Below are 57,186 nucleotides of genomic sequence, written 5' to 3'. Positions count from 1 at the left end.
AGCCCGGCACCTTCGAACTCCTCCGCAATCCCGAACTGCTCAACTACGCCTTCAGCCCTTAACTTGATGCGTATGGGTCAAACGTCTTCGTTTGCCCCCAGGTCTTTGACTCTCATCACTCATGGCAAACATTCTTGAAAGTCATGAAATTGTGTCTCGGATGCATTTGCGCAGGGGAACTTTGTTGACCAGGGGGCGGATGAAGACATCCGACCCCTGCCACCCGAGCAAGAACGACGCCCTTTCGCACTGTTTTGATTTTTTAGGGGCTTCAGGGCCGTGCCACCCCGTAAGTGTGTGAAAGTCCTGGCAAGGCTAGTCAAGTTATGCCTGACCCGCGACGTGAGCCATTTCTCCAGCGTGGTAGCTGGAGCGCACAAAGGGGCCGGAGGCGACCATGGAGAAGCCGAGGCCCCGGGCCAGTTCACCCAGTTCGTCGAATTCTTCGGGAGGGACATACCGCTCGACCGGCAGCATGTCGGGGGTGGGTTGCAGGTATTGGCCCAAAGTGAGCATATCGCAATTGACCGCCCGGAGATCGGCCAGAACTTCCAGGAGTTCGTCCCGGGTCTCGCCCAGACCAAGCATCAGGCCCGTCTTAGTGAGCATATCGGGAGCTTCTTCTTTGATTTGTGCCAGCAGGTTCAGTGTCCGCTGGTACTCCGCATTGCGGCGAACGCGGTGATACAGCCGGGGGACAGTCTCGGTATTGTGATTAAAGACATCGGGCCGGGCTTCGATGACTCTCGAGATCGCAGCGCGGTTCCCTTTGAAGTCGGGAGTGAGCACTTCGACCTGGGCCCCGGTTCGTTCGCGGACAGCCAGAATGCATTCATAAAAGTGGTTCGCACCACCATCAGGCAAATCGTCGCGGGTGACCGAGGTGATGACGACATATTTGAGTCCCAGACGAGCGGCGGCTTCAGCCACGCGACCTGGTTCATCGAGCTGGACGACTTCGGTCTTACCGCGAGGGACGGAGCAGAAGCCGCAAGGCCTCGTGCAGACATTCCCCAGCACCATGAATGTGGCGGTCTTGGCTGACCAGCATTCGGTGCGGTTGGGGCACTTGGCACTTTCGCAGACCGTTTCAAGTTTGAGGTCGGCGATCACATCCGAGGTGTACTGCATGCCGGCTTGCGGCAGCGGGCGTTTGAGCCACTTGGGAAGCCTCAGACGCGTTGTGGTGACGGCTTCGAGATGCGGACTGGCTGCTGACCCGCAGGAACTGGGTTGAGCGGCAGAAGCCGGAGTGGCGGATCTGTCGCAGCCACCACTTCCACATTGATTGGCGGCAGAACCACTGGCTTCAAAACCGTTAGGCAGAATGGGCAGCAGGTTGGGTGAAGACATAAACTTTCCTGACAGTACGCCGGAGTGAAGGATGCCCGGTCGTCAAATGATAGCGGGGATAATCGAGAGCGGCAGCCAAGTGACGCACAAAAGCTTCACGAACACTCGAGAGAGCTGTCGGTGCCCGTCGATGAGCGGCCAGCGTGGAAACACGTCCATCATGGGTTCCCCAATCCACCAGTCGCAAGGCTGGCGGGGGAATAGAGACGTTAATAAACATACCTTGATGAGTAATGCCCCTGCGGCAGCCTGTGCCAATAAAGGCAAACTGTCCACAGCGGCCAGCCAGTCCAGGTGATTCAGGGTGTGATAGAGCGGGGGCTTTGAATTCGGTCGCCAGGCTCACCAGAGCGGTTTCAAGTCTGGTTCGGTGCTCGAGAAGTGACCAGCCTTTACGATCGATGGGAAGGAGCACGTAGGCAGCGAGCTGGCCGGGAGTGTGCACCCAGGTTCCACCCGGTCGATTGATCCACTGTGTGGGCATTTCGCGGGCGGTGAAATCCACCGGCTCGGCGAGCAGATCCGCCCGGCTGCCCTGTCTGCCAATCGTGACCGTGGCGGGGTGTTCGCAGAAGAGGGCATAGCCTTTCGTGTCGTCACGCGCGAGAAGCTCTTCGAGGAGTTGTTCCTGCAGCCTTTGACCCGAATCGAAATCGACCATTCCCAACAGATGGAAGTGGAGCGCTGACGACGATCTCGCAATCTGGCTCCAATTCGGGGGCGGGGTGGGCATGGAAAAATCTGGCTGGTGAATACAAATTCAAAAATTCGTGCTCGGCCTGGATCAGACGCAAGCTTCTTAACGATATTGTACCAGCAGGACAGGAAGACGAGAGGGTTTGACGATCTGCGCCAGCAAGTTTCCCTAAGGAAAAGTGTTCCAAAGCCCTGTTACTGGCACAAAACACCTGAGGATGTGATCAGTACTCTTCGGCGTCGCTGGAGTCATGCCGGGAATTCGAATCCGTCCGTTCCTGAAGCTCCAGGAGGCGGTCTTCGTCGAGGTGATCGACAATCTGGTACTTGCCATCCCACCAGCGGGAAAAATCGACGAGCTTGCACCGTTCGCTGCAGAAGGGGAAATAGGCATTCACACTGGCTTGCGGCGCGACATGCTGACAAATCGGGCAGGTGGTGGGCCGGATCATGGGTCGTTTCCCCTGAGAAGTCGCTTCGAATGAGAAGTCGTTTCCACTGAGAGACTGGGAACATACTTCTGGTGCACCGGCGGTTTGCAGGCCCACGAAACGTATGTTTTCGCATCGAACTCGTTACGGAGTATATCCACTGAGAGGACGACTTCCCAATTGTTGACGGAGTGGAATGGTCGTGGGATGGAAGTTGTCGATGGGGAATTCATCAATCTTCGGCTTTGCCGTCGTCGCTCATTTTCACAATTCGGGGATCAAAGCGAGCGAGAATTTCGACGAGATCAGACTGTGCCTGCATCACGCTGAGAATGTTCTTGTAAACGCCCGGCACTTCATCAGACCCTGCCGAAATGACACGAACACCTTTCGCTTCGAGTTCTTTGCGAACTTTGGAAAAGTTGAATTGATCCCGGGCTTTGGTGCGGCTCATCACCCGGCCAGCCCCATGAGAAGCTGACTCGTAGCTGTCAGCGACCCCTTTGCCTTTCACGATGAACGCCGGGTCGGCCATGGAGCCGGGAATCACTCCGAGAACACCTTGACCTGCAGGAGTGGCTCCTTTGCGATGGACAATCAGCTCGCGACCGAAATGGACTTCTTTCCAGGCAAAATTGTGGTGATTTTCGACACCAGCAATAATGCGTCCACCAAGCTTTTTACTCACCAGACGATGAATCACATCGTGATTGGCAGCAGCAAAATCTCCCATCAGATTCATGGCAGCCCAGTACTCCTGGCCAGCTTCGCTATCGAGCGACAGCCAGGCCAGGCGGCCAAAATCTTCGCAGCCTCGCGGCAAACGGGCTTGTGCCATCCGGCTGTAAGTATCACACACCGCGGCTCCCGGGCCACGACTGCCACTGTGGCTCAATAGAGCCGTATAAGTTCCAGCCTCCAGGCCCAGTTCCGGACTGGCTGCTGCGAGAGTCAATTCGCCAAACTCGACGAAGTGATTGCCTGAACCGCTCGTTCCCAGTTGGCGACGGGCTTTGTCTTTATGCTCGCGGGTAATCCGCGTGATGTTCCAGTCGGCATCCAGCACCGCATGATCCTGCGGCTTTTCGTGGACTGCACCCACACCAAACCGCGTACCAGCTTCAATCGCATGGCGAAAGCGTTCGAAATTCGTCGACAATTCCGATGGTGGAACATCGAGTACAGAGAGCTTCATGCGGCAGGCAATATCCACACCCACGGCATAAGGCGCGACGGCATTTTCCAGAGCCAGCACACCTCCAATGGGCAGCCCATAACCGACATGAGCATCTGGCATCAGGGCCGCACCATGAGCCATCGGCAGCAGACAGGCCGTACGCATCTGGGCATGTGCAGCCGGGTCGATCTCCTCGCCCCAGGTCTTGTAAGCAGCAGGAACTTCTCGCTTACTGGTAACAGGTTCGCTGATCAGCAGTTGGGCCAAAGCTCCACAGAACTCGTGTTCGACAAAAGCCGCCGGATTCGCCACGACTTCAGCCAGCAGAGTTTTAACATTGATTTCGCGACCATGTTCGCTGGCCTTGATCTGCTGAATGGTCTGAATAGCAGGCACAATCGCATGATCGGGAACACCGATTTTATGCAGTTGAGAAGTGTTCATCTCGATCATCCGAATTCTGTTGGACGCGCCCTCAGCAGGCATGGATTGCTGTGAAGTTGTTGTCGATGTTCCGTTGGTATTGATCCATCAGTCGCTGATGGCCAGCCGATTCGAAGTCAGTGGACAGCGCAAAACCTGGTGAGGTTCACCACGTCTTCTCATGAGGGATTCTCTATGGTGTCATCTGTGGGGTGATAGCCACTGAAAATGGAGAGAATCAGTCCCAGGCCAACAGCAGGAAGGACAATCAGCAGCAGTCGATCGGCATAATTGACAGCCAGATGATGCATGGCCATGCAGACCGCGACGAAGAGGATCGGCACAATCGGGTAGCCTGGAACTTGAAAGGGACGTTCACGGTGCGGATCGACTTGCCGGAGGATCAGAACACTCAGACCCGTCAGGCCCAGAAACAGCCAGAAAAGTGGGGCCGACATCGCGAATAGCGTCGAAAAACCACTGTCAAAGTTGCTCCACGTGATGGTGGGAAGATAACAGGCCTCGAGCAGTCGGTTGAGTGCTTCTTGACCGGTTTTTGTGCCGAAGAGCAGAATCAGCCCGCTACTGACGATCCCCTGCACAATCAACGAGACATAGGGCGATTGCCGGTGTCGTGAAAGCCAACCCAGCGGTGCGAGGAGCCGATGTTCCTGACCAACGGCATGATGGACACGTGCGACGGCCAGAATCAGGCTGTTCAATCCACTGAAGGCGGAGATCGCCACCACGACATGCATGGCCCGGGCAGCGTAGTCCCCCAGCATCAGTCGAAAAAGATCACTGGGTGGTGTTTTGGAAGCGGCCAAACCAGCAGCCCCCAACCCTCGTAAATAGGCCAGATTGATCAGCAGGTAGAGGATCGCCACCAGCCCCAGACCAATCCATAGCGCACGAGGAATGTTCTTCCCCGGGCGATGAATTTCGGCTGCCACAAAACCCGCATCGTTCCAGCCACCGTAGGCGTACATCACCAGCAGTAAAGCGACTCCCAGATTGGGAATCTCATTGATCACCACCGGCTGGCTGAATCCGGGATCGGCACTGCCAAAACAGAGGCCAGCCACGATCAAGGCACTCAGCCCCAGGATTTTGAGTGAGACGAGAATCCATTGCACGAGAGCACCGGCTTGAATCCCGATGAGGTTGATCACCGTCAAGAGGGCGACAGCCAGCATGGCGCCCCAGGCGACTTGCGAAGCAGCCGGGGTGGCAGCGAGATCTGTTAAGAACATGCGATTGGCGAATTCGGAGAAAATCCACGCCAGAGCCCCGATGCTGCCAGTCTGCACGACGGTGAGCTGCAACCAGCCAAACAGAAAACCTGCGACCGGCCCATACGCGCGCGTGAGATACCAGTATTCGCCCCCTGTTCGCGGATAAGTGGTGGCCAGCTCGGCGTAACAGAATGCGCCCATGAGGGAAATGAGAGCGCCGGCAACCCACAGGCCCATCATCATCAGTGGGCTGCCACTCAGGAAGAGAACTGTGGGCGAGGTAAAGTAAATCGCACTGCCAATCACAATCGCCACAATGAGATTGACACCATCCGCCAGTGAAAGATGCGTTCGTGAAGGTGTCGTTTCTCGCTCCTGTGTGGTGTTCGTCACTCTGCTTCCTAGCCTGTTGCCTGTGTTAGCCTTAAGTCGAGTTCGCTTAAAGTCGGGTTCTCAGAGTTGTATCGTGCCAGCCCATCGGCCGCTCCTGAGTGTATCGTGGTCTCAATCTGAGGAAACCTTCCAGCGAGGCGACCAATTGCCAGACTTTGCTGGAATTCTGCAGAACATGCTGGCTGAAAACCACATTTCCTGCCACCGGGGAGAAGGGAGAGGTGTTAATGAACGAAGAACGAAAAAATTCATTTTGGCAATAATGATCAGTTTTGGAGGGATTGGTAAACAATTTTGACTTCTGCAGAGATCTCTAGAGAGTTGGGCCGTAGTCTTTGTGTGTGATGTGTTGAACCGTTGCCGGGTATGTGCATGTCGATTTCTCTCCATCCATTGACCAAAACCGAATTGAAGATTGACGGCTCGCTGGCTGGAAGTCGGCTCCCCTGGGAGAACCTGAATCTGCAGGACGCCGACTTTGCTGTGCGAGCCGTCGAACAATTGCTTCGCCTGGCGATTGATGAGCGTGCAAGTGATGTGCACCTGGTTCCCTCCCCTGCAGGATTGCAGATTGCCTTCCGGCAAGATGGATTGCTGGAGTCGATGGGGAGCTTTCCCCCTGAGGTTTCGCCTCTGATCATCAATCGCATCAAAGTTCTCGCTCAACTGCTGACCTATCGGACAGACCTGCCTCAGGAAGGCCGCCTCAGGCTGCCGGAGTTTCCGGGGGAATTGCGGGCCAGTACTTTCCCGACCATTCATGGCGAGAAGGTGGTTGTGCGCCTCTTTATTGGTTCAGGCCAGTATCGAGTGCTGGATGAGCTGGGCTATACACCCAGGGTGCAACTCGGGTTGGAGCAGGCACTGTTGCAGACCAGCGGGATGCTGCTATTGACCGGGCCAGCCGGGAGTGGAAAAACGACGAGTGCATACGCCTGTTTGAGATGGCTGCAGGAGTATCGCAAGGGGCAATGCAGTCTGGTCTCGCTGGAGGATCCCGTCGAAGCATTTCTTCCGGGAGTTTCGCAGACACAGGTTCGCAGGGGCACGGAATTCAATTATGCCCTCGGATTGCGATCTCTGTTGAGGCAGGATCCGGATGTGATTTTTGTAGGGGAAATTCGCGATGCCGAGACGGCTCAGACGGCCTTTCAGGCCTCACTGGCGGGTCATCTGGTGATTTCCACATTTCATGCAGGCTCAGCAGGAGATGCGATTTGCCGGCTGACAGATCTGGGGGTCGAACCTTTTCTCCTCCGCACCGGCTTGATTGCTGTGTTGTGCCAGCGACTCGTCAAACGACTCGCCAAAGATCGAGAGACTCCCTTGTCAACGAGGAGGTACGACGGTCGTTTTGTCGCTGCGGAACTGATGGAGCCGGAATTGCATCACCTGGCTCGACCCATCATGCGTAAAGTGAATGGCAAGCGTCTTGAGGAACTGGCAGCCCGGCATGGTTTCGTTCCCTTACGGGAGGCACTCGAAGAGGCTGTCCGTGCCGGGAAGACCGACTGGCAGGAAGTTTATCGAATTCTCGGGACTCGACCAGTCGATGAGCGCCGGGATGTGACTTGAGAGATCATGGATTCAGATCATGGGTCAAGAACAGGACTGTCGTTGTTGATGACTGGAGTATTGCCTGTTCACAAGCAGTTTATTCATCTGTAGACTCTGATCGAATGAGTTCCTTCGATTTTATATTCCGAGCAGATTCAATACATATTTAACAAATACATAGTGACCCATTAGAACATCTGCGGGCGAATCATGTCTGCCACACCGGCTGTTGTTATCTCTTCTGCGGCACTCAGGGCTCTGAATCAAGAGCTGGCCCTGCTGATTCGAGCAGGAATTCCTCTGGAAATCGGGTTTCAGCAACTGGGGCGGGGTTCATCGAGCGATCTTGCCCGCCTGGCAGAACGGATTGGCGAGCGATTGCAGCAGGGACAGGCCCTCGATCTCGCAATTGCTTCAGAAAACACGCCGGAGGCTCGGCTCTACGCCACGATTGTCCAACTCGGGATTCGCAGTGGTCGGCTTCCGGAAATGCTGGAGTCGATGGCACATCTGGGTGATCAGATGTCGGCCGTTCGCGAAGAGTTTCACAGAGTCGCAATTTACCCGACGATCGTTGTCGCATTGACGTATCTGTTGATCTGCGGTCTGGCGATCTGGTTTATACCCCGCTGGCTCCTCACGTTGGAAATGTTTCGTATTCAGGGGGGCTGGATCGAGGTGGCTCTGCGCTCGATTCATGACTACGCCAGCTACTGGATGCCTGCGATACCAATCGTAGCCATAATTGTCCTCTGGGCGGCAGGAAGAACATCAATTGTCCGGGCAGGTCTCCTGGAAACGAGAGCCAGTGTCTGGCCTGGTTTGCAGGTGGTGAGTGGTGCTCTGTCATGGCTGATCGGACTTCCGGATGCAGTGCGGTGGGTGCAATGGCTGCATATCTGCGGCCTGTTGACAAAAGAAGGTTTGCCCATTGAAGAATGTTTGAAATCATCGAATTATCTCTTGGGAACCGGGCGTATGCAGCAAGATTCGCGGGAAGCGTTGCAGGCCATTTCCGCCGGTATCAGCCCGGAGGCAGCGCTGTTGCGAATTCGTGATTTACCCCCCTTTGTGGCCGATGCGATTGAGATCGGCATTCGTACCAATTCACTCCCGGTGGCTCTGGAGTTGTCGACCGGTGTGATGTTTCGTCAGTTGCAGTCCCGCCTCGAATGGTTATCGGGATTGATTCCGCTGGTGTTAACCTTGCTGATCGGGGGAGGTTGTGGATTGCTCTATGTGGTGGCGGTCTTCGGGCCACTCATGGTCTTCTGGTCAGGGCTATCACTCCAATCGTAAAAAGGTATTTAAGCGTTATCGCTAAATAAGCCAGATATGTAACCCTTAAGCATGTATGCAGATGCCCATCAAATGTTGAGTCAATAATTATCATCGGCGATCTTGCGGGTGTAGTTTTATAGAGGATGTGAGATGCCTGAATATCTCTATCAAGCGATCAAGGCGAGCGATCCTTCGCCGGGAGCATTGTCGAGAACGGCAACACGCGAAATCATCCGCGGGAGGATGAAAGCGGCCAGCGACAATCTGCTGGGGGACTTGCTGCGTGAAGAGGGATTGGAACTGATCAGTTTTGAGCGTGCCGACCGCCAGGAGTCGTTCGGGCTCGCAGTGCTCCCGATTTTCCCTGAAGTCACGACCGATCATCCGGCACAGACGGAGATCCCGCCAGAACTCTGTTTGCGCCTGCTGGCAGAAGAAAGCCCGTCCCGCAAAGACCGCAAAAAACTGCTGCATGCCTGGAAACGTTATCGACATGATCAGGATCTCGCTGCCACGATCCAGTTTGCCGGTACCGCATTACCAGCAGATCTGGGGGCCTACCTTAACCATTTACAAGATGGTCGTCTGACAACAGCCCTCTTACGCGAATTGATGCTGGCACGGGCCAGAGAAAAATTGTTTCGCCAGCGAATTTTCTTCCAGATTGGAACCCCGTTTTTATGGTATGTCGTCACCGTCATGATTCTCGTGGCTGCAGGGACAATAATTGTTCCTCGATTCAAAATGATGTTTGATGATTTTGGAACTCGCCTCCCGATATTTACCAGCCTGGTGATCGGGTTTTATGATTTTCTGGCCGGCTATTCGCTGATACTGCTTTTCCTGGTCGCACTGGCAATCGGCAGTTGCGTGATCCTGACGCGATTCACAACCTTCGGGCGTTTATACCGCCGGTTGATGATCTATGTTCCTCTAATAGGCCGCCCGATATATCACTTAAAGTCAGCGACCTATACAGAAGTCTTCAGCCTGACTTTGCCCTGGTCATTACCGCTCCCCGTCGTGGCCCGGCTTGCGGCTTTGATTGCCGAAGAGCCTCTTTTTCGAGAGTCCACCGAAGAGTGGATTGAACAGATGGAACAGGGAAAAGCTCCTCAGGATGCGTTTGGTGAAAAGACCTTTCTGCCCGCATCGATTGCCAGTTTGTTCCGCCTCAAGACTTCGCCTCATGGTTTGCAGGATGCCTGCAAGTTATTAGCAGCCTCGTTTGTCATCCGGGCCATTGCCCATGTCAAGATCGGCGTCTTCTGTATGCCCCAACTGATGGTACTGACCTGCGTGCTGACTGTCGGGTTTGTATTGTTCGCCATGTTTTCTCCGTTATTCATGCTGCTCAACAGTCTGGCGTAATGGAGCATCGATCACAGCGTACATGCTGGAGTTCGTGGGGCTTTATCGAGGAGATCGTCATGAGTATTGAAGTTACGGATCAATCATTATGGAACTGATCAGCTTTTCGACGGGACTGAGTCCTCGAAATCTGTTTGAACTTTTAGCGATGTTGGTATTACTCAACGTGCCGCTATTATTGATTACCTTTTTATTGATCGCAGGTTTAAGACTCCCTGCAGCGGGAAGATCATTAACGATCCAGGGCTCCCATTGGCCGATCATTAACTCCATCCTGTTGTTTGCAGGGAGTGCGATTGTCTTTATCTTGGGAATGCTGGCTTTCATGACTCCCTGGATGCTGGTCGATGTCTGGCTGCTCCTCAAGTTGTTGCTGGCGGTGTTTTTATCGATTCCTGGGATCGCCATCGGGATTATTGGCTGGCGTGCCGCCTGTATCCGCTGGAACGTCGAGCGGGATCCCGCACTCCGCTACGATTTACTCCACCACCGCACTCTGAAAAGTGCCCGGCTTAAATTGCGGTTTCTGGCGGTCAATCAAATCTGCCTGCTGGTCATCTGCCTGAGTATCGTTCCCGTGCTGGGACTGGGGGCGTTTATGTTCTGGATTCTGTTGATGACCGTTCTGATGGGTGTCATCACCTGGTATGGGTTCCAGAATCGGGTGGAACAACTGGGTACTCGCTGGGCATTGGTCAGCGTGTTCAGCGGTGGGCAGGATGTTCGCGATGAACTTGTGGGCTGGGATGATTTCCCTTCGCGGGGAGTCCGTCGGCAGATGAGTGCGATCTCGAGAGATATGGATTACGGGATTGAATGGGTGCCTGCGCTGGCAGCCAGTACAGAGATTCTCGATTCGCCAGATACATTTCTCGCAGCAAATGCTTCACCTCAAGCCTTAGCCAAGTCGCTGCGGCAGGATGTGCAGCAGAGTCTCAATGAATTCCAGAGTGAATTGCGCCAATCGTCTCATAAGCTTTATGAAATCTTTCTCATGACGCTCCTGGTGGCTGCGGGAGTTTATGGATTTATTGGCATATTTATCATTCCGAAGTTAATCAGGATCTTTAACGACTTTGATATCGAGACCCCGTGGTCATTGCAGATGTTAATCTCTGTGAAAGGTCACCTCCTCTTGTTCGCGGGGGCTATGGTTTCGTCGTTACTGGCGACGATCCTTGTCCTGGGGATTCTGCACCGCGGTTTTACCGGCGAGCAACCGTGGGTGCTGGGTGTGTTTGGGCAGATCTTTTATCAACTGAAGCGGCCTTTAATTTTGCGGGGTTTGGCTGCGACGATTCAGGGTGGACGAAGTATTGAAGATGACCTTGATCGTCTGGCCAATGTCGAGGTTTCTACGCGGCTGGCAAATCGATTGCGCATGGTGGCACAGGCGATCCGTCAGGGGTACGACTGGCCGGAGGCGCTGGTTAAGTATCGATTTCTGAAACGACATGAATTACCGCTGATATTGACGGCACGGGAAGCGGGGCAGGTGGCATTTACATTGCGGGAAATCGCCGAGATGCAATTGCGTCAACAAAGTCGCATCTGGAGTTGGTACGCGGAGTTTGTCGGTCCGATCTTTGTGATCATGATTGGTCTTTGTGGATTGGTTTTAGGTTACGGAATTATCAGCAGTTTAACGGCCATGATGAGAGGCCTGTCATGAATCACGACCTCTTGCATAATCACGACAGGCGGTCCCGATTCCATCGTTCTCTGGATCGTCGTAGCGCAGGTCAGTCCGTGATGGTTTCTCGAAACCTTGATCGAGGAGCAAGAGCGGGTCTGTTTCTGCAGGATCTGTTCATCGCGATCATCTTGTTCAGCGTGATGGTGGGCTGCCTCGTGCCGATGTTTTCGTTTGTCGCCCGTTCGCGGCGGCTGGCGTATCAGGAACAGCTCGCCTGTCAGATCGCAGCGAATTGTCTCGATGACATCATCGCTGCCTCAGCAGCCGACCGCGATGCCTTGTATCGGCTATTGGAAAAAGGACGCCATCTGGAGGAATTGCCGGCTCAGCTTCTCCAACCCGAGGCCGGATTGAGTGACTCGTTTCGCGAGCGGCTGCTCGCCAGTCTTCTGGTTGGCGAAAGACTGCCAGTCGCAAAGCTGCAGTTGACCCGGCGCCGAAGTCAGATCGAGTGGCAGCACGATGCTCAGGCGGCTCCATTCGATCCAGGGTCACTTGAGGAATGGGAGGTCGCCATTGACTGGCAGATCACGCAAGGAGCAGAAACTGCGCATGAGAGGCATGCTCCACTCAGGCTGAGTGGCTGGATTCCAGCCACATCGGCAGAGCTGAAATCTCAGCCGCCAGCGACCCTAGAGCCAGCGGTCCAGCAGCCAGCCGCAGACAGCCAGGAGTCTGTTGAGGAGGGTGTTCAATGAGCACACTGAAGACAACTTTATTACGGCAGCGGAAAGTGACTGGCAGGCCGGTGTGTGCCGATGTAGCAGCGAGTCGTACGCGAACTTCGCCCCGGCGTGGGCATTCCTTGATTGAGATGCTGGTGGCGATCTCGGTGATCGGGATGATTATTCCACTCGTCTTCACGATGATGGTGACGATGTTGCAGGCCCAGGCAGGGCAGGCAGATCGCATGATGAGCATGATCAGCCTGCGTCGGCTGGCGACAGATTTCCGGCGGGATGTCTGGAGCGCCTCACAACTCAAGATCTCGGCTGAAGCCAGGACCCTTCAGCTCCAGACTCCGGCCATCACTCATCCCGAAATGACGCGAAAAGCCGATCTCCCGATTACCTACCGCATTGAACAACGTCCCCACGAACTGGTGGTTCATCGAGAAGTTTCAGGAAGCCCGTCGGAAAATGACTCGCCCACGGATGCTCGCAGTACGGCAACTTCCGATCGATATATTTTCCCCTATGCGACTGCGGAATGGATTGATTCTGATGAAAAGGTGCGCGCCGGTAAAGCATCGGATTTGGCATTCGTCACTCTGGAAATCTCCTTGCCACCTCCATTGGTCACAACTCGCACGGGATCGAGCGGCAGTGCGGAAGCTCCGAAAGTGTGGAAGACGCGGATCTCCGCGACAGCCGGGCAATCTCAGATGATTCGTGCTCCGATTAAACGGCAATGGCTGGGTGATCAAACGAAGGGTCACGAGGAGCAGCAGCCAGCCGACGCCACGACACCCGAGAACCGGGGCCAAAAGGCTCCGCCAGCGCAGAATCTTCAGGGAGTCAAGCCATGAAGTCTTTCTCAGAGGGTCAAGTACGAATTGATACGCGGTCGCGACGTGGGTTAGTGACGACGTTTGTCGTCGCTGCACTGGTGCTCTTTGGGTTGACATCCACTGCTCTGGTGATTTCCGCAGTGATGTTATTACAGCAGGGTGAGAGTACACGCCGGACGCTCCAAATGGATTATCTTGAACGGGGAGCCGAAGAGCTGCTCAGGCAAAATCTTGGGCGGGTGTTCTCTACGGAAAGCCAGCAGCAAGATGGCGTGTTGAGTCAACCACTGCAGGTTCTGGAACTCATGACAGGACGCGAGCAGGAACGGGCGCGTATTACCTACCGCCTGATCCGGGAGGAGCACCTGACTCCGCAAGAGAAGGCTGAGAGCCAACTTTGTGAAATCCAGGTTGAACTCATGATTCGTGAGCAAAAGATTGTTTCGCGGCGCTCTTACTTATGGTTATCCCCGAGTCATTAGTTTGTGAATCAATAGACGTTAAAAACAGATCCACATGAAACAATAGTTTACCTATCAAGGCGTCTCTCATGATCAGATTATGGATGCAGTCGATGTTCACCAGACATAAGTTGACCAGACATCAGTTGACGAAGACATGCTTGCCCGGGGCTGCAAGCATGGAACAGAGAGGACTCTTATTTTGTAGAACGCGCGTCACAGCTCGGCAGAGGCAAATTGTCCGCGCGGGCTTTACCTTGATTGAGTTACTGGTGGTGATTGCGATTATCGCCATACTCATTGCGCTGTTGTTGCCGGCGGTGCAGCAGGCTCGTGAGGCGGCTCGAAGAACTCAATGTCGTAATAATCTTCAGCAACTGGTGCTGGCCATCCACAACTATATGGCGGCTCATGAAGTTTTGCCGCCCGGAAGTCAGAATGCCACTGGCCCGGTGCATAACTTGCCGGATGGCTATCACATGGGCTGGATGACACAGATTCTGCCCTATATTGAGCAGCCTGCAGCCTTTCGGCATATCGACTTCACCAGTTCCGTCTATTCACAGGCGAATCAGCCAGTCCGGGGAAAGCACTTTAGCGTCATGCAGTGCCCCAGCTCTGTAAATTCATTTTCTGGCGAAAACCTGCCGGCAAGCTGGGGAGGAAGTACTTCGTATGCAGGAGTGCATCACCCCGTCGGTGCCTATGTCAATTCTAGCCAACTGGGAGTTCTCTTTTTAAATAGCTCAATCCGCTATGAAGAAATTGAAGACGGAAGTTCGAATACTTTATTTATTGGTGAGTATGACGAGCCTCGGGACTACAGGGTGGGGCCTACCCTGGTCAATTTGAGCTGGATGTCGGGGACTCGGGCCTCCCTCCGGAATGGTGGTTTGAGAATTAACGCGTTGAGATCACAAGTATTGAGTCAGTTCCAGGGGCCGATGAATCCACTGGGAGGCGAAGAGAATGCCGGTGAAATGCTTCCGGGCTGGATGGACGAATCGACCAGCGAAGAGACGCCTGGCGAGACAACGAGCGATCCAGCGGCTCCAGCCGGAGAATCCAACGGTGAACCCGCAGCGAATTTGACACCTGAGGAGATTGCACAGGCTCAGATCGACAGGGTTGTGGCCAAAATGGGACCTGCCACGGGTGGCTTTTCGAGTGCTCACATAGGGGGCTGCCATTTCGCCATAGGTGACGGGAGTGTGCGATTTATAAACGAGAACATCGATATGAAGACGTTCCGCATGTTGATGGATCGCCAGGACGGGCGGTTGTTGCCGAGTGACTTCTGATCGAAGTCGGGAAGATGACTGCATGGGGCGCGAATGGAATGTTCAACACGCCCAGGTCAATGGATAAGCCAGCTCCGATGGATGTCAGTCAGCCGGTATCGCTGCGGAAAGAGTCCTGTGTTGTTGAACCCGCTTGAGATCGTATTTCATGAAACCGAAGCTGTGATTTACGGGTAAACAGAAATTGTGGCTTGCATGATCGAGTTGATCACGCGAAGTCGCGAGTTGTTGTTGTGCGTCAACAAAATGTGAACAAACCGAGAGATTTTGCGACGACCGAATGTCTCAACAATTTCTCAATTGTGTTCACATTCTGAACACGCCATGCTACTGGTGATTTCGCTGACAGGCACACAAAGCTTCCTGCAGAGTTCTCTCTGGGCGGCAGATGTTTGCCATCATGCAGCAAATGGTTTGAATTCCACACGATTCCTGAAGATTCGAAAGAATGGGTTTCATGAGACAACTGTTCTGGATGTCTGCACTTAGCCTGATGCTGGCTACCACGGGTTTCTGGAGTGTTCCTGAGGCAATGGCCCAGGGGACAGCAACCAAGGGGACAGCCACCAAAGCTGCTGCAGCCGCTGCAGCCGAAGAAGAGGATGATTATTTGGCCGCCGAGTTTCTCGTGCCGCCCCAGACATCATTTTTCGTGGCGTTCCCTGATGTTCCCGGCCTCGTCGAAGGTGTCAAGGCTTCAACCTTTGGCAAGCTGCTGGCAGATCCTGATTTTCAGCCTTTCCTCAATGATGTGAAGGCGAAGATTGAAGAAGGTTCGAGCAAGCTGAAGGAAGAATTGGGACTGACGCTGGAAGATCTCCTTTCCGTCCCTCAAGGTCAGGTGGCGATTGCCGTGTTTCCCACGGAAAGTGGTGAAATCTCGGGGATTCTGATGGCAGATTATGGTGACTCGGAAGAGACCATTAAGACACTCATCGGCAAGATGGAAGCAGCCCTCAAAGAAGAGGGTGCTGAGATTACTGCCGAGAAGATGGACGATGTCAGCGTGACGATTGTCACTTTGCCAGAAGAGAAAGTGGCGGACAGCCCTGTCAAGCAGTTGGCTTACTTCCTCAGCGAAGGCACCTTTGTTTTCGCCACTTCGAAGGATGGCGCTGCGGCCATTCTGGATCGCTGGGATGGTGAGAACGAAGATGTGTTTGCCAAGAACGAAGCCTTCACTCTGGTGATGGAGAAGGTTGGTCGTAAGGACGACAGCATCGAGCCCGACTTCAAGTGGTTCGTGAACCCCGTTCTGCTGACCGAGCAGATTGCCACGGCTGTTCAGGAACAGCAGCCACAGGCTCAGTCAGTCATTGGTATGCTCCCAGTGCTGGGCCTTGACAAGCTCAAGGGTGTGGGTGGTTCGATGATCATCGATGAAGACGACTTCGATTCGATCGTCAAGACTTACGTCCATGTCGAACAGCCAACCTCTGGCGTGATCAACTTCTTCAAGTTCCCTGCCATTGCGATGACACCACCCAAGTGGGTGGGTGCCAATGCCGCGATGTATACCGGTCTGAACTGGGATTTCCAGGCTGCTTATGCTGCTGGCGAAGCCTTGTACGACTCATTTGCCGGTGGTGGTGCCTGTGCCCGTTTCATGGATTCAGTGGCCCAGCAGCCACCGAATATCCACCTGAAGAAGGATGTGATTGATCTTCTGAGTGGAAAGCTGCACTTCACATCGACTGGAACCGGAATCTCGGAAGAGAATCCTGTGGGTGACCTGACGCTCGCAATCGAAGTCAAGGATACCAGTGCCGCTTCCAAGCTGATTGCGAAGCTGCTCGATCTGGGTGTGGCACCACACGAAACCCGTGATTTCGAAGGTCAGAAGATTTACGAATTCGAAACTCCTCAGGATGGGATTACTCCTGCTCTGGCAGTCACTGCGAACGCGATTGTGATCACAGCCGACGTCAAAGTGATCGAGGGGATTGTTCGCGGCACTCGCACTCCTTTGACAACCTCGCCAACTTACAGCAAGCTCTCGAAGTTCTTCCCGGCGAAAGTCTCGGCCATTACCTTCCAGAAGGGTGATGCACAGCTCAAGACGATCTATGAGCAACTCCGAGCCGGTGAAGGGATTGCTGCCGAAGCAGAAGGGCTCGACTTCAAGAAGTTGCCACCTTTTGAAAAACTGGCCAAGTATCTGCGATCTTCCGCAGGTTACTCGACCAATGACGACAGTGGCTCACTCAGCGTGCAGTTCACTCTCAAGGAAGCCGATCCTAAGTAGTTCAGACTGAGTTCTGCTTACCACCCGGATGGTAAGAACTCTACAAGCCCTCTGTCAGGTAATGGCAGAGGGCTTTTTTGTTAGGTAAGCTCTCCAAAGGGGAGCTGGAATTCATGGTTCACCGAACAGGACAAGCGCATGGCCCGGCTTTTTTTCATCGTACAAAGTACGATGACGCCAGATGATGTGTCATGGACAGCATGAAACTCGCGGTGTGGCGTGTGCGATAACGACTGATTGAGTGGCGAGACCTGTGAATCCGCGTCAAGACAGCAAGCCTGCAAAACGCCCCGTCCGCTCAGCGGGCGACAAACCCGCACCTGGTGTGCTGTCGAAGCTGGCACAGCTCACGCCGGCTTTCTGGCTGGTGATTGGTCTGGCAACCTTGATCCGCTGTTGGGGGATCTGGAATCAAAGCGTCGAACACTTCGATGAAGGAGTTTACGCCTCGAATATCTGGTTTGGACCCGATCAAGGTTACGAATATCCGGCCCGGTTCTTCTATGCCCCCCCACTCTGGCCGCTGGTACTCGAATGGACACAACTGATCGGTGCGATGCTGGGCCTGGGACATCCCGGTTGGTTGGTCATGCTTCCGGGCATTCTTTGCGGTATTGCCCTGTGTGGAGTCATTTACTCTTTTGGCAAAGAGTTTTTCTGTGAGCAGGTGGGGTTGATCGCGGGATTGATGGCTGCCTGTTCGGATCTGCTGGCAAGTTACTCACGCACAGGTCTGACTGATATTCCCGTGACTCTTTGCATGTTGCTGGCGGTTCGCGCCATGATCCGCTCGCTCACAGCTTCGGCTCAGACGAACTTCCCCTGGGGATCAATCTTCGCTGCGGGAGGCTGGACTGCTCTCGGATGGAGCATCAAGTACTCCGGCTGGCTGCCACTGGCGATTCTACTGGCGGCTGAGTTTGCCGGCTGGATCCTCAAATGCCATGTCCTGCCGGCTGCGCGCGTGCAGAAGATGACCGTCAGCATCTGTGCGATTGCCGCCGTGCTGTGGCTCCCTGTGCTCTGGGGACTGCAAGCCACCGGTGGATACGCAGCCGTCTCGGCCAATCATGCCCAATATGTGACGGGTCAGGGGCATTGGTTCACGCAATTCCAGAATCAATGGGAGACGATTCGGCACTACTCGACCTACTTCTCGCTGGCTCTACTCGGATCGAGCATTGTCGCTGCGGGTTATTTTCGAGTGGGTGGGCTCACGCTCTTACACTGCAACTGGCTGATGCTGTTTTGCGTGTTGGCCTTGGGAACAGGTGATCTCACCATCTGGATGATTGGCGGCTTCATCGGTGCTTACTGGGGACTGATGCAGCCGAAGTTTGCGGCAGTCGAGTCAGAAATCCCTGAAATTCGCATGACACAAGTCGTCGCACCCATCGAAGTTCAGAGGATCGCCGTTTTGTTTTTACTGACCTGGATGACCGGGCTGTTGCTCTCGATCCCGATGTATCGATCCTATCCACGACTGCTGACACCGATCTTGCCGCCAGCGTTTCTCCTGTTTTCCTACGGGTACCATCGCTACATCGTTACGAGAACCAATATTTATCTGAATCAGGGAGTGCTGATTGGGAAGATGCTCGTTCGCACTAAGCAGCTTCTGGTCCTGGCACCCCTGCTCTTGCTGGGAAGCTTTTCACCACTTTTGAAGAAGCAAGAGTTTCCGTTCCATGCGTGGCAGAATCGGACTTCCATGCTGGAAACAAGTCGCACATTCCTGCAGACGGTTCGCAGGCAGACACCTTCCGGCAAGCCAGCGATCATCTACGTCTACGGTGAGCCCGCCATTTTCTGGCAATTGCGAGCGCAAGGATTTGTACTCACAGGCCCGGTGCAGGATTTACGATTCATTGAACGCGACTCACCGGCTGAGGTCTGGCTGGTCGTGGGGCCGCACGCCAGAAGAAACTCGCAATTTCTTGAAGCGTGGAAGCAGTCGGGGATGCTGTTCACCAAAGAAAACGAGTTATCCGTGCACGTGAGCGATATCGTGCGGAGAGACGATGAGTCGCGCGATGAAACAGCGATCTTTGAGCTCTATCGACTCCACCCACCCGGATCGAAGCCATGATCGTAGGGTCCGCTGTGCGGACCATATTAGGTGTTTTTTGTTTAATACTCGCCATTGCGTAAATACAGCTCGATATTGAAAAAACATAGGGGCGGAATATGGTCCGCACAGCGGACCCTACGGGGTTGAGGAGATATCTACATGAGAATTCATCGACTGATTGTGGCGATATTGTTCCTGTTGACTTGCAGGATCGCTATGGCTGCGGATCCGACGCCACCTAATATTCTGTTCGCCATTGCCGACGATTGGGGCTATGGGCATGCGAGTGCCTATGGTTGTCCATGGGTGAAGACACCCGCTTTTGATCGCGTCGCCCGCGAGGGGTTGCTCTTTCAGCAGGCCTATACGCCTAATGCCAAGTGCGCACCTTCGAGAGCCTGTATTCTTACCGGGCGAAACTCGTGGCAACTCAAAGAGGCGGCTAACCATTTGTGCTACTTCCCCACGGAGTTCAAAACGTGGGGTGAGGCATTGACCGAGAAGGGTTGGCATGTGGGCTATACGACCAAAGGCTGGGGGCCTGGCGAAGCGAAAGACGAGACTGGCAAGCCCCGCGCCATGACAGGGCAACCCTTCAACAAGCAGAAGCTCACACCGCCTGCCCAGGGAATTGGGCCTAATGATTATGCCGCGAATTTTGGGGATTTTCTGGCGAGTGCACCTGCTGGTCAGCCGTGGTGTTTCTGGTATGGAAGTATTGAGCCCCATCGCGATTATGAGTTTGGTTCGGGGATCAAAAAAGCGGGCAAAAAGCTGAGTGAAATCGATCATGTGCCGGGTTACTGGCCCGATAACGAAACCGTTCGCACGGATCTGCTTGATTATGCCTACGAGGTGGAACATTTCGATCAACATCTGGGGCGGATGCTGAAGGCTCTTGAAGAGAAAGGCCTGCTGGAAAACACACTGGTGATTGTGACTTCTGATCACGGCATGCCATTTCCCAGGTGCAAGGGAGGCGCGTACGAGGCGTCCAATCATGTTCCACTTGCGATGATGTGGCCCAAAGGAATTCGAGCACCGGGGCGCTCCATCGACGACTTTGTGAGCTTTATCGATCTGGCGCCAACGATTCTTGATGTGGCAGCGATCCCATGGAATGAAACCGGGATGGCACCGGCGACCGGTCGGTCACTCAGAAACATCATGGAATCGACACAATCAGGCCGGGTCGATGCAGCGCGCGATCATGTGCTGATTGGCATGGAGCGGCACGATATTGGTCGCCCGCTCGATGTCGGCTACCCCATTCGCGGCATCATCACCAGGGAAGGGCTCTATCTCCACAATTTTGAGCCTGATCGCTGGCCCGCGTGCAATCCGGAAACGGGCTATCTCAATTGCGATGCCGGTGCGACGAAAACGTACATTCTAAATGCCCGGCGGAAAGCTGGAACCGATCCTTACTGGTCACTCTGTTTTGGCAAGCGGCCACGGGAAGAGTTTTATGATCTCCAGCGGGACCGTGATTGCCTGCAGAATCTGGCGGATGATCCAACGCAGACAGCGCGCATGGAAGCACTCAAAAGCCGTCTCTTTGCCCAATTGAAGGAGGAGCAGGATCCTCGCATGGATGGCAAGGGTTATCTTTTTGATGAATACCCGCACTCGAACAAAATCCATCGCGGCTTCTACGAACGATTTATCAAGGGGGAGAAGCTGAATACCGGCTGGGTGAATCCCACCGATTATGAGCCAGCACCCCTCGATTGAGTCGTCTTACGTTCAACCTTTCATTGGGAAGGTCTGGCGTACGGCCAGTCTTTAGGACTTCGATTGTTCGTGGCGAACATACTCTCAAGTCGTGAAAACATGTTGTGGATACATTTGAGTTGGGATCGCCATGGAACTGGGGGCAAACGAAGACGTTTGACCCCAGCCACACTTCAAAAAGCCTTTCGGCAAAAGATGTGTGTCATAGACAGCTCTGAGCCGCAAGCATGGCACAGAGTAATCCTTCGAAGTCATGCGGGCTTAGTTTTTGGCTTCAAACAACCGGGGCGCGCCACCTTCCCTGGGAACGCGGAATTCGGAGCGTGAGCCGGGCATCAGTGTGTAGGTTTCGTAGGTTGAGCCCACCAGCCGGCGGTAGGTCAAAGGTGAGGCAATGCGATAACGGTGTGTCTCACCAGGTTTGAGTGTGTATGGCCCACCCCAGGCGACACCAAGGCCTTTCGTTTCATAGGTAAAGGCTTCCTCGGACTTGTTGGTAATGCGAATGCTGGGTGTTTCGAGAGTTGCTGCCAGTTCCTCGTTCGTCGCCTGAATCTGACTGATCTGGTAACTCGCCTGCCCCAGTTGGACCGGAGGAAGTGCCGAGGCCGCTGCCTCTCCTGTGGAAATCCATTTGGTCCAGGATGAAGAGAGCTGGTCGGCCAGCAACTGATTCTCAATGGTCTGTTCATCCGTCTTGAAGTCGGGTGCATACTTGCCATTCGCAGTGACCTGAGTCTCTGCAGGATAGACCAGTTGCAAAGTGGTGGTGCCATTGGGCAGGTCCTTCAAAACGACCTGTACCGGCATGGCAATCGACAATTCGAACTCGGCTGTGGGCTTAAAGGCAGCGGTCGCATCGGTGCGTGTCCCTACTTTCAGTAAAGCCCGGTTGACCTTGAGAACCAGTGGAGCCGAAACCTTTTCTGAGGCTGGCAAAGCTCCCGCCAGATCACTCGCAGTGGCCAGTTGAATCGGTTCTGTCAGAACAAACACTGTGTTCGCTTCCCAACCTGCGGGGAGTTGACGAAGCCCTGGAAGGATCGTCTTCAGGAACTCGGGATCAGCCAGTTTGGCAAACGATGGTTCCGGTGCATCCATCACGTTGACCCGCGAAAGACCGCTGTCGATCGCCAACTGTGTGAGAGGCCCCAGAACCTCTGGAGAAACCGCCACACGCAGATCCAGACCTGGATCGATCTTTTTCACCGATAACTCACCCCCTTTGACGACTTCGGGACGAGCTGGCTTCGCCAAAGGATCCAGTGATGCGGCCTGAAGTGCCATCACCATGGAAACCCCCTGAGCGTCGGTCACAATCTCCTGGGGAATCAATCGCACCTGCGGAGTGCTGGTGGGCAATGGCCAGACGGCTGAGACCAGCGCACTGGCATCGCCAAACGCGTTGAGATTCAACTGATTTTCCAGTTGAGCCACAATGGTGGGTGCGGCATTCCGGACTTCGCTTTCAATGCGTCCTTTGCGGCTGTAAAGACCACTCATCAGGTTTTCACGCACCATCTCCTGCGTCAGACCGAATCCCTGGGCGGAAACATAGCCTGGCTGAGAGATTGACCAGTTATCGGGAGCAATGCTGAAAAAGACATTCAATGTCTGAAATCGCAGGCGTCCATTTTCCAGATAGGGCCGCACATCGACAGTCAGCCACTCGGGACGGTTAAAGCCCATGTAAATCCCAATGGCACTGGTCTGGGCGGCATGTCGGGCACCGTTAATATAAGTGCCGCCAATTGTGAGGGTGGCGTTCCGCAGTCCCAGTTGAATCCGCAGTCGTTCGGGAGCGACCCCCTGAACCACGACGCGTTCCAATTGAGCGCTATAACTGATGTTCGAGAACTGGACGCTGAACTGTCGGCCTGAGGCGGTTGTCGAATCAAAGATATCGGCAATGCGGCCATAGATGACGCCGTTGTTACCGACCATTTGTGGTGCGGAAGCTGCGACGCTGTCGAGCACGCGGTTACCTAATCGCACTGCCATCGCTCGGGGAATCTCGATCGCCGGTGTAAAGGGACGAGCGGCTTGTGATGCGGCCAGCTTCGCCTTGGCAGCTGCTGTCGTGGGTTGATAGGCGGGTTGAGCAGTGGGGCTCTTCAGCCATTCAATGACCGAATCATTATTGAAGACTTCGTTCGTCAGATCGTGGCCAGATTCCGGGAACTCAGTGAATGTCACCGATCCGCCATCGGCAGCCAGAGCATCGGCCATGGCTTTACCGCTGGCCAGAGGCACCAGCTTATCTTTGGCACCGTGCAGTGCCCAGACAGGTCTGTTTTTCAGCGGGCCGACGTCTGCCGGATTTCCACCACCGGAAGCGATCAACACACTCTGGAAACGATCCGCATATTTTTCACCCAGTGACCAGGCTCCAAAGCCACCCATCGACCAGCCGGCCAGTGTGATCTTTTTCGGATCGATGGCAAAGTCTTTGGAAGCTGCATCGAGTATGGCAATCGCCCGTTCACCGCTGGGTGTTCCTGCCAGCCAGCCACCGGTTAATCGACCGGTTTCATCTTCACTTTGCGGGAAGACCACAATCATCGGGAAGGTCTCTCGCCGGGCTGTTACGGCTGGCCCCAGACCGACAGAAAGCGGCTTCAGACCATCTTTCCCAATCTCACCGGCCCCATGGAGGAAGAGGACTGTCGGGTATCGTTTGGTGGAGTCGTAGCCTTTGGGAAGAAAGACCGTGTACTTATGAGTGCCCAAATCGTCTTTGAGTTCACGTGTGTAGAACTGACCACTGGCCGCCAGCCCGGCAGGAACCTGTGCGACGGCCAATTGCTCAATGGTCAGCGGCAGACCCGGATCAGCCGGGAATGGTTGTGCACAGGCCTCGCGGCTACCGGAAAAGCCCAGCAGGCTGATTGTCAGACTCAAGGAGATCCAGAGTTGTCTCATGATATCTTTCCTGATGTGCAGGTGTTCCGCTGGGTGCATGTTTTCGCTGTGTGTCAGGGTTTCGCTATGTGTTCAGAGGTGCCAGATTTCAGAGTCTTCAGGTCATTCCAACGTGTCTTTTCCCCCGGCTCGAATAAATCGGGCGAACGATTCAATTGCCGGCCTGTTCAGAAATCATCTCCCGAACTGGCAAAGAGCCTTCTCTGGCAAAATGCATTCTAGGGGGAAATACCGATCTCATCCCACAACCTTTACACCACTAACAACTGAGACATTGCTCTCGCAGTGCCACAGATTGTTTAGAAACTCGATTTCTGACCTTCTGACGATGAGCTGGATCGACTCACAAACTTCGGGGAGTTTGTGCCCTTGGCTCAGATGCACAGGCCCTCTTTTGTACGCTTCCTGGGAAATCACAGCACGGTGTTGGTTGCGAAGACATGCTTGCCCAAAGCTGCAAGCATGGCACCACGTCCGCTGAAACTTCACGGAAAGCGTCTCATGGGATATGTTGCCAAAACACCACGCGGCGTCAAAGTCAGCGAATCTTTACAAAATTGCGCAATTGTCACAGTCTTGTGTCTGCACGACTGAACAGATTTGTGCAGTTCTCTTGACACTTTACCGAAGAAACGGCCTGTAACGGCTGTTCGCTCCCCGAAAATCGCCTCCATAACAACTTTTTCAGGGGCGAGTGATCAGGCCATCTCTTGGGATCAAGCCATTTCAGGGGATCTGCCAATCCAGTGAGCCGGGGATGATCTCCTGGATCTCGACAGATGCTCCATCGCGATGCGGAAACTCCGTAAAGCCCTTCGTCCATCACATTCCCGCGAAATTTCATCGAAACGGCCTCTTCTCCGGAGCAGAATTGCCACAAAGGCTGTCAATTCTTGCAGCTCCAGCAACTTCGTGAACTCAGGCGCTTGTATCGGAGTGCGCAGTTTTGGAGACTGATTTGCAGGGACGTCACTTTTCAGTTTGATGAATGACTGGCAGAGGAAGCTTCCTCTGCCCAGGCTTCTGTCGTCCATGCTTTGATTGTTCCTGTCGATCTGGCCTTCTGTTTCAAAGTGAAAATCTGGTTTCGGGGTTCATTGACTCCCCATCATCAATGAAGTCCCCTGTTCCGACTCGTCAGGACGAGAAATGCCCGCCGAGAATAGACCGGCATCACCGAAATCTCCCGAGAGCGTGCCCAAAGATGCCACGCCGGTCTCGATTCCTGTCATTTCAGCCCGTGAACGTCTGGACGCTCTCAAAGAACTGGGACGCTACAAGATTGAGCGCAAGCTTGGTCAGGGAGGCATGGGAACGGTTTTCCTGGCCAGGGATACGGAACTGAAACGTCTGGCTGCGATCAAGATTCTTCCCGAAGACAAAGCCCAGAATCCGATTCTCGTCAAACGCTTCCGTGCCGAAGCACAGGCAGCGGCTCAGCTACGCCACGACAACATTGTGACGGTCTACGACAGCGGTGAGCAGGATGGGTTGCTTTATATCGCCATGGAATATGTCGATGGCCCGGATGTCTTTGACCTGATTCAAAAGCGCGGACGAATTGCACCCCGCCGGTCGTTGGACATCATCCGCCAGACCACACTGGCTCTGCAGCATGCTTACGAGAAGAATATTGTTCATCGAGATATCAAACCCTCGAACCTGATGATCCGGCGGGATGGTGTCGTCAAAATCACCGATCTGGGTCTGGCCCGTTCGATCGATGAGACACTTGAAACAAATATCACGCGTGCCGGTACCACTGTCGGCACAGTCGATTACATGTCTCCCGAGCAAGCCCGCAACAGCAAGCTGGCCGATATCCGCAGTGATATCTATTCACTGGGGTGTACCTGGTATCACATGCTCACAGGGACAGCTCCTTATGCCGAAGGTGCTGTCACCAACAAATTGCATGCGCATGCGGTCAAACCCATTCCCGATCCACGCGATATCAATCCCGAAGTCCCTGAAGGATTTGTTGCTGTTCTGCAGCGGATGATGGCAAAGAAGCCAGCCGATCGATATCAGACACCGGCTGAACTTCTCAAAGATCTCGATGCCCCTTCGCTGAAACGAGTCAGTGCAGCCGATGAGATTGCCCGAGAAGTGGCGCGAGAACTGGAGTCCGATGAGGCTCTGACGCCTGCCAGGGAAAACGTTTCCAGTTCCGGTCGACAAAAACTCGCCACTTCTGGAGGACAATCATCGCTCTCCGGGGGGAACTCGCGACCTGCCGAAAGTCGCGAAGAAGGTCATAAGCCCTCGACCTTGCCACCACGGCGGGCACCGGCTGGGGGCGATCCTTCCACCCCGATTTCTTTTGACTTCCGCAAGCTCGTCATCCCACTGGTGGCGATTGCAGGTGTGGGAGCACTCATCTGGTTCGGAAAGACATTGGCCGATTTTGGCAATGTCTTTGGACTTGGCAGTACACCCGTACCGGCACCTGTGCAGGGTTCATTCTTTGAAAACAATGGATCAGAGACAGAAGTCACCACTCCCACTCAGGCGACACCTGCCGAAGCAGCAGCCGGAACAGACCAGTCCGCAACAGGGACGAACCCATCTCCTGGACAGAATTCCGCTCAAGCTCAACAGGCCCCAGCGAGCAACAACATGTCTCCAGCAACGACGGCTCCGCCGATTGTCGCTGAGCAGGCAAAGCTCCCGGAAGTCCCCAAACCCTCGCTGACAGAACTTCCCCGCTGGACACTCGAACCTTTCTCACAAACCGGTTTGCCAGTGATTACTGTCTCCACTTCGGCATCCGGCCCGGGGACAGCCAAAACCATCACGGAAGCGATCAAACGAATTCCTCCGGCAGGCGCGATCCTGAAGCTCTCCTCAAAAGAGCGTCACGATCTCCCCACAGGCTTAACCATTCGCACCGAACGGCTGCTGATTACAGCCGATCAAGGCTTTGCCACAATTCAATTGCTCCCCGAAGCCGATGGATCATCCGAGACGGCAGGAAAGAAAAGCACCGCTGGCGAAGCTGCCGCAGGAAATGGCGCAAAGACACTCGTCCCGGGACTGACCATTGTTTCTAAACAGGTGCAGTTGGAAAAATTGCACTGGCTGGCAGAAGCTGATGTCTCGGCAAGCCTGAATGCACTGGTTCGTGTCGAATCCCCCCGGCTGACAATCCGTGAATCCTCAATGACGGCACTCCTCGGATCCAATGCCGATCAAGAGCGTGCGCCGGAGAGTCTGCTCACTGCGGTTGACTGGCAGAACACAGCCAACGGTGCCACGTTCGACCGTGGCGGGCAGTTGCTGATCGATACGTTGTTCACTCGTGGTGCACAACTGGGGGCAGTCTCCATTTCTGGCGGTGCCAGCCAGAGCGTGCTCAGGCAATCTTTGTTTCTGGGTGGTGCTGTTCCCCTGGTGCGTCTGAATTCGACCAGTTCGAACGGCAGCCCGAATGTCAGCACCAATGCGTCAGAAGTTCGCCGGGCATTGCTTCTCCAGCATGTCACCGCCTTGACGAGTGATTCGATCGTTGAGATTACGCCACCTGCCGAAGGTCAACCGGTCGATGGTTTGTGGCTGGGTCTGTCGGAAAGCGTGTTTGCTGCGATGTCGACAGGTAAGAAGAATTCATCCCTGATTCGAGCGGCTGGTTGGCCGCAGAATCCGAATCGTCAGGCCGATGAATCGCGCCTCGTCGATTTTTCGATTGCCAGCGAACGCAACCTGTGTTGTGGATTATCGAGATTATACGACTCGGGTGAAAGCACAGGGCTGCAGGTGACAGACCCTCTGACCTGGAGAAGATTCTTTGCCACCGATTTTGACGGGCAGGCTCGACCAGCATTATGGCCTGGGAATTCACTCCCGGTGAATCCTGCTGAAATCGAAAAATGGTCGCCCGCTCTCGTCGATACATCGGCGATCCCTGAAGCTCCGCTCTCGAAAACCTCAGCCATACTGGGCTGTGATGTCACTCTATTATCGACCCCGGCATTGACTGATCAAAGTTGGTCGAAAGTTTCGACACCACTGCTCAAACTCAGGCAGCAACTGGATCCGGCAAACCCCAAAGAGACGACAGCACTCGATCTTGCCACTTACGGGAACGATCTGGGCCAGCTCCTTTCGCGATCCGATATTCCTCAGAACGGGCATCTGGAAATCACCGGATTCGGCATACGGACGATGACCCCTGTCATTCTCAAGAATCGACGGCTGATCCTCACGTTTAACTCTCCACCGGATAAAGCCCCGCTGGTCATCCAACCCAAACCTGCTGGTGATAAAAAAGGCCTCTTTGAAGTCGAGGGAGGCTCGCTCGAAATTCGTCATGCCGTTCTAAGAGGGGTTGGCGGTGGAAAGCCGGCACCCGAGAACTTCTTCGTCAGTCGAGGTGGCACCATCATTTGCCGCCATGTGAAAATCGAAGGCGGGATGACCGAAGACTGGCAACCGAAAGATATCTTCCATTTGACCGGCAGTGGCAAAGGCGAACTCAATCTGGGCTTTGTCGAATCTGTGGCTCAATCGCCCGGTCGATTCGCAACTTTGCAGGGTGTGCAATCTTCGGCCCTGCTGCTGCAAGCCGGAGTTGTTAATGGTGTCGCCAATTTTCATGTGGAGCCGGGTCTCTCCAGTGGTACAGACTGGCATCAGATCGATCTCCGGCATGCAACGTTATTGGCAGGAGAAGGTGTCTTCCGCCTGTTTGGCACCGCAGAGGATTTTCGCTATCCACCGGTGATGGCACCGGATGATCAGCGGAAATCAAAGCCCCAGGGCAGTGTTCGCATCGTGACGGATACCAGTATCCTGGGGAAACTCAGTGGCTTTGGCCGCTCGGGCCAGCCGGCGGCACTGATCGAAGTTCCCGAACTGGCCGATCTCACCCGCTGGGCCGAATGGCATAGTCGTGAAACAGCGATCGGGCCACTCCCGGATCTGCTGATTCGCTCAGCCAGACGGCAGATTCCTCTGGAATCGACTGCGTGGCAAAAAGCGTGGACAAACCCCTCGAACACCAATTTGATCATGTCACCCGGGTTCGTGGCGTTTGCGAAAAACTGGCCCTCGCAGCCGCGAGAATGGAAGGAGTTGCTCGCCAGCCAATTCCAGCTTTCTGCTGCAGCCAAAGCCGCCAAAGCGGGCGAGGGAGAACTCCCCCTGGGTGTCACAATCGAGGCGTTGGACGAACTTGGCCCGCTCAAGAAAGGGAAGCCCTCCGCCACCAACCCAGAGAAGTCGAATACCAAAACCAATCCCGGTTTTTAGAGTCAATCGCCTGACTCATCCTCGAACAAAAACTTCCCTGAAGAGTCAGAGGATGATGAGAATGAAATTCAGATTAGGTTTGTTTTTGATTTACCGCTAAACTTTGACCAGAATTCATAATTGCACATGATTGATCAACCCACATCGATTGTTCGATGCTCTTCAAAAATTCAACAGTCACCAGCTCATCTTCACTGCGGAGAATCTTCTATGAATGGCTCACCCGTTGCGGATCATCCCCATTTCCCTTCGGCTCTGGCACAACGTGGCCTGTCCCGCAGTCGCAGTGGCTTCACTCTCATTGAACTGCTGGTGGTGATTGCCATTATCGCCCTGCTGATTGCCCTGCTATTGCCCGCTGTTCAACAGGCACGCGAAGCCGCTCGACGTACTCAATGCCTGAGTGCTCTGCATAACCTGATTCTGGCCTTCGAGAACTACGAGAGTGCGCATCGCTCCTATCCTTCCGGATGGCTCGATTCTGGTAATGTCTGTACCGAAGCACTTTCCTTTCCTGAACCTGCTCAAATTCCCCTGGCTGGCAATCAGGTGCTTACTTTGACCAACTGGACCATGCCCGATTTCTGGGCCTGGAATGCTCTGGTCCTGGCACAGCTCGACCAATCGACCATCAACATCAACTTTGGCATCCCCAAGCTCGATTCCAACAACAGTTGCGCGCCAGTCCCCCAGAATCTGCAGGCCGCACAGACCAAGATTGATATCTTTATCTGCCCCAGTGCGACATTGCCCAATGCCCGCCCGAACAACTACGGTTACTCCACTTACCGTGGTGCTGCCGGCACCTCAGATTCCAATGGCCCCCGCTACAACGGCATGCTCTATCGCAACAGTGCCGTGGGCAAGCGCGACGTGACGGATGGCCTGGGCCAGACGATTGTCGTGGGGGATTCGCTCTTCGGCTTCTGGTCGGATGGTTATAGTTGCTGTGTTTCTTACCCGGATGGTCAGCAGCAATTGTTTGATTTCCATGCCGCCAATGGAACAATCAATCTCTTCTCCTTCGGCAGCAACCATGGCCAGATTGCGAACTTTGCGATGGCCGATGGCTCTGGTAAGTCGATCTCGAAAGCGATCGACAGCACAGTGTTTCGCGCTTTGCAGACACGCAATGGCCGCGAGAATGTTGGCGACAACTTCTAATGGCTTGCCTCGATACGTTTTCATCGCTGGCTGAGAAAATCCTGGCGGCTACCACATGAGGGAGCCGCCAGATTTTTTTGACCAGGTCACTCCAGTTCAAAGAAAGCTCTTTCGAAATGCCTGCACCTCTTTCACGACGGGAATGGATCGCCACCACGGCAGCGACGGCTATGACTGCAGGAGCGGCATTCACTTCACAGCCAGCTCATGCCGCCGGAGCTGACTGGCAAGTGCCAGATGCCCCTCCAAAAGTTGCGCGCCGTCAGCCGATTGGCGTTTCGACCTATTCCTTCTGGCAGTTCAAGCCAGATCAGAAACTTTCGATTGAAGAGTGCATTCAGAAATCTTCCGCCTACGGCTTTGATGGCGTCGAGATTCTGCACCGGCAGATGACTGATGAAACAACCGCAGGCTTGCGCTCCATCAAGCAGGTGGCCCTGCGAGAAGGCATGCCGTTGATTGGACTTTCGACTCATCAGACGTTTGTCTCTCCCAAGCCTGAGGTGCGCACCAAGAATATCGAGCACACGATTCATTGCCTCGAACTGGCACACGATCTGGGCATTCCCACCATTCGCGTCAATACCGGCACATGGGGAACACGCAAAAACTTCGACGATCTGATGGCTCACAAAGGGATCGAGGAGGTTCTGGAAGGCTACACCGTCGATCAGGGGTTTGCGTGGGTGATCGACGCGTTTGGTGAATGTGCCCGAGCTGCGGAAAAGCTGGGTGTGGTGATGGGGCTGGAAAATCACTGGGGGCTGGGCCGCACTGCCGATGGAGTGCTGCGGGTGATTGATGCCGTCAAATCGCCGTGGCTGGAGGCGACGGTCGATACGGGCAATTTTCTGGAAGAGCAGTACACGCAATTCGAAAAGCTGTTGCCTCACGCCGTGCTCATTCAGGCCAAGACTTATTACGGCGGCGGGAACTGGTACACACTCGACCTTGATTACGCCCGTTATGCACAGTTAATCAAGGCCTCAGGATATCGCGGCTTTGTCTCGCTGGAATTCGAGGGCAAAGCCAACGCTTCGGTCGCCATACCACAAAGCCTTGAGATGCTCCGCTCTGCCTTTGCAGGGTAAGGCGGCATGATATTTCATGCCTGCAACGCTGAAGAGTTGCCAGTCAAATGGGAAACGCATGGCGCGGCTTCTTGTTGTCGTGGAGATGTCTTTTAGACTCAACTTTGTATGCATATAGACCTTAATTATGCGTGGAGACTGTGTGGCTGGGGTCAAACGTCTTCGTTTGCCCCCAGATCATGGGACTCTGAATGTTGATGGCGAACATATGCTCAAGCCGCGAAGCATGTTCTCAGATGCATTTGTGCTCTTCCACGCAGACGAGAGTTCTTTACCCCTTCTCCCGTTCCGACGGGAGAAGGCCGGGATGAGGGCGAGTTCGAGCGTATTTGGGGATCTATTCACAACCAGCTTTATCGCGAGCTGCTTTTTATCTTCGCTCTCTGACAGTCAATCTGCGCTCCTGCGGATACCTCACTGACTGATATACATCGAACGGAAAGACCCTCACCCGGCACTCCGTGCCACCCTCTCCCACGAAGATGCGGGCGAGGGTTCATTTGGGAAACGCATGGCGCGGCTTCTTGTTGTCGTGGCTTTGCACGACAACCCAGCCACGAGTTGGCCGTGCCACCCGGATCGAGATCCATGGCGAGTTGTCGTTCTGAGTGGCATGCTTGCTCAGAGCCGCTGTCTATGACACGCAACTTTTCACCCACCCATGGGTAGCACGACCCTGGAGCCCCAAAAATCAAAACAGTGCGGAAGGGTGAGGTTCTTGCCCGGGTGGCAGGCGTCGGATGTCTTCATCCGCCCCCTAGTCAATCGATTTCCCCAGCGCAATTGCATCCGAAACATAGATTCATATCTTTTCATGTTGTTCGTTATAAACGATCAAAGTCTAAAGAACTGGGGGCAAACGAGGACGTTTGACCCCAGCCACACTTCAAAAAGCCTCTCGGCAAAAGATGTGTAATAAACAGCGCAGAGCTGCGAGCATGGCACTTAAGGCGCAGTTGCCTTGTCAAACACTCTTGAGGGGCGACGTCCGAATGACCTCGGGCCAGCAAGGTCAGTGCGAGCGTAGGCCATTACTGGCTGATGGACAGCGACGACGTTTGTAACGCGTAGCCGTCAGCCATGGCCACCGAACGCTGGGCTGACTCTTCCGAGATGACTCGCTTGATATGCCGGTGGCAGGCCATACAGCCACCCCCTGCACCGCAAGCCGAAATCACTTGCCGTACCGTCTGCAGCTCACCGATCTGAACGGATTCCCGCACCTGATCTTCCGAGACTCGCAGGCAATGGCACAAGTACCGCCTCTGGCTCACCTGAGAAACCCGGCAAGCCGACTCTCTCCCGTACGCCGAATCAGTCAGGCAGCCAGTGTCTGAACCACAGAGAGAGCTGGCACCACAAGGTGTGCTCGAACCACAGGGTGTGCTGGCTCCACAGGAACCTTCCATCTGACAGTACTGTGGACTGGGACACTCGGACGATTGGGCCGCAACGAAGGGAGCGGAAGATGACTCCAAAACCTGTGAAGAGTCACACTGCACCCCTGTGGCGACCGCCTGGGCGAGTGGCACATGACCATCATCAATGGAGAAAGAAATCGTCATGAACAAATTCAGTCCAACTCAGGCGGGAGAATCAGGCTGGAGACTGCAATTGAGACTCAGTGTCAGAAGTTACAATTGAGTATTGGGGTTCTCCGAAGGATCGTCAACACTTTTACGAAAAAAAACAGCAATTGTTGTCAAAAATCCGACAGACAGAATCAGGGCAGAAAAGCGTCGCAACTACTTACCAAAAAATGAGATGCGATCATTTCCATCGGTCGCTGATTTCTCAGAAAAGATTGACGACCAGCCTCGAGAGCTCGCGGAATTGCTGGGGAATCATCATCGAGGCCACGAAAAAGATGGCGATCGTCGCCACCCACAGCAGTCCATCGGTTAACCGGCTGGGCTGAAGTGCGGCGTGGATTTTCTGATAGCGGAAGTAAATCGTCGCGGCAGCAATCATCGGCAGTGTGATCGCCTGAGCGATCCCTCCCAGTTGCACCAGCAGCTTCGGATCATGCAGCACGAGGTAGAAAAACAGCGCCAGTATGGGAAAGAAGAGACAGAACCGCTGAATGATCTTGAGCCGCACTTGTGCGACTCCTGCAGGAGCTGCACCTGCCAGAATCACAAAGTCCGCCGCCAGTCGACTGTTCGCTGCACAGGCCAGGTAGAGCGTCTTGAAAAGGACGGCCCCTGCTCCCACGAGAAACAAAATCCGCGTCCACTGCCCGAATGGCCCTGCATACATATTCGCCAGCGTATTAATGAGCTGGCTTCCTTCGGGATGCAGGCCCTGGGGATGCAGCACAGCCGCACCCAGCAGATAAAACGCCACAGTCGAAATGGTGAAGACCACCATACTGACCCACGCATCGAGCTGCATGACTTTGATCCAGCCTTTGGCCCGGGCCTCCCATTCCGGCGAGCCATCGTACCGACCCACAAAGCGGGCATAGCCTTTCTCCAGGCACCAGTAGGGATAATAAAACAGCTCGGTCGCACCTACGCCGGTAATGCCAAAGACTGCAAAGGCAGTCATCATGCCCGCCGGGGGTGTTTGGAACTGAAAGCCGCTCGCCAGTTGATTCCAGGAGATCGAGTAGTCGGTCCACGCCAGAGCTGCGACAGCCAACATGGTGATCGTTGTCACACTCACCACAATGATCGTGGTGAGCCACTCGATCCGCCGATAACCACCCTGATAAATCAGCAGCATGGCTGCCAGGCAGGTGACAATCGCCCAGACAAGTTCAGGACGAGCGGCAAACAGGCCTTTTGTCGCAGGCACGAGCTGCACAATGCCGGCTGTGATCTGTTCAGAAAATCCCGGGAACGCCAGTTGTAAAACCTGTCCGACACCTCCTGTCATGCCACCTAACTGCATGACGGTGCAGAGCATCATCCCGAACCACCACCAGACGAGCCAATGCGTCGGAAAGATCCGCCCCGGCAATTCGTTGAGCGCCCCCAGTGTCGGCTTTCCCGACGAAATGGCATATCGGCCTAATTCCACCTGCACAAAGACCTTGATCACACAGCTGAACAGGATCAACCACAAGAAGACAAAGCCGTTTTTTGCGCCGAGAGAGGTGGTGAGAATCAACTCGCCAGAGCCGACGATTGTTCCAGCCAGAATGATTCCCGGGCCAATCTTCAGCAGTGCTGCCGCGAGTGACCTGGGCGGTTCCTGCACATCTTCCGGCGGGAGTGCATAAGGATCGTAAGCCGCAAGTTCTTCAGACATAGCCACTCGCTGAACATCCAAGAGTTCGTAATCATCGAGAAATCGACAGGAAATCCCGGTAAGCATAACGAATCATTGATGCTTTCGCGATGCGTCCTGAACCTCGAATGTCGCTGTCTGCCTGAGGCTCATCACATCGAGCTATCTGGCGGCCGGCGTGATCAGAAGCTGACGAAATTCGACGGGGCCATGATCTCCCTGAAGCATCAGTGGGCCGGGCTCGCTTTCGTGGCTATCGAGTGCTCCACCAGTAATCCCCGGGATCAGTTGGCGATCGATGACTCGTGTGCCATTCAACACCACAGTCACCCGGCGGCCCACCAGTGTGACCTCCAGTTTCTGCCACTGGTCAGGGCCCAGGGCCGCATTGTCGGAAGGTGTAAGAAAGCCATAGACCCCGCCGATGTTATGGCTGTCGATGGCCTTTCCCGAATGGTCTTCAATCTGCACTTCGTAGCGGCCACGAAGGTAGATTCCACTGTTGCTCCCTTTGGGGTAACGAAACTCGGCAAGCAGTTGGAAATCTTCAAACGTCTGTTCGGTCAACAGGTTATTCCCCGGCTTGGCATTGGTGAGGATGCCGTCAATGACCTGCCACCCATTGTTGGCCTTGGGAAACTGTGGCTTCCAGCCGGCAAGACCTTCTTTGGGAATCAGATTGATCGGTGTGCCCCAGGCGGTTGGAGAAGCATGATCGAGGGCCGGTGCTCTCTCGGCTGTCCAACTCAGGACTTCGCCCTGGCTCCCCGTGAGTTCGCCCTGTAGAAGATTTCCTTGCAGCGAACCTTTGATCTGAATGTTCTGCGAACCCCCTTCCCACTGAGGAGGAACCACGAACTGGAAGTTGTCGCCATTGACGACAACCTCTGAAATCGGACGAGCCGAGCCAAATTGCCCGACATATCGACCCACAATGGTTTTGCGTCCCGATTTCTCGAACTCCAGCCACGAAGGGAAAGTGGCACCATCGGCCGATTTCACCGTCACATCCCAGCGACCAGTCAGCCCGGGTTTGACTGTCTGCTGAGCAACAAGAGGTTCAATGCCATCCATCACTGCCAGGGCGCAGATCGTCAGAATCCAGGTGATCGTCTGTCGAAGTGTCATCTGCTCGAAACCTCAATAGCAATGGGTCGGAAAAGAGATGGTCGGAGAATCCTCTACGACCGAATTCTCTGCGACATTGGCGAGAGTTCGCGACACTTGTCAAGGAAGTTTGAAAGGAATACGTTTCCCGGGAAGCAACTGCGAGCTGTTAGTCGCGAACACATGCTTGCCCAGAGCTGCAAGCATGGCACACAGCTTACCACCCAAGACAAAATCGAAAGTGGTGGGAGGGCATGCTGATGGCGCGGCTTCTTGTTGTCGTGCCTTTGCACGACAACCCGGCCACAAGTTGGCCGGGCCACCCTTGGGTGGCAGTGGTGTGGCATCGACAGCCCAGAGCTGCAAGCATGGCACACAGCCGAAGAAAAATGGGTCAGCGCTTTGGATCAGCGTGAGCCAGGGTTCAGCGGTAGATCCACTCAGGTTCGCCATCGAGGCGGATTTCGAATTCTTTCTGATCGAATTCGTCGCCGGGACGCCAGTACTTTTGCATCAGCGTTTTGTGCTGCACCAGTGGCTGTCCATCGGGCCCTTCAATGGTACGAATCCCATTGGAAAAACCGGTGAGATAGACGGTGTAGCGTTTGGCCTTCGGATTCACATTGCGAAAAATCGCCACGCCGGAGATCGCCTGCTCATCGGGTGATTTGGGTTCTGCGGCGGGAGGAATGGGAGCCACAGCTTCCACAGAATTCTGGAAGGTAAACTTTTCGCGTTTGTTGATGGCCGCCAGTGCTTCGGGGCAAATCGTGTCCTGGATCACTTCGGGAGTTTCCGATTGTGTCACCAGTGTGAATTCGGGAACGAACATGGGTGGCAGAACGGGCGGATCAAACTCATTGACGGGCTGGTTGTCGACTTCCCGTTGTGCAATCGGGCGATTGAAGGCGCGATACGTCATGTACCAGATATATTCGGGCTTCTTTTCGCCCGTTTTCGGATCTGTCACTTCGACCACGATCTGCCGCATGGGTTTGAAAGCGATATCCATGACCCACAGATCACTCTGGGCCACACGTTCTTCGGCTGTCGAAACACCTTTGACAAGCTGCTCGCCACCCAGCAGCACCTGGGCTGATGCCTCCTGCGTGAAAAGCAGGCCTGTGCTGAGTGCAGTCACAGCCAGCAGGCTTCTCACAGCTTTTCCAGCCCATGGGGCCGAACCAACAATTGTGTTCACGAGAGAGTTCGCCCGGCAGATTGCTGTCTGGTCGTTATTCAAGCGTGTCATGCAAAGCTCCGATCAGCAGATCCTGTGCGGTTCTGGCTGTCTCACAATCAGTCATAGCGAGGAAATCTCTGCGAACCCCGATTGACCTGCCTTCTGACCTGAGCAGAAGAGTCAACCAGGCTCACTCAGTTTCCATGTGGACAATCTTCCTAGATATAGAAACGTCAGCCAGAGGGGGTCAAGCCGCGATCGTCGCAACTCCTCTCGAATTGCAGAGTTCCTGCGGCTGTGGAACCGGTCGTAGCTGGATTTCCTGAAAATCGGTGCTGTCTCTACGGATTTTTGAACGGATCGGCTGGTCGATCCCCACTTCTATAGTGTGGAGCCTGGCGGAAGAGCATGCCAGTTCAAATTCTGTCGATGACAACGATTTTGCGGGGCGCAATGATGCGACTGACTTTACGGACACTTCTGGCCTATCTGGATGACGTGTTGCCACCCGCCGCAGCGAAAGCCCTTGGAGAGCGGATTCGCGAAAGTGACGATGTCCAGCAACTCGTCAGCCGCATTCGAGAAGTGATCCGCAAACGGCGTCTGAACGCTCCCGCGATCTTTCCGGATGGTTCGGGTCAGAATCATGTCGATGCAAATTTTGTGGCCGAATATCTGAACGATCTTCTGACGCCTGAACAGGTTGTGGCCATCGAGAGCCTTTGTCTTGAGTCAGATGTCCATCTGGCAGAAGTGGCAGCCTGCCACCAGATTCTCACACTCGCTGCGGCTGAACCTGTGACATTCACCGCGGCGGCCCGCGAACGTCTATACGCCCTGATGGATGGGACACCCATCGAAGTTGAAAATGCTTCCACAGCCAGTGCATCCACTGCTGGTCGTCCTGCGACAGGCGAGGCCACGGATGCAGCCCAGGCGGATGCTCCACAAAATGGTGAGGGTGATGGCTTCAAGATTGGCGATTCCCGCAAAACCACAGGAATCGATCTGGAAAAGCTGGGGACGAACGCAGGTCGTTCGGCGGGTGTGGCTGCCACTTCGCGGCAGATGTCGCCTGCTACAACAGGGAGCGAAGGCAAACAGCCTCAGCGGGAAAAGTTGAGTGTTCAGGCTGAACTGGATTTCTCTCGGCCAGTCGAAGAATCCCGATGGTCACGCCGGGTCCTTCCGATGGTGGCTGTTGTCGCAGTCGGGGTGGCCTGGCTGGCGATCCTGCTGCGTGATCCAGGACTTAAAGAGGGTGTCACCGGACGCAAGCCCGCAGGAACTCAGGCCCCCACAGCGATCTCTGCCACCACGGCAATTTCTGCCCCAGGCGCAAACTCGGGAGGTGAATTGGCTGCCAATGCGGCTGCTCCAGCGAATACTCCTGAGAGCAATCCTCCTGCCGTTGCGGCAGCCAGTGGGAATGGGCCAGCAGGAGCGGCGACTCCTCAAGCCGAGGGTGGCACAGCACCGGCTGTCGCTGGCAATTCATCGGTCAATCCTGCGGCCAATCCTGCCACAGTAACTCCAGAATCAGCGAATGTCGTGGCGATGGCTCCCGGGACTTCCAACCCGGAGGCCGGAAAGACATCGACTGCCAATTCTCCAGCCAATGCAACTCCGGTAGCCGCCAATACAGGGAATGCCGCGACAGCATCTGCCAATCTCCCGGCAGCGGCGCAGAGTGCAGCTTTACCTGCGGCAGTTCTGCCTGCCACCACAGCCCCGGATTCCGGGAATGCGACAAAATCCACGAGTACAGGCCGGCCGGAAATTCCCGGGGAATCGTTCCTTCCTGGCACCACTATCGCCTACGCTTCAACCGAGAGTGTGGCGATTACGCGAGATGAAGAGACCGCAACCTGGAAGCGGGTCGTTCCTCAACAACAGATGACTGTGGGGACTGTGCTCGTCGTGCCAGAACCCTTTGAAGCCCGCTTTGAAGTGGCAGTCAATCAACGTGCCGGGGCGGCTGTTTCCCCAGAAGCTCGCCCGGCTGCAGTCTTGCAGTTGGATGTCCTTCCGGGTTCTGTCATTCGATGGGGCGGAGCCGTCGGCAATGCTCCTGCTTCTCTGCTGGTGGAGCGAGGACGTGTGAGCCTCAAAGGGATCTCCGGGCAGGAAGCTGCCTTGGGCAAAATCGAGTGGGCCTTTCAGGTCGGTTCGACGGTCGTGAAAGTTATCCCGACATCAGCCGATCTCATCGCGGGTGTAGAAGTTCAATGGCGTGAGCCCACGCGGTTTGAGCAGGATCTGGGGCTGAATCGACTCACCGGCGGGTTGTACATTGCCCGGGGAAGTGCCAATGTGATCGTCGGGCAAGGTGAAGCTCGTCAAGTCTCCCAGGGGATGTTCACCACGCTGACGAATATCAGCCAGCAGCCGGAACATCTCTCAGCCACACCTCCCATCTCACCGGCATTGCCCGAATGGCTGACTGTCGACTCGCGACCTCTTTCTCCCGCGATTAAGCGATTCGCATCATTGTTTGAAAAGGAGTTCGCCGTTGGTGCCGCGATCGATCTGAATATGCTGGCTCTGGTCGTTGATCCCCGTCCTAAAATGGCCGAACTTGGTGTGCAGACGTTAGGGCTCATGGGGCGGATGGATGGCTTGGTGGAAGCTCTGGCAAAATCCGAACATGAAGAAGCCCGCATGAGTGCCTTCATCATGCTGCGGGAATGGCTGGGGCATTTGCCAGCCGCAGGGAGCGTGATTCGCGAAGAACTTTCCAGCGAATATGCCGAAGCCGAGGCGAATTCTGTCTACCGGCTCTTGTGGGGTTATTCTCCAGCCGATGCCCGTAATCGCCTCACATCTCAGGAATTAGTGGATTACCTGGGGAATGGCCGCGTCGAGATCCGTGAGATGGCGTTTTACTACATCCAGAAGCTCACGGGAAAACGCCTCGATTACCGTCCACTCGATAATCCCAGCCGGCGGGAAGCGGCACTCCAGAAGTGGTACAGCGTTCTGCAGAAGGATGGAGCACTGCTGCCGAATACCCCTGTGGATGCGAAAATTCCCGAAGGAACCTGATGGGAATTCGGCAGAAATCGCCGGTGAAGGGCCTGATTCTGCACGCGAGGCGGAATCTACGCCCCTCTGAAAGAAACTCTCATTGTCGATTCATACTCATCTGGGCCATACTACGGTCTACAACGCCCCATTTTGACGAATTTCTTTTCGGCCAGGCCCAATGAAAAAGCCTGGGCAGGCCGACCGATCTTTTCAGGGAAAGGATTCCCTCATGTCTGTTTCTGATTCAACGTCTTCCCAGGAAGGTGCCTTCCCTGCGGGCTCGCAGCGAGTGGGGACACGCGCTGTGGATGGTCAATTGACCCCACGTTTTGACGGCCCGCACTTTTCGATGCGCGGCGCACGCCATGCCAGTGCATCTTCAACGGATAGTCTGGCCACGCGTCAACACCGCGAAACAAACCCTCCCGATGCCACCCCATTTCCGGAATCTCCCACTCCAGAATTTCCACAGAGACCGGATTCACAGCTTTTGTGGCAGGCCGGGCAGCTTGTCGAAACGTTACAGCAGCAGATTGCTGATATCGCCCGCCGCGAAGAACTGGTGGCCTCGCAGATCCAGCAATTCGAAGAAGATCAGCGGCACTTCCGATTACTCATGGCCAGTCAGCAGGCGAGCCTTCATGAACGCGAACTCGAACTGCGCGAGCGGGAACGAGAAGTGGCCATTCGCTGGGGAAGTTTTGAAGCACAGATCGGCCAGCTCGAGAAGCGACGCCGGGAACTGGAAGCTGCTGCCGGAGAGGTCGAACGTCAACGCTCGCAATTGCGGCAGCAGATGCAGGCCGAGTTAGAAACCCGGCGTCAAGAACTGGCTCAAGGGGAAGAAAAACTCGCGCGTGGTCAGCAGCAACTCAATCAGTTGATCGAGATTCACGAGCTGCAACTGGCGGAGCGCGCTGAAAAGCTCGAAAAGGACTTCCGCAAGGAGCGGGAAGATCTCTGGAAAAAGCTCGCCGATGAATGGGAAGAGCAACGCATCAAATTCGAGCGGCAGCAGGCCGAATGGTGTTCCGAACGGGATGCCGAACGCGAGCGGCTCGACCGGCAGAAAGAGATCTATGATCGCGCGTTAGGCGAGATTGATAACGAACTGAGTGCAGCCCGTCAGGCTCAGTTGCAGGAATTCGCCGCGTTGCGGGAAGAGCAAACGGCTCGACTGCGCGAAGAACAGCTCGCGTGGGAGCAAAAGCTCGCGCTGGATGAACAGAACTATCATCGCGAGCGGGCACTGCTCGACAATCGATTGAAGTTTCAGCAGGATCATCTCGAAAAAGTCAAACAGGAGCTGGAAGCTGCACAAAATCAGTTCCGCGAGACGCGCCAGCGTGAACGTCAGCGGCTCGAAGATGACACGATGCAGCTCGAACGGCGTTCGCGGCAACTTGCGGCTTATCGGGAAGCGCTCGACGAAAAAGCTGGTTCGCTGGCTCGAGAACGCGAACTGCTGGCACAACAGCGGGGTTCGATTGAGAACAGCGTCCATAAAGACCGCCAGAGCTTCCTGATGGAGAAGCAGGCGTGGGAACAGGAGCGCTCACTCCAGCAGGCCGAAGTTCGCCGTCAGCAGGAGTTGCTCACGGTCCATGCGGAAAGTCTTGAAACACGCCGGGTGCGTCTGGAGGCATTAAGGGCTGAGCTGGAAGTGACTCATCGCTCGACACTCGAATTGCGCCTGGCTCTGGAAGAGACCTGGATGCAGCTCTCGGAAAGCCTGGGCGAGCAGCGCACGAAAGAACGCGTTGAACGTTCCCGATTATCGATTGCTCAGCACTATGAGATGCTGCAGAACTCACTCGAAGAACAGCGTATGGAAATGCGGGCCGCCTTCGAGCGGTTTGAACAGCAAAGGCTCGAATTCCAGCAGGAGCGTCAACAGCTCATGCGCTGGATCACCGAACGCGACGAGTCGATCCGTCTGAGAGAAAGTGAACTCGCGACCAAAGCGATTGCACAGGCCGAGGCCGACGCCATTCGTGAAAACGAGCGGCAGCGCTGGCTGCAGGAAAAACTTTCCAGCGAACTCAAGATCCGCCAGCTCGTCGAGCAGCTCAACCAGCTACCCACTCAACGACCGATGTTCGATCTGTAATTCACGCCCTGACCCCTTCTCCCGTTCCGACGGGAGAAGGCCGGAATGAGGGCGAGTCCGCACGTTTTGGTCGCACAATCCACGAGCGATCCTATCGCGGGATGCTTTTCATCTTTCGCGATGAGCAGTCCAACGGTGCCCCAGCCAACCAGCCGTTTTTCAATGTCCCTTTGGATACAAAGCCGGCGGGAACGATGCTTAACTCGCAATCGATTACTGGCACACTCTTGAGAGATGTTTCTTCAGAATAAAGATCCCCTCGCCCTCACCTTTGGTCGACTTTCGATGCAGATAGAACTCGACATCAAAAGGGAACTTGAGTTCCATCTGCAAGGCACTCAGCCACGCCCACATCCCAGCCTGTGACCAGCAGTGATAATGAATGTTGCACTCAGTTCGAATCAGATGTTCGACATGCGCCTCAAGTGCCGCTGGTTCCGTCACCTGATCGACGAGCCGGGCATACTCGACAAAGTGATCTCGTCGTGACCAGGCCGGACCTTCCCGATAGTCTCGCAACAGATGCTCGACAGTTGTCTCTGGCCGATGCCGATCAAACGTACCCCGCATATCCGGGATCGTCAGATAAATCACGCCCCCTGGCTTGACGACACGCAGGAAGTTTTCGATCACCGAGATCGGGTTTTCGGCATGCTCAATCATATGGTTGGCAATCACGAAATCCTGCGATTCATTCGCCAACGTCGCCAATGTCTCGCCATTGTCGATGATCGCCGGGCGCACGATCCCTTTTTTAGCCATGGTCGGATAGGCGCGAATCAGATCGTCATACGACATTCGATCCACATAAGTCACGCGGGCAGCGGCTGGCACCTTGAGAGGATTGTGCAAAGCACCAATCTCGATCCCTTCGCCACACAGGTACTCTTCGGCCACTCCCCGCCGGCCAAACAGCCGGGTCGATCCCGCCGCAGATCCCCATGATCTGGCAGAACCCTGCGAACCTGCCAGCCGATTCCATAAAGTGCCCAGACCCATGCTTGCCATCCCTTCCCTGAAGACAGACTTCATGGGAGGAACTGTAGCTCTGAACAGACTTTTTCAGCAAGGTGGGTTTTCAATGGCCAGCCGCCCGGGCGAGTCGATGGATGACAACCATCCCTCATTTCCCTTTGCGAGCCGCTTCCTCCTGTTGCAGTGATTTCCGGATCGCTTCGTTGAAAGCTTTCTCATGCTCAGTAGGCGTAAGTGGGGAATTTGACATCTGGCTTTTTGAGTACTCGCCACCTTCCCAGCGCAAATTGCGGATCTCGCGCGGCCCCTCCCAGGCCTTAGCGTCGACTTTGACCAATTGCCCGGATCTGGTCGTCTGTCCGGCAGGACTGATGCTCAACTCGCAAACCGTCTGCCAGTCATGAATTGGCATGGAGAATTTTGGGTCAGTGACAGCCAGTTCCTCCAGACTTACCACAACGGTCTGCCAATCGGTCGAACCCTTCAACGGCTTGATCACGCTGTAACTTACCGCTGGCTTGCCCGGCTCATAAGCGCCCCACTCGTTGCAGTGAACACTCACGACCAGCGAGTTATCTGTGTGACAACGAATGTCGAACAACAGTCTGGCACCATTCGGCCCACGCCACTTAACATCCTTCACCTTACGTGTCGAGGCGCTCCAGAGGTGGGGATGATCCCTGTTGATCAAATACCAGTCGTGCCACCCGCGTGCTCCATCATCAATCAGCCGCTGCGGAGAGTCCGTCACCATCACACCAGCCGCTTTCAGCTCAACAGGCCCCGCAGAAAGGACCCGCGAACTGAGCTTGTAGGTATCAGGCAGGTGGTAACTCCTCGAGACTGTGCGATAACGATCCGGCATCTCATACGTCACATCCGCATAGACGAAGAGGGGCTGGTCGAGACTCATCACCGGACATCTGGCCTGCCATTGCCCGCCATTTTTCTCGGCCCTGGCATCTCGCCAGAACCGTGTCAGTTCGTGCGGATCGAGAGCATAGTAGATGGCGACATTCTGCACCCCTTGCGATCCATCGGGCACAACTGTAACCAGCGGTACGCCATCCTCGGTCTTCAACTGCAGTTCGATTCGGGGTGTCTCCGGCATTTTGAAGGCACCTTTCAAGTGCTCCTCAAACCACAGGAACTGTGTCACTTCATGTTCTGGTGTATGACGATGATTGAAATGTGGCGAGATGCTCAGGCGGAACCGCTCATCGGGTACCTCTCGCCAGTTCCAGGCCATGTTGTCAATATGCGCATGGAAGTCGTTGGTTGGCGAAAGCCACAGCACAGGGCATGTGAGCCGCGGGATATACGCGTTGTCCGAAATGCATGCGAGTTTCATTGCAGAGATTTTTGTTTTCAGACCTCCCGGCAGGTCGGCCTGCAACTCAGTGAGATCGCCCGCACCACCACAAGAGGGGACAGCCACCCGCACCCGCTTGTCGATTGCCGCAAGATTCGTCGTGAGCTTGCCGCCCATGGAATGTCCGCAAACGCCAATCAGCGAACCATCGATTTCTGGTTGTGATTCAAGGAATGTGATCGCACGCCTGGCAGCCATCAACACCAGGAACCAGTTACTATTCCGTGGCGAAACGACTGCATCCAGCGTGTATTCGTCAGGCGTCAACTCACTCACAAAGTGATTTGCTTTGTTCCGCTGAGGCGGGTGTGTGGCATCAAGTCGACCCCAATCGGTTTGAGGCCCCTCGTACTTCACGACGGCTCGACCAAAGTTCAAGGGGTTGCCTCCCCAGTTAATCGACATGCTCGCGTAACCGCGCACTGTATCTCTCAGCACGCTGTCAAAGCCGGCCGATTGTCCCCCGCCATGGATCGAGAGCAGTGCTGGTAACTTCTGCCCTCCTTGAGGAAATGCATAAAACGCCGCCACTTTCGCCGGTGCACCTTTGAAAACACCAACCTGAAATCGCACCAGACGACACACAGCGCCATCCTGCTCCCATTCCTTGAGGACCTCGACTTCCAAGGGCTCTTGGCGAGGATCGAAGTCTGCCCAAAGTTCATCCAGATTGGCGGGCACTCGACCATTCACAAGAGGCGGCAACGTCTCGGCCTGAATGGCTGTCGAAAACAAAGCGTTCGTGCACACCAAAAGGCTAAACAGATAGAACAGCAAGGATTTCATGGATGCTCCGCTCAGGCTGGATAATTCCACATGTTCTCAGCACACACTCAGGCCATCAGCCGTTACCACCTTAAGCTCAAGAGCAACATTGTGAACAGCAACAGCCCGACAATGGCATAGACCCACCAGCTTTTCGAAATTGCACTACCGGATCGGCTGATGTATTCACCACAGAACGGGCAACGAACCGCATCCTCATAAACATCCGCGTGGCAATGCGGGCACTCCATGTACTCAGGTTCTTCGTCATCCACCTGATCATAGGTGTCATCTTCGTAAGACCAGTCCTTGGGCTTTTTTCCCTTCTTCCACCAGTCGTCATCATCTTCGGCAATACTCATGATGCACTCGGGAATCAGGAACGTGACATGTCGGTCTTTGCTGCATTTCGTTGTGTCGGGTGCATGGAGTTCTTACGGCATGCACCAGCTTTATCTTACGACACCCCAGTGATCACTTCGCAGCAGGTTTGGCCAGTTCTGCACGCAGAAATGCCGGTCGATTGGTCGTAATGCTGTCCACGCCCGCTTCGCACATGGCCCGAGCCAACTCAGGATCATCAACTGTCCAGACATGCATTTCGAGACCCGCCTGACGAATGGTCTCGACAAACTTCCGGTCGATATCGGTGGTCGCCGAAAGATCGACACCATGAACACCCAGACGTCTGGCGGTCTGCACAAGTTCTTCAGCAGTCGGTGGCGTTTTGTCGCCACTTTTCGGCTTCTTGATGTCGGCGAGATAATACACCCTATGTTCAGGAATCTGCTCGCGGACAGCCTGACACACAGCGGCCTGAAAACAGATCACCACGATCGCTTCGGGTGGCTGCCCCGATTTCGCAAACTCCTCTTTCAAATAAGGCACAATCTCCGGCCCGCACTTCACCTCCACCAGCATGCGTTTGCCTTGCGGAATGCTCGCCAACGCTTCAGCCAGTCGAGGAATCTTCGTCCCGGCATACTTCGGAGATTTCCAGGCACCGGCATCCTGCGTCGAAAGCTCTGCCCACGTCTGCTCCGCCACTGGTCGATCAACACCAGTTGTCCGTTTGGTCGTCTTGTCATGCAACAGCACAACTTCTCGATCTTTGCTCAAGTAAACATCGATCTCGACCAGATCAGCACCTTGTTCCCACCCGAGCAGTACAGCCGGCATCGTGTTTTCCGGAGCATCGTGCGAGGCACCGCGATGAGCCACAATTTCCACTCTTCGCATGGTGCGAGTTTCCTCACTCTGCAGATTTGCCCCGTAGAAACTGGCACCACAAAACCAGACCAGAGCCAACAGCACCAGCCCCGAATTTCGACTTGCAGACACAGACCCTCCCCTCAGTGAGAGTGCAAACTCAGCCAGACGACGCAGAAATCGACCGGGGCCGATCAATCGTCCTTGGACCTGGTTTTGTTCTACCTGGTTTTGTTCTACCTGGTTTCGTTCTATTCGGCTTCGTTCTACTTGGCTTCACGAAAACCACGTCGACGTTCCAGACTGTACCTTTCCAGTGCTTCGCGAATAATCGGGAAGCAGGTTTCGGCACTGGTCAGATCATCAACTTCGACCTGCTTTCCTTCCAGCATTTTATAATCCTGAAAGAAGCGGCGAATCATCGCCAGTCGATGAGGTGGTAACTCACTCGCTTCATGAAACGAGTTGAATTCCGGGTCATGCGTTGCCACAGCCAGAATCTTATGATCCCGCTTGCCGCAGTCGATCATCGTCATCAGACCAATCGCCCGTGCTTCCACCAGCGTCAGCGGATCGACCGGCTCCTGACACAGCACCAGCACATCCAGCGGGTCGTCATCCTCAGCCATCGTCTGCGGAATAAAACCATAGTTGGCCGGGTAGTAGACAGCCGAGTGCAGCATGCGATCCAGTCGCAGCATACCGGTCTGCTTGTCCAGCTCGTACTTGACGCTGGAACCCCGGGGGATCTCAATAATTGCGGTGAACTCTGAAGGAAGATCTTCACCAGGTGTTACGTCATGCCAGGCGTGAGTCATTCACGCAGCTCCTGTTAGCTGTTTCTACAAACGATTCGGAAAGGGAGCCGCAATTCAACTGCGAGCACACACCAGAAGTCTACCGCACAGAGAACGGCAGTGCACGATGGGTCTGCTCACAGTTTCAAGAATTTCCATCCTTGAGACAGTCACCAATTTCACCCATGACAGAGCTGCTCGCGGATGATTATCCTCAGATCAGAGATTTCCTGCGGCAAACGACTCCAAACCACAAAAATCTCATCCATTCCTTAAAATAGATTCTTGAGCGATCGTTTTCAGTCACTTCTCATAAAATTTCCTCCACCCTCTCATAAGCAAATCTGTCGCATGCTCCCTGATCGCATTGGCAATTACATCATCGAGCGACAACTCGGCTCAGGAGGCATGGGGAACGTCTATCTCGGACGTGACGATGCCACCGGAGCCTTCGCCGCCATTAAAGAATTGCCCGCTTCATTGGCACGCGAAGAAGGTTTCGTCGCCAGGTTCCATCGCGAGATTGAAGTCCTCCGCTCACTCAATCATCCGCAGATTGTTCGCCTTTACGGCTGCGGAACTGATCGCGATACCCACTACTACGCCATGGAGTACGTCGAAGGCGAAACACTCACCCAACGCCTGAAACGCGAAAAACGCATCCCCTGGCGCGAAGTGGTTTCCCTCGGCATTCTCATTTGCGGTGCTCTCAAAGCCGCCCACGATATCGGCGTCATCCATCGCGATCTCAAACCGTCGAACCTCCTCCTCACCCCCGATGGGAAGGTCAAACTCACCGATTTCGGCGTCGCTCAAGTCTTTGCCAGTGGCAAACTCACAGCCACCGGTGGCGTCATTGGCACAGCCGAGTATATGTCCCCCGAACAGGCTCAGGGGGCCAGATCATCCCGCCGCAGCGATCTTTATTCGCTGGGCTCTGTCCTCTATGTCATGCTCGTGGGCAAACCCCCTTTTCAGGGGAGCAGTGCCGCCGAAATTCTCAATAAACACCGCTTCGGCCAGTTCGATAAGCCCAAATCCTTCCTCCCCGAGCTCCCCAGCCTCGTGGATGAAATCGTTTGTCAGCTACTTGAAAAAGATCCCTCAAAACGTCCGCCGGATGCCTACGTCCTCGGGAAAAAACTGCAGGAAATCCAAAGGCGTGTCGACTTCCAGATCGAAGCGGCTCAAGGGACATATCACTCCCGGCTCGAAGGGGGAGAAACCACCTCACGTCAACCCGCAGGAAGTCCCTCCAGCGATTTCCCACCCATCGAACTCGGCCCCACGTTCGTTCGCGATCTCGTTCGCGCTGAAATCGATCTGCAGAATCGCCAGAGTCTCTTTTCACGAATTCTCAACAACACATACGTCCTCGTGATACTGTTTGCTTTAGTGACAGGAGGTGGCGTCTATCTGTTCCTCAACACCGGTATTGAGCCCGAAGAACAGTTCGAGATTGCCAAAGATCTGCTCGAAGGCCCGCCGGGCCCCGCCTGGTTCCGTGCCCGCGACCAGTATCTCATTCCTCTGTTGCAATCCGATCCCGTCCGCTGGCGCGATCAGGTCGAGCCTTACCTGCAAAAGATCGAGGTCTACCAGATCGAGTCGACCATTCTCCCCTCGAGGCGAAGGGATCGAGTCGATCCTCCGGCTTCTGAGCCCGAGCGGCTTTTACGCCTGGCCCGCGCTCAACTCGATGCCGGAGATGTCCCTGCCGCCAAAAAGACCTTTGAATCTTTGCGCGTGCTGCTCGAAGGGAATGGCCAGTACCAGGTGCTCAAGACGATTGTCAATAATCAGATCGAAGCTCTCGAAAGGCAGCAGGTCTCACGAGCCGAACGGGATGCATTCATACAGACATCCTTCGAGCGAGCCGAAAAGTTCCATACCTCGGGTCAACTCGACAATGCCCGCCAGATCTGGCAAGGGATCATCACTCTCTACCAGGATGACCCGACGGCCACACAATGGGTCGAACAGGCCCAAAGTCTGCTCGATAACTCGCGATAAAGTGTTGTCTTTCACACACCACTCTGCCGGCGTGATGCTCGATGTGTGGCTACGGTCAAACGTCTTCGTTTGCCCGCAGATCATTGGACACTGATTGTTGACGCTGTGAGCGACCTGTGGCTATGGGCGGATGAAGACATCCGACGCCAGCCATCCTTTTCTCCTTCTCTCACGCGGGCGAGGGCTTTTTACTCCTTCTCCCGTTCCGACGGGAGAAGGCCGGGATGAGGGCGAGCTCGAACGTATTTGCCGAACAATCAACAAGCGGCTTCATCGCACGATGCTCTCCATCTCCCCTCTCTGATAGTCCATTGGCGCTCCTGCGGTAGCCTCTTTGCCTGATTCACATCGAACGGAAAGACCCTCACCCGGCACTCCGTGCCACCCTCTCCCACGCAGACGCGGGCGAGGGCTTTTTACTCCTTCTCCCGTTCCGACGGGAGAAGGCCGGGATGAGGGTGAGCTCGCACGTATTTGGGGATCGATTCACAACCAGCTTTATCGCAAAACACTTCTTGATGAGAATCGCTCCGGTCGAAGTCTTCGTCCTGAATGCACGTCGATCGAAAAGACCCTCACTCTGGCCTTTCCCCCAAAAAAGATAAGGGCGCGGCTGCTTGTTATGGTGCAAAAGTACGACAACAAGCTTATCAGCAGATGGGCACAAGTTGTCCGGGCGACCTGCTGAAGGCATGCTTGCTCCGAGCCGCAAGCAGGGCACTTTTTTGCGAATAGCAAGAGTAGCGCAAGCAGGCGAGCGAATTTCAGAACTTCGAATTCCTCGAAACAACCTTGCGTGTGGCTCACACTTGCGGCACTTTCTCCATGATGAACACTTCAAAGATTCTCCGTCGGGAAGCCACCACGATGATCTCTCAAACCCTGCGATTTGCGACGTTTTCGATCATGCTGCTGCAGTGCATGATCGTGTTGGGTGAAGAATCGCTGATTGTAGAATCGGCTGTGCCGGGGCTGGCACCTTCGTCGCATTATGTGGTGCGAGTGCGACCTGCCGGTTCAGATCGTCCGTGGCAGGAGGCGTTTGTCTGGGAGACGGCCTGTAAGCCGATTGAGCGTAAGACCGATGCCTACTTCGATACGCTGGCTGGCTGGTCGCATAGCTATGTTAATTTTGAAACGAGTGTTGCTGTCGAAGTGGAAATCTCGCGCGTGGATGGCCAGCCCCTACGGACAGCCGCTGTTCATCCGCAGCGCAAGGCGTCTGCATGCGTGATTGCCAATGGAAAGGCCATCGTCACTTTGGAAAAACCTTGTCTCGTGGCGGTGGACATCGATGGCCAGATGGATGAACAGGACACCGGTAAAGGCTACAAGGGCCCACCCATTCATACGATCTCGATCTTTGCGAATCCGCCCTTGCTCAATAAACCGCGGGCGGATGAGGCGGGTGTTTATTGTGTCCAGCCGGGGCAGCAGCCTCCGACGGACGGAGATTGGAAGACACTCTACTTTCTGCCCGGTGTCCATGAGATTGGCCCAGGCTATCCACTTCGTGCACATTGCCAATACTATCTACCGGGCAATGCGATCGTGTATGGTACATTTTCCAATCAGACGTGGGGGGCTGGGCACCATATACGAATCTTCGGGATGGGGACGTTATCGGGAGCGAAATTGAAGCATCCTGAATATGTCTCTCCAGAGCTATCTCAGGCTCAACAAAAACAGTATCGACCGATTGAGATCGTAGGAACGACAGATACTCAGGTCGAAGGGATTACGATCGCGGACTCAGCGACACACTCCTTGATGCTGATTCATCCTTATAAAAAAGACCACCCGAACGCAGTTCGCTGGACGAAGATATTCACCTGGCGGGCGAATGGAGATGGTATTAATCCGTTTGGTAACACGCTGATAGAAGATTGTTTTATCAGGACACAGGATGACTCGCTCTATGTGAGCGGCTTGGGGATACGCCGGACTGTACTATGGAATGATGCCAACGGATCCTCCTTTGTGCTCAGCAGTCTGCCGGAGTTAACAGACCGGCAATTGATCGTGGAGGATTGCGATGTCATTTACAGTCGGGCGAAATGGCATCATTGGAGTGGTGGGCGTGTCTTTAACATGCGCGGTGAAGGTGGCGGAGCGGCTGGTCGCGGTGTGATCTTTCGCAATATCAATATTGAAGATCCCCGGCCGACGTTACAGCAATTCTTCGTGTGTATGACGATGCCCGAGCCCTATTCGCGGCACGGAGAAGACCGTTCGGAGGGTGATCTTGCGGGAGTATTGTTTCAGAACATCTCGATTGCCGCCCCCAGCGTTCTGGGTGAACCGCAGTTGTTGTGGGGCGCAGCGAACGCCCGGATTCGAAATTTGCGATTTGAAAACCTGACCGTCTCAGGCCAACCGATACTCGACGCTTCGTTCTTTAAGACCAACGCGTATGTCGATGGTTTAACGTTTGAAAAAACAACGCCACGTCTTCCTTGAATCCTCTGGTACGATGGCGACGCTCAGAAAGATTGACAGATATTGCGTTCAAGACGTCGGCTGCTGAACAAAACGACCGGCTCGGAATGACACCTGGAGTTCTCCCTGATGTCGGCAGACTGGAATAAGAGGTGCTTGATGACCTCCTTGTTCCAAAATACTGCCATTTTTTTGGAATAAGGAACCCCTCGGAGGCCCGTTATGTCGGCCGATCGACATAAGGAAATTGTGGTGGATGGTTGTAACCCCTCGTCAATCAAGGTGCACAAATGGTTTGATTGAGCTCGTGATGGTCAATTCTGGTGACGTTTTGAACCTCAAATCGTCTCACGACCACATGACGATCGTTGACTCTCGGGAAACGTAGCGACCCGGCAATTTCCATGTCTGCGGGCAAGTCATCACCGATGCGAACTGCTTTGATCTGCAATGATACTCGCGGCGGAATTCAGCCCTATCTGGCTCTGGCGATTGAGCTGAAGAGTCGAGGCGATCATGTGAAAGTCATCGCACCCGAGGGGTATACGCGTCTGGCGGAAGAAGTGCTGCAACCCCATGGCATTTCCTTTTGCGGGCTCCCGGGGGATGTCGAAGCGGTGCTGCGAAATCCGGAAGTCGCGCAGCAAATGGAGAAGGGGTTCTGGGCAACTCATCGATTAATGATTCAACATGCGACGAGTGCGATGTGCGATTCGATGCGAACAGGCCTGGCAGCCGCTGAGCAGTCGGACCGATTGATTGGCGGTTTTGGTGGCATGCTGGTGGGCGAATCAATCGCCGAGAAGCTGAAGATTCCCTTCATTCAGGCTCATTTGCAGCCATTGACAATGACGGGAGAGTACCCGGGATTGCTGGCTCCGACCTGGTTGCCGCGATCGATGAGGTTACTGAATCGATGGACTCATGCCGCATCGCGACAGATCTTCTGGCAGGCGATGCGACCTGCTCTGAATACTGCCCGAAAAACCATTCTCGATCTGGCGCCCATCCGTTTCTGGGGAAATGTGGGAAGACAGAAATCCCCGGGAGAACTCTTGCTTTACGGATATTCGGCAGCACTTGTTCCACAACCGACCGATTGGCCACAAGGCGCCCATGTCACGGGTTACTGGTTTCTTGATCGCCGGGCGGATTGGCAGCCACCGGTGGAACTGGTGCGTTTTCTTGAAGCCGGGCCACCACCCGTGGCGATTGGCTTTGGAAGTATGTCGAGTCGTGATGCCGGAGTGATGACCAGGCTGGTGCTGGAGGCGGTGCAATGGGCTGGGCAGCGTGTTGTCCTGCTTTCAGGCTGGGGGGGCCTGCCAGTGACTTCACTACCGGAATGGGCTTATGCACTCGACTCCCGCCCACATGACTGGCTGTTCCCCCGGTGCTCGCTCGCGGTCCATCATGGTGGCGCTGGTACGACAGGGGCAGCTCTGCGCGCCGGACTGCCATCGATCGTCATCCCGTTCGGCGCAGATCAGTACTTCTGGGCCGCACGTCTCCAGGAAAAACAGCTTGGCATCTCCCTGGGTTCGCGAACCACTGTCACCAGCCATCAGTTGGCGCAGGCCATGCAATTGCTGCTGAACAATCCCGATTACCAGCATCGAACACAAGCCTGCGCGGAGTTCATCGAGCAAGAGAACGGCGTCCAGCGCGCCGCTGATCTGCTGATGAACAGCAGGTGAGGCGCATGCCATTGATCATGTGCCACGCGCTCCGCGTGATATGTCGTCATGCTGCGATTGAACTGCTTGAAGAGGACGGCACCTTGCCGCTGCTGGATGGCGCAATAAGCAAGGCACGATTCGTATGGTGGGAGTCAAGCGATTCTCGATGAGCTTCGAATCGGCAGGCGGGAGCCTGCCCTACATAACTACGAGCCGGAAGCATCAGCGACGGGGACTCGCATTGGTGATCTCACAATCGGAAGCGAGAGGGATTTAGCAGAAATGTTCTGGTTCGGAGGGGCGTTGAAGAAGAGCTTGTGGCAGTGGAGAGATTAATAAGCCATGTCCGTCGCTGACGATTCCGGCTCGTAGCACTTCCGGCTCGTATTGTGTGTAAGTCGTGCAGGCAGGCTCCCGCCTGCAGATGCTTCCGGCATATAGGAAGTTTTAGCGTTTGGATGCCATACTCGAAGGCCACGCCCTGACGAAAGGCCTTCGAGGCGTTCCACACGTGGTGTTGAGGAGTTTTGCTACGTTTGGTAACAGTTTTATCGGCAGGCGGGAGCCGGCCCTACAAAGCTGGCGATCAGTCGGCTTTTAATTCGAGCTTGATGTCTGTGTTCCCTTTTTCGTCGAGGGTGACGGTTAATGGGGTTTTCTTGGCGTCGGTGTATTTTGCTGGCACAAGTGAGACCGGCTTGGCCTCGGGGATCGCTGGTGAGTCGTGGCTGGCGGGTGTGGAAGGGGCTTCCGGCATGGGGGCATTCTTGGTGACAGTCACCTTGTATGTCCCTGGAACTGCACCAGGATCAGGTGGGAAAGCCTTCGCATCAAATTGACCCGAGGCGTTGGTGGCACTTGAAGCGGCTGTACCGCCAGTGGGTGGTACAAAGATCACAATCGCGCCGGCCAGTGGCTCGCCGTTATAGGTGACGACACCCTGGGCGGGAACTGTTTTTGGTCTTTGGGCTTTGAACTTATCACTACCACCGCCGCAACCCAGGGTGAGAACGATAGCGAGAGGACAGACGAGTAAAGCAAGGTTTCGCATCAGGTGATCCTTGAGCTGCCAATGGATCGATCGATAGCCATCGGTGTTGTTCGTAAAGAAAAGTCAAAAAGACGTTAAGGCACATACCCCTCGATGAGACAAGGGGACATGCCTTAACGTTCGAGGTGAGATGGGTCGAGAAGCTAGTACGTATCAATCGCTGATGTCATTTCGCCTGAAGGTCATCGCGGGTTGATACGCATCGTTGGAAAAAGTTGCTCATTCATACTTGCCCAGAGCTGCAAGCATGGCACGGGGCCGCAAGCATGGCACTGGACTGCAAGCATGGCGCGGAAGATACTTCCATCAGTTAAAGAGCAAGATTAGAAGTCGGCTGTGGTTTCGCCACCGGCGCGAGAGCCCAAGGCGCCCCAGACGCCGTAAGGTGATGGGCCGCCAGCGGTCGCACCCATCCAGGCAGCGGACTGATCGCCAGTGTTGATGTTTTCGCTGATGAACCGGACGGCACCATCAGTCATGAGGGCATGGACGCCCCCTGTGTGCCGACTGCCAGCGGTGTTCACAGTGCCGTTCCAGTGTCCAGCCGATCCGTTTTGTGAGCAGGCTGGGCCGTTGGGAGCAATGGCTGTTGTAAAGCCATTGAAGAAGCCGGCACCATCACCCCAGCGATAGCCCCACGAAGTATCGCCTGTCCAACCACCACCAGGAAAAGTGCCTGTGCTGCGGTCGAAGAGAGCCGTACAGGCTGCGGGGTTGGCAATACCAGCAGTGGCTGAAAGCATGCCGCGAGTGTTGGTGCCTGTGGGGCGGACGCCTTCGGCCATAGCAATGGTGTTACTGGTCCCATCAAGGGCATCGCGAACGCCATAGCAGACGAGGGAGCCGAACATGCCGCGGGATTGAACCACAATTGGAGTTGTGGAACTTCCATTACCACCAGAGGAAGTGATGCTGTCACCACTGGAGAACATGTAGTTGTAGCGACCAATCAACCCGCCCGCGGGTGGGGCCGAGAGTGTATCGGAAGGACACATCAAAGCAGGCAGATCACGCACCCAGTAAGTACCACCAGCCCAGGGAACCTGGCCACCCGTTTGAATCTGATTGAACAGAGGTGTCTGATCGAGGTAAGGCAGCAGGCTCACAATCCCGCTGATGCGAGTTCTTAACTCTGCACCAGGAGTTGTGTTCACGGGAGTTCCGGAACCGGTTTGTCTGGGGGCGAACACACCAAAAGTGTCGTGGTAGTTGTGGAGGGCAAGACCCAACTGTTTGAGGTTGTTGCGGCACTGCGTGCGGCGAGCCGCTTCACGAGCCTGCTGAACGGCGGGCAGCAGCAGAGCAATCAGGATCGCAATAATCGCGATCACGACGAGGAGTTCAATCAGTGTGAACCCTCTGCGGTTAAGACGGGGGAAATGGGACATGTGAGACTCCGAAGAAAAGTAGGGAGAGAAGACATTTCCGAATGGAAGATGGTGGAATCACCAATAAAGCACCTCTTTATCGTATCGATAGTGATCTATGCGTCAATTTGTTGGCAGCCACATCCCGATTTTTTTTGTAAAAAAATCTTTAAACCCTGAATTTGCGCGGAACTTTTTCGAAAACTTGTGTTTTTCGGTCTCCCCAATTGAGTTTCCTTACGGGAAATCCTCGGGTTTCGAAGCTGCAACTCATCTCCGCACCTGTGCCTATGTTTTGTGCGAATCTCTCGACCACTTTTCTTTGAGCCCGGTTTTTATGGGGATTGATTTGGCTGAATTCTTGGCTATCAGGGCGGATGGTGACCTGATGGAGCGATGACTGCTGGACGAATAGGCATTCCGTTTGCGACTGACGACTTTTCACGTCGATTTCCCAATCTTCCGGGAGAAATCCTGTTCTCCTGCCGTTAGACTGCCGTCACAGAATCGACTGTGGGCATTCGACTGTGGAAATTCGACGGTGAGCATTCGATCTGGCAGTCTCCCGGAGATCCTGTGAACAGCAGTTGGCTCAGCAAGAGACATTTGGAAACAAGACACCCCTGCAAAAGAGGACGAGCTGTACATGGCCAAGTCATTTCGGGATAAGCTCTACGCATTGGCACGCAATTACTGGTGGTGCTGGCAACCAGATGTGACCTCGATCTTTCGTGATCTCGACGCTGCCAAGTGGCGCGAACTTGATCACAACCCGGTCTTGCTGCTGGAAAGTCTGACGGAAGATCAGCTCGAACAGCGGGCTCGCGAGTCTGTACTGCATTCACGCGTCAACTACGCTTACCGCCGGTGCGAAGAATACCTGCACGATAAGAACACGTGGGGGGCACTCAATGCCGGTATTCTGGGTCAGAAGCCGGTGGCTTATTTCTCGGCTGAGTTCGGGATTCACGAATCGTTGCCGAACTACTCGGGTGGTCTGGGTGTGCTGGCCGGGGATCATCTCAAGAGTGCATCTGACCTGGGTGTTCCTCTGGTGGCGGTGGGTCTGCTCTATAATGAGGGTTATTTCTCGCAGCAGATCGATGAAGATGGCTGGCAGCGTGAAATTTATGATCCGGTCAGTAATCACCGGCTCCCCATCCAGAAAGCCAAAGGTCTGGATGGCAAGGATGTCATCGTCAAAGTCGATACCCGCACGGGTTCAATCTACGCGCAGGCCTGGCAGGTCAATGTGGGTCGCGTGCGTCTGTTCCTGCTGGATACGAATATCGAGCAGAACACACCGGAAGATCGCCGCCTGACAGCCCGTCTTTACGGCGGTGACGTGCGGATTCGCATCCGTCAGGAAGTCATCCTCGGGATTGGTGGCGTGCGTGCTTTGGCACAGATGGGGATTGTTCCCAATGTTGTCCATATGAACGAAGGCCACTCGGCTTTTGCCACACTCGAACTCATTCGCCAGCGGATGAATGATG

The 57,186-nt window shown here is 54.8% G+C and carries 38 protein-coding genes (1 of these 38 only partly in view); 21 read left to right on the top strand and 17 right to left on the bottom strand.

The features are described 5' to 3' along the window. Positions 1 to 324: 324 nt before the first annotated feature. The 5 genes from lipA to A6X21_RS14680 form a co-directional block, all read right to left on the bottom strand. Positions 325 to 1,353 carry a lipoyl synthase gene (gene lipA / locus A6X21_RS14700; RefSeq protein WP_240490271.1) on the bottom strand — a complete coding sequence of 343 codons (1,029 nt, stop codon included), beginning with the start codon at positions 1,351 to 1,353 and terminating at the stop codon, positions 325 to 327. After that, entirely contained in the window at positions 1,319 to 2,086 is a 768-nt protein-coding gene (locus A6X21_RS14695; RefSeq protein WP_131818350.1) for a lipoyl(octanoyl) transferase LipB, read from the bottom strand. Before A6X21_RS14695 ends, lipA begins: the two co-directional genes overlap by 35 nt. 187 nt (positions 2,087 to 2,273) lie before the next feature. Then, positions 2,274 to 2,501: a DNA gyrase inhibitor YacG gene (locus A6X21_RS14690; RefSeq protein ID WP_068849154.1), complete on the bottom strand. Its 228-nt coding sequence runs from the start codon at positions 2,499 to 2,501 to the stop codon at positions 2,274 to 2,276. A 211-nt stretch (positions 2,502 to 2,712) separates the two neighbouring features. Beyond that, positions 2,713 to 4,101, bottom strand: a complete 1,389-nt coding sequence (locus tag A6X21_RS14685; RefSeq protein ID WP_068849152.1) for an RtcB family protein — start codon at positions 4,099 to 4,101, stop codon at positions 2,713 to 2,715. 158 nt (positions 4,102 to 4,259) lie between these two features. After that, positions 4,260 to 5,708, bottom strand: a complete 1,449-nt coding sequence (locus A6X21_RS14680; protein ID WP_068849105.1) for an APC family permease — start codon at positions 5,706 to 5,708, stop codon at positions 4,260 to 4,262. Positions 5,709 to 6,080: 372 nt separating this feature from the next. Between A6X21_RS14680 and A6X21_RS14670 the strand changes: the two genes are divergently transcribed. The 11 genes from A6X21_RS14670 to A6X21_RS14620 all read left to right on the top strand — a co-directional run bounded on the left by A6X21_RS14670 (position 6,081) and on the right by A6X21_RS14620 (position 20,935). Next, positions 6,081 to 7,283 (top strand): GspE/PulE family protein, encoded by a 1,203-nt coding sequence (locus A6X21_RS14670; protein ID WP_068849101.1) that lies wholly within the window; start codon positions 6,081 to 6,083, stop codon positions 7,281 to 7,283. A 192-nt stretch (positions 7,284 to 7,475) separates the two neighbouring features. Further along, positions 7,476 to 8,564: a type II secretion system F family protein gene (locus tag A6X21_RS14665; RefSeq protein ID WP_068849099.1), complete on the top strand. Its 1,089-nt coding sequence runs from the start codon at positions 7,476 to 7,478 to the stop codon at positions 8,562 to 8,564. A gap of 132 nt (positions 8,565 to 8,696) precedes the next feature. Then, entirely contained in the window at positions 8,697 to 9,917 is a 1,221-nt protein-coding gene (locus A6X21_RS14660) for a type II secretion system F family protein (RefSeq protein ID WP_068849097.1), read from the top strand. A gap of 88 nt (positions 9,918 to 10,005) precedes the next feature. Beyond that, positions 10,006 to 11,589: a type II secretion system F family protein gene (locus tag A6X21_RS14655; protein WP_068849095.1), complete on the top strand. Its 1,584-nt coding sequence runs from the start codon at positions 10,006 to 10,008 to the stop codon at positions 11,587 to 11,589. Between the two features lie 80 nt (positions 11,590 to 11,669). After that, complete coding sequence (locus tag A6X21_RS14650) at positions 11,670 to 12,311, top strand: hypothetical protein (protein ID WP_131818348.1); 642 nt, start codon at positions 11,670 to 11,672, stop codon at positions 12,309 to 12,311. After that, on the top strand, positions 12,308 to 13,141 hold the full coding sequence (locus A6X21_RS14645) for a PulJ/GspJ family protein (RefSeq protein WP_068849091.1): 834 nt from the start codon (positions 12,308 to 12,310) through the stop codon (positions 13,139 to 13,141). Before A6X21_RS14650 ends, A6X21_RS14645 begins: the two co-directional genes overlap by 4 nt. Then, positions 13,138 to 13,605 (top strand): hypothetical protein, encoded by a 468-nt coding sequence (locus A6X21_RS14640; RefSeq protein ID WP_068849089.1) that lies wholly within the window; start codon positions 13,138 to 13,140, stop codon positions 13,603 to 13,605. The genes A6X21_RS14645 and A6X21_RS14640 overlap by 4 nt, the downstream gene beginning before the upstream one ends. A gap of 158 nt (positions 13,606 to 13,763) precedes the next feature. Further along, positions 13,764 to 14,885 carry a DUF1559 domain-containing protein gene (locus A6X21_RS14635; protein ID WP_165603811.1) on the top strand — a complete coding sequence of 374 codons (1,122 nt, stop codon included), beginning with the start codon at positions 13,764 to 13,766 and terminating at the stop codon, positions 14,883 to 14,885. A gap of 457 nt (positions 14,886 to 15,342) precedes the next feature. After that, positions 15,343 to 17,130, top strand: a complete 1,788-nt coding sequence (locus A6X21_RS14630; protein ID WP_131818347.1) for a hypothetical protein — start codon at positions 15,343 to 15,345, stop codon at positions 17,128 to 17,130. 253 nt (positions 17,131 to 17,383) lie between these two features. Next, a complete protein-coding gene (locus A6X21_RS14625) occupies positions 17,384 to 19,219 on the top strand; it encodes an ArnT family glycosyltransferase (RefSeq protein WP_068849083.1) in 1,836 nt (611 codons plus the stop codon). Positions 19,220 to 19,360: 141 nt separating this feature from the next. Then, entirely contained in the window at positions 19,361 to 20,935 is a 1,575-nt protein-coding gene (locus A6X21_RS14620) for a sulfatase family protein (protein ID WP_068849081.1), read from the top strand. Between the two features lie 261 nt (positions 20,936 to 21,196). Here A6X21_RS14620 and A6X21_RS14615 read toward each other — a convergent pair whose 3' ends face one another. Then, positions 21,197 to 23,857 (bottom strand): carboxylesterase family protein, encoded by a 2,661-nt coding sequence (locus A6X21_RS14615; protein ID WP_068849079.1) that lies wholly within the window; start codon positions 23,855 to 23,857, stop codon positions 21,197 to 21,199. 1,149 nt (positions 23,858 to 25,006) lie between these two features. Between A6X21_RS14615 and A6X21_RS14600 the strand changes: the two genes are divergently transcribed. From A6X21_RS14600 to A6X21_RS14590, 3 genes are all read left to right on the top strand, one after another. Beyond that, positions 25,007 to 29,107 carry a serine/threonine-protein kinase gene (locus tag A6X21_RS14600; RefSeq protein WP_068849073.1) on the top strand — a complete coding sequence of 1,367 codons (4,101 nt, stop codon included), beginning with the start codon at positions 25,007 to 25,009 and terminating at the stop codon, positions 29,105 to 29,107. Positions 29,108 to 29,317: 210 nt separating this feature from the next. Further along, positions 29,318 to 30,271 carry a DUF1559 family PulG-like putative transporter gene (locus A6X21_RS14595; RefSeq protein ID WP_068849071.1) on the top strand — a complete coding sequence of 318 codons (954 nt, stop codon included), beginning with the start codon at positions 29,318 to 29,320 and terminating at the stop codon, positions 30,269 to 30,271. 116 nt (positions 30,272 to 30,387) lie between these two features. Next, positions 30,388 to 31,362, top strand: coding sequence for a sugar phosphate isomerase/epimerase family protein (locus A6X21_RS14590; RefSeq protein ID WP_068849069.1), 975 nt, complete (start codon positions 30,388 to 30,390; stop codon positions 31,360 to 31,362). A 1,031-nt stretch (positions 31,363 to 32,393) separates the two neighbouring features. Here A6X21_RS14590 and A6X21_RS14585 read toward each other — a convergent pair. From A6X21_RS14585 to A6X21_RS14565, 4 genes are all read right to left on the bottom strand, one after another. Further along, positions 32,394 to 32,927 carry a (2Fe-2S)-binding protein gene (locus A6X21_RS14585; RefSeq protein ID WP_068849066.1) on the bottom strand — a complete coding sequence of 178 codons (534 nt, stop codon included), beginning with the start codon at positions 32,925 to 32,927 and terminating at the stop codon, positions 32,394 to 32,396. Positions 32,928 to 33,156: 229 nt separating this feature from the next. Then, positions 33,157 to 34,683 carry an Nramp family divalent metal transporter gene (locus A6X21_RS14580; protein ID WP_083233620.1) on the bottom strand — a complete coding sequence of 509 codons (1,527 nt, stop codon included), beginning with the start codon at positions 34,681 to 34,683 and terminating at the stop codon, positions 33,157 to 33,159. 75 nt (positions 34,684 to 34,758) lie between these two features. Continuing rightward, the gene (locus A6X21_RS14575) at positions 34,759 to 35,724 is read right to left on the bottom strand and encodes a 3-keto-disaccharide hydrolase (RefSeq protein WP_068849064.1); all 966 of its coding nucleotides are present in this window, start codon (positions 35,722 to 35,724) and stop codon (positions 34,759 to 34,761) included. 403 nt (positions 35,725 to 36,127) lie between these two features. After that, on the bottom strand, positions 36,128 to 36,955 hold the full coding sequence (locus tag A6X21_RS14565; RefSeq protein WP_068849059.1) for a hypothetical protein: 828 nt from the start codon (positions 36,953 to 36,955) through the stop codon (positions 36,128 to 36,130). Between the two features lie 339 nt (positions 36,956 to 37,294). Here A6X21_RS14565 and A6X21_RS14560 point away from each other — a divergent pair, with 339 nt between their 5' ends. Together A6X21_RS14560 and A6X21_RS14555 are read left to right on the top strand one after the other, a co-directional pair. Next, positions 37,295 to 39,931, top strand: coding sequence for a hypothetical protein (locus tag A6X21_RS14560; RefSeq protein WP_068849057.1), 2,637 nt, complete (start codon positions 37,295 to 37,297; stop codon positions 39,929 to 39,931). Between the two features lie 211 nt (positions 39,932 to 40,142). Next, positions 40,143 to 42,023, top strand: a complete 1,881-nt coding sequence (locus A6X21_RS14555; protein WP_131818346.1) for a coiled-coil domain-containing protein — start codon at positions 40,143 to 40,145, stop codon at positions 42,021 to 42,023. A 213-nt stretch (positions 42,024 to 42,236) separates the two neighbouring features. Here A6X21_RS14555 and A6X21_RS14550 read toward each other — a convergent pair whose 3' ends face one another. From A6X21_RS14550 to A6X21_RS14530, 5 genes are all read right to left on the bottom strand, one after another. Continuing rightward, positions 42,237 to 43,022: a class I SAM-dependent methyltransferase gene (locus A6X21_RS14550; RefSeq protein ID WP_165603810.1), complete on the bottom strand. Its 786-nt coding sequence runs from the start codon at positions 43,020 to 43,022 to the stop codon at positions 42,237 to 42,239. A gap of 124 nt (positions 43,023 to 43,146) precedes the next feature. Continuing rightward, the gene (locus tag A6X21_RS14545) at positions 43,147 to 45,156 is read right to left on the bottom strand and encodes an acyl-CoA thioester hydrolase/BAAT C-terminal domain-containing protein (RefSeq protein WP_068849053.1); all 2,010 of its coding nucleotides are present in this window, start codon (positions 45,154 to 45,156) and stop codon (positions 43,147 to 43,149) included. A 62-nt stretch (positions 45,157 to 45,218) separates the two neighbouring features. Continuing rightward, positions 45,219 to 45,497: a zinc ribbon domain-containing protein gene (locus tag A6X21_RS25045; RefSeq protein ID WP_068849051.1), complete on the bottom strand. Its 279-nt coding sequence runs from the start codon at positions 45,495 to 45,497 to the stop codon at positions 45,219 to 45,221. Positions 45,498 to 45,609: 112 nt separating this feature from the next. Continuing rightward, a complete protein-coding gene (locus A6X21_RS14535) occupies positions 45,610 to 46,476 on the bottom strand; it encodes a glycerophosphodiester phosphodiesterase (protein WP_205847474.1) in 867 nt (288 codons plus the stop codon). A gap of 134 nt (positions 46,477 to 46,610) precedes the next feature. Next, on the bottom strand, positions 46,611 to 47,162 hold the full coding sequence (locus A6X21_RS14530; RefSeq protein WP_068849049.1) for an inorganic diphosphatase: 552 nt from the start codon (positions 47,160 to 47,162) through the stop codon (positions 46,611 to 46,613). Positions 47,163 to 47,492: 330 nt separating this feature from the next. On the opposite strand from A6X21_RS14530, the gene A6X21_RS14525 reads away from it, so the two are divergent. From A6X21_RS14525 to A6X21_RS14515, 3 genes are all read left to right on the top strand, one after another. Further along, the gene (locus A6X21_RS14525; protein ID WP_068849047.1) at positions 47,493 to 49,154 is read left to right on the top strand and encodes a serine/threonine protein kinase; all 1,662 of its coding nucleotides are present in this window, start codon (positions 47,493 to 47,495) and stop codon (positions 49,152 to 49,154) included. Between the two features lie 867 nt (positions 49,155 to 50,021). After that, positions 50,022 to 51,614: a glycoside hydrolase family protein gene (locus A6X21_RS14520; RefSeq protein ID WP_205847473.1), complete on the top strand. Its 1,593-nt coding sequence runs from the start codon at positions 50,022 to 50,024 to the stop codon at positions 51,612 to 51,614. A 407-nt stretch (positions 51,615 to 52,021) separates the two neighbouring features. Further along, on the top strand, positions 52,022 to 53,290 hold the full coding sequence (locus A6X21_RS14515; RefSeq protein ID WP_068849142.1) for a glycosyltransferase: 1,269 nt from the start codon (positions 52,022 to 52,024) through the stop codon (positions 53,288 to 53,290). 568 nt (positions 53,291 to 53,858) lie between these two features. Here A6X21_RS14515 and A6X21_RS14510 read toward each other — a convergent pair. Beyond that, positions 53,859 to 54,323 carry a carboxypeptidase-like regulatory domain-containing protein gene (locus A6X21_RS14510; RefSeq protein ID WP_068849045.1) on the bottom strand — a complete coding sequence of 155 codons (465 nt, stop codon included), beginning with the start codon at positions 54,321 to 54,323 and terminating at the stop codon, positions 53,859 to 53,861. Positions 54,324 to 54,646: 323 nt separating this feature from the next. Further along, entirely contained in the window at positions 54,647 to 55,711 is a 1,065-nt protein-coding gene (locus A6X21_RS14505; protein ID WP_068849043.1) for a DUF1559 domain-containing protein, read from the bottom strand. A 97-nt stretch (positions 55,712 to 55,808) separates the two neighbouring features. On the opposite strand from A6X21_RS14505, the gene A6X21_RS14500 reads away from it, so the two are divergent. Together A6X21_RS14500 and glgP are read left to right on the top strand one after the other, a co-directional pair. After that, positions 55,809 to 56,090, top strand: coding sequence for a hypothetical protein (locus A6X21_RS14500; RefSeq protein ID WP_068849041.1), 282 nt, complete (start codon positions 55,809 to 55,811; stop codon positions 56,088 to 56,090). Between the two features lie 246 nt (positions 56,091 to 56,336). Continuing rightward, on the top strand, positions 56,337 to 57,186 hold the start of the coding sequence (gene glgP, locus A6X21_RS14495; protein WP_068849038.1) for an alpha-glucan family phosphorylase. 1,292 nt of this gene lie beyond the right edge of the window; only the first 850 of its 2,142 coding nucleotides appear in the window; the start codon lies at positions 56,337 to 56,339; its stop codon lies off the right edge, out of view.

Origin of the sequence: Planctopirus hydrillae (assembly GCF_001707835.1) — a bacterium.
Classification (GTDB): domain Bacteria; phylum Planctomycetota; class Planctomycetia; order Planctomycetales; family Planctomycetaceae; genus Planctopirus; species Planctopirus hydrillae.
Note: the sequence above shows the minus strand (reverse complement) of the source record. Positions and strands in the feature narration are given on the sequence as shown.

Coding starts and splice junctions, on each gene's coding strand:
- A6X21_RS14560 (WP_068849057.1), top strand. CDS start 37,295: ATGCCAGTTCAAATTCTGTCGATGACAACGATTTTGCGGGGCGCAATG.
- A6X21_RS14690 (WP_068849154.1), bottom strand. CDS start 2,501: ATGATCCGGCCCACCACCTGCCCGATTTGTCAGCATGTCGCGCCGCAA.
- A6X21_RS14505 (WP_068849043.1), bottom strand. CDS start 55,711: ATGTCCCATTTCCCCCGTCTTAACCGCAGAGGGTTCACACTGATTGAA.
- A6X21_RS14670 (WP_068849101.1), top strand. CDS start 6,081: ATGTCGATTTCTCTCCATCCATTGACCAAAACCGAATTGAAGATTGAC.
- A6X21_RS14600 (WP_068849073.1), top strand. CDS start 25,007: ATGCCCGCCGAGAATAGACCGGCATCACCGAAATCTCCCGAGAGCGTG.
- A6X21_RS14575 (WP_068849064.1), bottom strand. CDS start 35,724: ATGACACTTCGACAGACGATCACCTGGATTCTGACGATCTGCGCCCTG.
- A6X21_RS14665 (WP_068849099.1), top strand. CDS start 7,476: ATGTCTGCCACACCGGCTGTTGTTATCTCTTCTGCGGCACTCAGGGCT.
- A6X21_RS14555 (WP_131818346.1), top strand. CDS start 40,143: ATGTCTGTTTCTGATTCAACGTCTTCCCAGGAAGGTGCCTTCCCTGCG.
- A6X21_RS25045 (WP_068849051.1), bottom strand. CDS start 45,497: ATGAGTATTGCCGAAGATGATGACGACTGGTGGAAGAAGGGAAAAAAG.
- A6X21_RS14650 (WP_131818348.1), top strand. CDS start 11,670: ATGGTTTCTCGAAACCTTGATCGAGGAGCAAGAGCGGGTCTGTTTCTG.
- A6X21_RS14645 (WP_068849091.1), top strand. CDS start 12,308: ATGAGCACACTGAAGACAACTTTATTACGGCAGCGGAAAGTGACTGGC.
- A6X21_RS14530 (WP_068849049.1), bottom strand. CDS start 47,162: ATGACTCACGCCTGGCATGACGTAACACCTGGTGAAGATCTTCCTTCA.
- lipA (WP_240490271.1), bottom strand. CDS start 1,353: ATGTCTTCACCCAACCTGCTGCCCATTCTGCCTAACGGTTTTGAAGCC.
- A6X21_RS14590 (WP_068849069.1), top strand. CDS start 30,388: ATGCCTGCACCTCTTTCACGACGGGAATGGATCGCCACCACGGCAGCG.
- A6X21_RS14525 (WP_068849047.1), top strand. CDS start 47,493: ATGCTCCCTGATCGCATTGGCAATTACATCATCGAGCGACAACTCGGC.
- A6X21_RS14635 (WP_165603811.1), top strand. CDS start 13,764: ATGGAACAGAGAGGACTCTTATTTTGTAGAACGCGCGTCACAGCTCGG.
- A6X21_RS14550 (WP_165603810.1), bottom strand. CDS start 43,022: ATGGGTCTGGGCACTTTATGGAATCGGCTGGCAGGTTCGCAGGGTTCT.
- A6X21_RS14655 (WP_068849095.1), top strand. CDS start 10,006: ATGGAACTGATCAGCTTTTCGACGGGACTGAGTCCTCGAAATCTGTTT.
- A6X21_RS14565 (WP_068849059.1), bottom strand. CDS start 36,955: ATGACACGCTTGAATAACGACCAGACAGCAATCTGCCGGGCGAACTCT.
- A6X21_RS14580 (WP_083233620.1), bottom strand. CDS start 34,683: ATGCTTACCGGGATTTCCTGTCGATTTCTCGATGATTACGAACTCTTG.
- A6X21_RS14510 (WP_068849045.1), bottom strand. CDS start 54,323: ATGCGAAACCTTGCTTTACTCGTCTGTCCTCTCGCTATCGTTCTCACC.
- A6X21_RS14695 (WP_131818350.1), bottom strand. CDS start 2,086: ATGCCCACCCCGCCCCCGAATTGGAGCCAGATTGCGAGATCGTCGTCA.
- A6X21_RS14660 (WP_068849097.1), top strand. CDS start 8,697: ATGCCTGAATATCTCTATCAAGCGATCAAGGCGAGCGATCCTTCGCCG.
- A6X21_RS14630 (WP_131818347.1), top strand. CDS start 15,343: ATGAGACAACTGTTCTGGATGTCTGCACTTAGCCTGATGCTGGCTACC.
- A6X21_RS14595 (WP_068849071.1), top strand. CDS start 29,318: ATGAATGGCTCACCCGTTGCGGATCATCCCCATTTCCCTTCGGCTCTG.
- A6X21_RS14515 (WP_068849142.1), top strand. CDS start 52,022: ATGCGAACTGCTTTGATCTGCAATGATACTCGCGGCGGAATTCAGCCC.
- A6X21_RS14615 (WP_068849079.1), bottom strand. CDS start 23,857: ATGAGACAACTCTGGATCTCCTTGAGTCTGACAATCAGCCTGCTGGGC.
- A6X21_RS14520 (WP_205847473.1), top strand. CDS start 50,022: ATGATCTCTCAAACCCTGCGATTTGCGACGTTTTCGATCATGCTGCTG.
- A6X21_RS14545 (WP_068849053.1), bottom strand. CDS start 45,156: ATGAAATCCTTGCTGTTCTATCTGTTTAGCCTTTTGGTGTGCACGAAC.
- A6X21_RS14640 (WP_068849089.1), top strand. CDS start 13,138: ATGAAGTCTTTCTCAGAGGGTCAAGTACGAATTGATACGCGGTCGCGA.
- A6X21_RS14620 (WP_068849081.1), top strand. CDS start 19,361: ATGAGAATTCATCGACTGATTGTGGCGATATTGTTCCTGTTGACTTGC.
- A6X21_RS14585 (WP_068849066.1), bottom strand. CDS start 32,927: ATGACGATTTCTTTCTCCATTGATGATGGTCATGTGCCACTCGCCCAG.
- A6X21_RS14500 (WP_068849041.1), top strand. CDS start 55,809: ATGCGTCAATTTGTTGGCAGCCACATCCCGATTTTTTTTGTAAAAAAA.
- A6X21_RS14685 (WP_068849152.1), bottom strand. CDS start 4,101: ATGAACACTTCTCAACTGCATAAAATCGGTGTTCCCGATCATGCGATT.